This window comes from Rhodococcus sp. BUPNP1, from assembly GCF_002215235.1.
Lineage (GTDB): Bacteria > Actinomycetota > Actinomycetes > Mycobacteriales > Mycobacteriaceae > Rhodococcus.
This window is the reverse complement of sequence record NZ_NERM01000001.1, coordinates 343,988-401,482: the sequence shown is the minus strand read 5'-3', so window position 1 is coordinate 401,482 and position 57,495 is coordinate 343,988. Positions and strand designations below refer to the sequence as shown.

General features: G+C 67.2%; 49 protein-coding genes, 2 pseudogenes and 1 riboswitch (2 of these 52 only partly in view). Of the genes and pseudogenes, 20 read left to right on the top strand and 31 right to left on the bottom strand.

Features of this window, described 5'->3' with window-relative positions; all coding sequences use genetic code 11:
- A protein-coding gene (locus B9C99_RS01735; RefSeq protein ID WP_253249941.1) for an AAA domain-containing protein crosses the window boundary here: on the bottom strand, window positions 1–3,570 show its 5' portion. Its footprint begins 864 nt before the window's first position; only the first 3,570 of its 4,434 coding nucleotides appear in the window; its start codon is at window positions 3,568–3,570; its stop codon lies off the left edge, out of view.
- Window positions 3,571–3,783: 213 nt separating this feature from the next.
- Entirely contained in the window at window positions 3,784–4,989 is a 1,206-nt protein-coding gene (locus B9C99_RS01730; RefSeq protein ID WP_088896764.1) for a glutamate dehydrogenase, read from the bottom strand.
- Between the two features lie 175 nt (window positions 4,990–5,164).
- On the opposite strand from B9C99_RS01730, the gene B9C99_RS01725 reads away from it, so the two are divergent.
- The gene (locus B9C99_RS01725; RefSeq protein ID WP_026061560.1) at window positions 5,165–6,076 is read left to right on the top strand and encodes a LysR family transcriptional regulator; all 912 of its coding nucleotides are present in this window, start codon (window positions 5,165–5,167) and stop codon (window positions 6,074–6,076) included.
- 15 nt (window positions 6,077–6,091) lie between these two features.
- Here the strand turns inward: B9C99_RS01725 and B9C99_RS01720 are convergent, their stop codons facing one another.
- Together B9C99_RS01720 and B9C99_RS01715 are read right to left on the bottom strand one after the other, a co-directional pair.
- On the bottom strand, window positions 6,092–8,890 hold the full coding sequence (locus tag B9C99_RS01720) for an aconitate hydratase (protein ID WP_088896763.1): 2,799 nt from the start codon (window positions 8,888–8,890) through the stop codon (window positions 6,092–6,094).
- A gap of 82 nt (window positions 8,891–8,972) precedes the next feature.
- Window positions 8,973–9,494: a TetR/AcrR family transcriptional regulator gene (locus B9C99_RS01715; RefSeq protein WP_253249939.1), complete on the bottom strand. Its 522-nt coding sequence runs from the start codon at window positions 9,492–9,494 to the stop codon at window positions 8,973–8,975.
- 94 nt (window positions 9,495–9,588) lie between these two features.
- Between B9C99_RS01715 and B9C99_RS01710 the strand changes: the two genes are divergently transcribed.
- The 4 genes from B9C99_RS01710 (at window position 9,589) to B9C99_RS01695 (ending at window position 12,505) form a co-directional block, all read left to right on the top strand.
- Window positions 9,589–10,587, top strand: a complete 999-nt coding sequence (locus tag B9C99_RS01710) for an alpha/beta hydrolase (protein WP_088896761.1) — start codon at window positions 9,589–9,591, stop codon at window positions 10,585–10,587.
- Between the two features lie 382 nt (window positions 10,588–10,969).
- The gene (locus B9C99_RS01705; RefSeq protein WP_088896760.1) at window positions 10,970–11,398 is read left to right on the top strand and encodes a hypothetical protein; all 429 of its coding nucleotides are present in this window, start codon (window positions 10,970–10,972) and stop codon (window positions 11,396–11,398) included.
- Window positions 11,399–11,538: 140 nt separating this feature from the next.
- A complete protein-coding gene (locus B9C99_RS01700) occupies window positions 11,539–12,126 on the top strand; it encodes a DUF3558 domain-containing protein (RefSeq protein ID WP_088896759.1) in 588 nt (195 codons plus the stop codon).
- A gap of 19 nt (window positions 12,127–12,145) precedes the next feature.
- Window positions 12,146–12,505, top strand: coding sequence for a hypothetical protein (locus tag B9C99_RS01695; protein ID WP_088896758.1), 360 nt, complete (start codon window positions 12,146–12,148; stop codon window positions 12,503–12,505).
- Between the two features lie 536 nt (window positions 12,506–13,041).
- Here the strand turns inward: B9C99_RS01695 and B9C99_RS01690 are convergent.
- From B9C99_RS01690 to B9C99_RS01665, 6 genes are read right to left on the bottom strand one after another with little or no spacing between them, the layout of a single operon-like run.
- Window positions 13,042–13,914 (bottom strand): VOC family protein, encoded by an 873-nt coding sequence (locus B9C99_RS01690; protein WP_088896810.1) that lies wholly within the window; start codon window positions 13,912–13,914, stop codon window positions 13,042–13,044.
- Window positions 13,914–15,092, bottom strand: a complete 1,179-nt coding sequence (locus B9C99_RS01685) for a flavin reductase (RefSeq protein ID WP_088896757.1) — start codon at window positions 15,090–15,092, stop codon at window positions 13,914–13,916. Before B9C99_RS01685 ends, B9C99_RS01690 begins: the two co-directional genes overlap by 1 nt.
- 10 nt (window positions 15,093–15,102) lie before the next feature.
- Window positions 15,103–15,903 carry an ABC transporter ATP-binding protein gene (locus tag B9C99_RS01680; protein ID WP_016694258.1) on the bottom strand — a complete coding sequence of 267 codons (801 nt, stop codon included), beginning with the start codon at window positions 15,901–15,903 and terminating at the stop codon, window positions 15,103–15,105.
- Window positions 15,903–16,679 (bottom strand): ABC transporter permease, encoded by a 777-nt coding sequence (locus tag B9C99_RS01675; protein WP_088896756.1) that lies wholly within the window; start codon window positions 16,677–16,679, stop codon window positions 15,903–15,905. The genes B9C99_RS01680 and B9C99_RS01675 overlap by 1 nt, the downstream gene beginning before the upstream one ends.
- A complete protein-coding gene (locus tag B9C99_RS01670) occupies window positions 16,676–17,554 on the bottom strand; it encodes an ABC transporter permease (protein ID WP_229567655.1) in 879 nt (292 codons plus the stop codon). The genes B9C99_RS01675 and B9C99_RS01670 overlap by 4 nt, the downstream gene beginning before the upstream one ends.
- A gap of 1 nt (window position 17,555) precedes the next feature.
- Window positions 17,556–18,536, bottom strand: coding sequence for an ABC transporter substrate-binding protein (locus B9C99_RS01665; protein WP_071934625.1), 981 nt, complete (start codon window positions 18,534–18,536; stop codon window positions 17,556–17,558).
- Window positions 18,537–18,795: 259 nt separating this feature from the next.
- On the opposite strand from B9C99_RS01665, the gene B9C99_RS01660 reads away from it, so the two are divergent.
- Window positions 18,796–19,599: an IclR family transcriptional regulator gene (locus tag B9C99_RS01660; RefSeq protein ID WP_143543531.1), complete on the top strand. Its 804-nt coding sequence runs from the start codon at window positions 18,796–18,798 to the stop codon at window positions 19,597–19,599.
- Window positions 19,600–19,644: 45 nt separating this feature from the next.
- Here the strand turns inward: B9C99_RS01660 and B9C99_RS01655 are convergent, their stop codons facing one another.
- From B9C99_RS01655 to B9C99_RS01640, 4 genes are all read right to left on the bottom strand, one after another.
- Window positions 19,645–20,817 (bottom strand): hydroxylase, encoded by a 1,173-nt coding sequence (locus tag B9C99_RS01655; protein ID WP_088896754.1) that lies wholly within the window; start codon window positions 20,815–20,817, stop codon window positions 19,645–19,647.
- Window positions 20,818–20,833: 16 nt separating this feature from the next.
- Window positions 20,834–21,685, bottom strand: coding sequence for an alpha/beta hydrolase (locus B9C99_RS01650; RefSeq protein ID WP_088896753.1), 852 nt, complete (start codon window positions 21,683–21,685; stop codon window positions 20,834–20,836).
- A gap of 152 nt (window positions 21,686–21,837) precedes the next feature.
- Window positions 21,838–22,557, bottom strand: a complete 720-nt coding sequence (locus tag B9C99_RS01645; RefSeq protein ID WP_071934623.1) for an IclR family transcriptional regulator — start codon at window positions 22,555–22,557, stop codon at window positions 21,838–21,840.
- 1 nt (window position 22,558) lies between these two features.
- Window positions 22,559–23,320: an IclR family transcriptional regulator gene (locus tag B9C99_RS01640; protein WP_088896752.1), complete on the bottom strand. Its 762-nt coding sequence runs from the start codon at window positions 23,318–23,320 to the stop codon at window positions 22,559–22,561.
- 237 nt (window positions 23,321–23,557) lie between these two features.
- Here B9C99_RS01640 and B9C99_RS01635 point away from each other — a divergent pair, with 237 nt between their 5' ends.
- Window positions 23,558–24,142, top strand: coding sequence for a DUF3558 domain-containing protein (locus B9C99_RS01635; RefSeq protein ID WP_088896751.1), 585 nt, complete (start codon window positions 23,558–23,560; stop codon window positions 24,140–24,142).
- A 15-nt stretch (window positions 24,143–24,157) separates the two neighbouring features.
- Window positions 24,158–24,520 (top strand): hypothetical protein, encoded by a 363-nt coding sequence (locus B9C99_RS01630; RefSeq protein WP_088896750.1) that lies wholly within the window; start codon window positions 24,158–24,160, stop codon window positions 24,518–24,520.
- 214 nt (window positions 24,521–24,734) lie between these two features.
- Here the strand turns inward: B9C99_RS01630 and B9C99_RS01625 are convergent, their stop codons facing one another.
- Window positions 24,735–26,588, bottom strand: coding sequence for a TerD family protein (locus B9C99_RS01625; protein ID WP_088896749.1), 1,854 nt, complete (start codon window positions 26,586–26,588; stop codon window positions 24,735–24,737).
- A gap of 126 nt (window positions 26,589–26,714) precedes the next feature.
- On the opposite strand from B9C99_RS01625, the gene B9C99_RS01620 reads away from it, so the two are divergent.
- On the top strand, window positions 26,715–28,943 hold the full coding sequence (locus tag B9C99_RS01620) for a glycoside hydrolase family 3 C-terminal domain-containing protein (protein ID WP_088896748.1): 2,229 nt from the start codon (window positions 26,715–26,717) through the stop codon (window positions 28,941–28,943).
- A 3-nt stretch (window positions 28,944–28,946) separates the two neighbouring features.
- On the opposite strand, the gene B9C99_RS01615 is transcribed toward B9C99_RS01620, so the two are convergent.
- Window positions 28,947–29,993 carry a zinc-dependent alcohol dehydrogenase family protein gene (locus B9C99_RS01615; protein WP_088896809.1) on the bottom strand — a complete coding sequence of 349 codons (1,047 nt, stop codon included), beginning with the start codon at window positions 29,991–29,993 and terminating at the stop codon, window positions 28,947–28,949.
- A gap of 179 nt (window positions 29,994–30,172) precedes the next feature.
- On the opposite strand from B9C99_RS01615, the gene B9C99_RS01610 reads away from it, so the two are divergent.
- A complete protein-coding gene (locus tag B9C99_RS01610; protein ID WP_088896747.1) occupies window positions 30,173–31,453 on the top strand; it encodes a serine hydrolase in 1,281 nt (426 codons plus the stop codon).
- A 105-nt stretch (window positions 31,454–31,558) separates the two neighbouring features.
- Here the strand turns inward: B9C99_RS01610 and B9C99_RS01605 are convergent, their stop codons facing one another.
- Together B9C99_RS01605 and B9C99_RS01600 are read right to left on the bottom strand one after the other, a co-directional pair.
- Entirely contained in the window at window positions 31,559–32,863 is a 1,305-nt protein-coding gene (locus tag B9C99_RS01605; protein ID WP_088896746.1) for an LLM class flavin-dependent oxidoreductase, read from the bottom strand.
- A complete protein-coding gene (locus tag B9C99_RS01600; RefSeq protein WP_026061576.1) occupies window positions 32,863–33,627 on the bottom strand; it encodes a 3-oxoacyl-ACP reductase in 765 nt (254 codons plus the stop codon). Before B9C99_RS01600 ends, B9C99_RS01605 begins: the two co-directional genes overlap by 1 nt.
- A 54-nt stretch (window positions 33,628–33,681) precedes the next feature.
- Window positions 33,682–33,773, bottom strand: a riboswitch (TPP riboswitch).
- A 260-nt stretch (window positions 33,774–34,033) separates the two neighbouring features.
- Between B9C99_RS01600 and B9C99_RS01595 the strand changes: the two genes are divergently transcribed.
- On the top strand, window positions 34,034–35,530 hold the full coding sequence (locus tag B9C99_RS01595) for a stealth family protein (protein ID WP_088896808.1): 1,497 nt from the start codon (window positions 34,034–34,036) through the stop codon (window positions 35,528–35,530).
- Here the strand turns inward: B9C99_RS01595 and B9C99_RS01590 are convergent.
- On the bottom strand, window positions 35,527–36,447 hold the full coding sequence (locus B9C99_RS01590; RefSeq protein ID WP_016694239.1) for a phosphodiesterase: 921 nt from the start codon (window positions 36,445–36,447) through the stop codon (window positions 35,527–35,529). The genes B9C99_RS01595 and B9C99_RS01590 overlap by 4 nt on opposite strands.
- Before the next feature lie 65 nt (window positions 36,448–36,512).
- Window positions 36,513–37,535 (bottom strand): alpha/beta hydrolase, encoded by a 1,023-nt coding sequence (locus B9C99_RS01585; RefSeq protein ID WP_088896807.1) that lies wholly within the window; start codon window positions 37,533–37,535, stop codon window positions 36,513–36,515.
- A 78-nt stretch (window positions 37,536–37,613) separates the two neighbouring features.
- Here B9C99_RS01585 and B9C99_RS01580 point away from each other — a divergent pair, with 78 nt between their 5' ends.
- From B9C99_RS01580 to B9C99_RS01560, 5 genes and pseudogenes are all read left to right on the top strand, one after another.
- Window positions 37,614–38,075 carry a MarR family transcriptional regulator gene (locus B9C99_RS01580; protein WP_088896745.1) on the top strand — a complete coding sequence of 154 codons (462 nt, stop codon included), beginning with the start codon at window positions 37,614–37,616 and terminating at the stop codon, window positions 38,073–38,075.
- Between the two features lie 80 nt (window positions 38,076–38,155).
- Entirely contained in the window at window positions 38,156–39,184 is a 1,029-nt protein-coding gene (locus tag B9C99_RS01575) for a triacylglycerol lipase (protein ID WP_088896744.1), read from the top strand.
- A 141-nt stretch (window positions 39,185–39,325) separates the two neighbouring features.
- Window positions 39,326–39,763 (top strand): annotated as a pseudogene (locus tag B9C99_RS01570) (ATP-binding cassette domain-containing protein); the annotation flags it as partial.
- Window positions 39,764–39,851: 88 nt separating this feature from the next.
- Window positions 39,852–40,163, top strand: a complete 312-nt coding sequence (locus tag B9C99_RS01565) for an antibiotic biosynthesis monooxygenase (RefSeq protein WP_016694228.1) — start codon at window positions 39,852–39,854, stop codon at window positions 40,161–40,163.
- Window positions 40,164–40,336: 173 nt separating this feature from the next.
- Window positions 40,337–41,233, top strand: a complete 897-nt coding sequence (locus B9C99_RS01560; RefSeq protein WP_088896806.1) for a hypothetical protein — start codon at window positions 40,337–40,339, stop codon at window positions 41,231–41,233.
- A 169-nt stretch (window positions 41,234–41,402) separates the two neighbouring features.
- On the opposite strand, the gene B9C99_RS01555 is transcribed toward B9C99_RS01560, so the two are convergent.
- The 4 genes from B9C99_RS01555 to B9C99_RS01540 form a co-directional block, all read right to left on the bottom strand.
- Entirely contained in the window at window positions 41,403–42,881 is a 1,479-nt protein-coding gene (locus tag B9C99_RS01555) for a sodium:solute symporter family protein (protein WP_088896743.1), read from the bottom strand.
- 226 nt (window positions 42,882–43,107) lie between these two features.
- Entirely contained in the window at window positions 43,108–45,078 is a 1,971-nt protein-coding gene (locus B9C99_RS01550; protein WP_088896742.1) for a 5-oxoprolinase/urea amidolyase family protein, read from the bottom strand.
- Window positions 45,079–45,085: 7 nt separating this feature from the next.
- Complete coding sequence (locus B9C99_RS01545; protein ID WP_088896741.1) at window positions 45,086–45,736, bottom strand: urea amidolyase associated protein UAAP2; 651 nt, start codon at window positions 45,734–45,736, stop codon at window positions 45,086–45,088.
- Window positions 45,733–46,581 (bottom strand): urea amidolyase associated protein UAAP1, encoded by an 849-nt coding sequence (locus tag B9C99_RS01540; protein WP_088896740.1) that lies wholly within the window; start codon window positions 46,579–46,581, stop codon window positions 45,733–45,735. Before B9C99_RS01540 ends, B9C99_RS01545 begins: the two co-directional genes overlap by 4 nt.
- 174 nt (window positions 46,582–46,755) lie before the next feature.
- On the opposite strand from B9C99_RS01540, the gene B9C99_RS01535 reads away from it, so the two are divergent.
- On the top strand, window positions 46,756–47,442 hold the full coding sequence (locus B9C99_RS01535) for a TetR/AcrR family transcriptional regulator (RefSeq protein WP_088896805.1): 687 nt from the start codon (window positions 46,756–46,758) through the stop codon (window positions 47,440–47,442).
- Here the strand turns inward: B9C99_RS01535 and B9C99_RS26320 are convergent.
- From B9C99_RS26320 to ctaD, 3 genes and pseudogenes are all read right to left on the bottom strand, one after another.
- Complete coding sequence (locus tag B9C99_RS26320) at window positions 47,348–48,316, bottom strand: hypothetical protein (protein WP_367301594.1); 969 nt, start codon at window positions 48,314–48,316, stop codon at window positions 47,348–47,350. The genes B9C99_RS01535 and B9C99_RS26320 overlap by 95 nt on opposite strands.
- A gap of 439 nt (window positions 48,317–48,755) precedes the next feature.
- A pseudogene (locus B9C99_RS26315) lies at window positions 48,756–48,908 on the bottom strand (FAD-dependent oxidoreductase); the annotation flags it as partial.
- A gap of 59 nt (window positions 48,909–48,967) precedes the next feature.
- Window positions 48,968–50,716 (bottom strand): cytochrome c oxidase subunit I, encoded by a 1,749-nt coding sequence (gene ctaD / locus B9C99_RS01525; protein ID WP_016694220.1) that lies wholly within the window; start codon window positions 50,714–50,716, stop codon window positions 48,968–48,970.
- A 268-nt stretch (window positions 50,717–50,984) separates the two neighbouring features.
- Here ctaD and B9C99_RS01520 point away from each other — a divergent pair, with 268 nt between their 5' ends.
- From B9C99_RS01520 to fadD1, 3 genes are read left to right on the top strand one after another with little or no spacing between them, the layout of a single operon-like run.
- Window positions 50,985–52,337, top strand: coding sequence for an NAD(P)/FAD-dependent oxidoreductase (locus tag B9C99_RS01520; protein ID WP_088896739.1), 1,353 nt, complete (start codon window positions 50,985–50,987; stop codon window positions 52,335–52,337).
- On the top strand, window positions 52,319–53,218 hold the full coding sequence (locus tag B9C99_RS01515; protein ID WP_088896738.1) for an alpha/beta hydrolase: 900 nt from the start codon (window positions 52,319–52,321) through the stop codon (window positions 53,216–53,218). The genes B9C99_RS01520 and B9C99_RS01515 overlap by 19 nt, the downstream gene beginning before the upstream one ends.
- Window positions 53,219–53,271: 53 nt before the next feature.
- A complete protein-coding gene (gene fadD1 / locus B9C99_RS01510) occupies window positions 53,272–54,840 on the top strand; it encodes a fatty-acid--CoA ligase FadD1 (RefSeq protein WP_088896737.1) in 1,569 nt (522 codons plus the stop codon).
- A gap of 72 nt (window positions 54,841–54,912) precedes the next feature.
- Here fadD1 and B9C99_RS01505 read toward each other — a convergent pair whose 3' ends face one another.
- From B9C99_RS01505 to B9C99_RS01490, 4 genes are all read right to left on the bottom strand, one after another.
- Entirely contained in the window at window positions 54,913–55,896 is a 984-nt protein-coding gene (locus tag B9C99_RS01505) for a TauD/TfdA family dioxygenase (protein ID WP_088896736.1), read from the bottom strand.
- A 134-nt stretch (window positions 55,897–56,030) separates the two neighbouring features.
- Window positions 56,031–56,756: a hypothetical protein gene (locus tag B9C99_RS01500; protein ID WP_088896735.1), complete on the bottom strand. Its 726-nt coding sequence runs from the start codon at window positions 56,754–56,756 to the stop codon at window positions 56,031–56,033.
- A 145-nt stretch (window positions 56,757–56,901) separates the two neighbouring features.
- Complete coding sequence (locus B9C99_RS01495; RefSeq protein ID WP_016694214.1) at window positions 56,902–57,414, bottom strand: hypothetical protein; 513 nt, start codon at window positions 57,412–57,414, stop codon at window positions 56,902–56,904.
- A protein-coding gene (locus B9C99_RS01490) for a ParA family protein (RefSeq protein ID WP_088896734.1) crosses the window boundary here: on the bottom strand, window positions 57,411–57,495 show its end. Its footprint extends 773 nt past the window's final position; 85 of the gene's 858 nt are visible here — the last part of the coding sequence; its start codon lies off the right edge, out of view; it ends in the stop codon at window positions 57,411–57,413. The genes B9C99_RS01495 and B9C99_RS01490 overlap by 4 nt, the downstream gene beginning before the upstream one ends.

Genomic DNA, 57,495 nt, shown 5'->3' with positions numbered 1-57,495 from the left:
CACCACACCGAAGGTCTTGCCGTCGTAGGCGGGATCCTCGACGCACTTCACGAGCGTGTCGACGAGGGCATGCGCCTCGGCGTAGTTCGTCAGCGTCGAGTTCTGCCCGGTGACGGCCCCGTCCTCGACGAGGGTGGTACGCAGCGGCTGCAGACGATCGGAGCCGTACTGCCGCATGGGGACCAGCGGGTCGTCGGCGTAAAACTGGTCACTGGACCACGCGATGATCTCCGGCATCGACCGGAAGTGCTCGCGCAACCGGACGATGCTGCCGAACCGCGACCGCAGCAACGAGAACAGGCTCGATCGCGGAGTGAAGCTGTCGCGCAGGTAGTTCGGAATGTCGGGCAGGTACGAATCGAGACGGCTGAACACCCCGTCGAGTGCACCCAGCGACACCGCGCTCGGCGCACACTGCTTGTCGTCGCCGACGACGATCACGCGCGGCGCCAACCACAGCAGGAACAGGCTGCTGATGTCGGTCTGGCTCGCTTCGTCGACGATGACGACGTCGAACGAATTCTGTTCGGGCGGAATCGAAGCCAGCACCTGCTGCAACGGCATCACCCAGGCCGGCACCGCACCCTGCGCGACCTGCATGGCCTCACGCGCCGCCGCCCGATAACGCTCCGCGTAGCGGCCGGTGCCCTTACCGATGCTCGCGATGTGATCACGGTACGAATGGAGCGCCTGGACCTGCTCGGCGGTCGTGCGGTCGAGACACGCGCTCCACGCCTTCTCCTCGACGAGCTCCGTCGTCAGACGCGCGACGTCCTTCTCGAGTGCGTCGAGGTCGCGCTCGAACTGTCCGTCGTCGCTGCGCTCGTGGAAGCGTCGCACCCACTCGTCCGCCCGTCGCCACGCCCACGCCTCGTCGATGTCGGCGAGACGAACCGGCCAGGCCAGGCTCAACGGATTCTCCGCGAGGGCCTGAGCGAGAGCCGGTGCCGCGGTGGTCAGGCGCGCATGGAGGGAGACGAGTTCCAGCTCCTCGCGCTGCTCCCCCGCCGCCCGATCCCACGCGTCCAGGGCCGCATTGATGGCGTCGAAGTCTGCGTCGTGGAAGGCGCGTGCCAGCGCGCGGCCTTCGGGCGACGCTCCCCCGGAGATCTGGCCCCGCACGTACATGCCGATGGATTCGAGCCAGTTCTTGCTCGCTTCCGCGGTGCCCGCTGCGGCGATGGTCCGTGCCGACTCGGCGGTGGCCCGCGCCTGCTCGATGCTCGTGATCCGCGGCGCCCCCGGATGGACTTCGCGCAGTGCCGATTCGACGTCGTGCACCCGGGCCACGAGATTGTCGACGATGGCGCGATCCCGATCGAGGAACGCAAGGGTACCGACCGCACGGCTGCGCGACTCGTCGAGCTCGATGTCGATACCGAGGTCGCGGAGGACCACCCGCGCGACCCGGATCGCCTCGAGCGCACGCAGATGTTCGGCGACGATGCGCGCCGTCTGGGCGGTGGTGGCCGCGACACCGTCGACGGTCGCGATCTCACCGAGTGCCTCGACAGCGGATTGCTCGTCGCTGCGCCGGAATCGGGTGAATCCGCTGCGCCACGTATCGCCCGCCTCGAGTTTGCGGGCGAGCGCGTCGTACGCCTCGAATGCCTGACGTCCCGTCACCGCGATGTCCACCGAGCTTGCCCCGACGATCCGGTCGGCCTCCTGCGCGGCCTGCACGAGCCTGGCGAGCTCGGCGGTCTTCCCCCACAGGTGCTGGGCGCGGCCCGACAGGACGTCGTCGGCGACGCGCTGGATCCGCGCGTCGAGCCGATCCGCGTCCTCCAGGGCACCCTGCAGCTGCTCGCACAGGTCGCGGATACGGCCGAGCGCTTCGAGCGATGCACCCTCGAGGATCCGCAGCAATCCCTGCGTCTCCCCGTTGGTCGTCCCGCTCGACGCCTGGGAGACGGCGGCGCACGCGTACTGCAGTTCCCTCTGGGTGGGCAGGGACAGTTCGGGGAAACGCTGCTGGCGACGGCGCGCGCGCTCGACGCTCGACCGCTGGTGCAGCGAGTGGAGGGTGACGAGTTCGTCGACCGTCAGCGGCGAGGTGTCGGTGAGCAGAGGCGCGGGCAACCACGCGTACTTGGCCTCGTACGCGCGGACCCGCCGGACGATCGACGCAGCCGTCCCCTCGTAGCCGGCGGCGACGTCTGCGTGAACCTCGGTCTCCTCCGCGCGCGCCTGCCGGATCTGTTCCATCAGCGTCGCGCGACGCTGGAGGGCGTCGTTGCGTTGCGCGGTGAGCTCGTCGATACGTTCCTGCGCGCGCCGAACGTTGAATTGCGCCTTGCGGATAGCGATTTCGCTGACACTGCGAGTGAGTTCGACCGTGCCGCCGTGCACGGGGTCGGTGACGGCCACGCACAGTTCCTGCAGCTCGGACGGGAGCTTCTCCCGGAGCACGCGCAGCGCCTGCGCCTTCTCACTGGTGACCAGCACACGCTGCCCACGCGCGAGCAGCGCCGCGACGATGTTCGCGATGGTGTGGGTCTTGCCGGTACCCGGCGGACCCTCGACCACGACACCGCTGTCGCCGGCGAGCCGGTCGATGATGTCGCGCTGTTCCTCGTTCGCGGGCAGCGGCAGCAGCTGCTCGCCGGTGAATTCGGTCGACGGCGTGCCGATGCGGTCGAGCCATGCGACCCGGTCGGCCGGTTCGATCGCTTCGACAAGCTGTGCCAACCCGAGCGGCACCGGATTCGAATCGTCGGCGGCCGCCTCGGTCATGCGGCTGTAGTACTCGATGAGCGCGTGGGCGCCGCGCTTGCGCAGCACGAGCACCGGCGACGGCGTCACGAAGGCATCCGACGACGACGCTTCGTCCGCACGATCGACGACGTCGACCGGCACGGTGAGCGCACGCTCGGCCCAACTCTTCAGGAACGCGCGGGCCGCGGGGTCGAGGGGCGACGCGACCTGGGTGACGAGTGCGTCGTGCAGTTCACGGACGCTCGTCGGGTCGAAGACCTCCAGGCCGGTGAGGAGCTGGACGTCCTCGAGCGACGGCCCGGCGCTGGGACTCAGCCGGACCACCAGGTCGCCGGAATCGCCCTGTCGCTCGATGAGCGCGGCTTGGGTGATCAGGTGCGTGTGGACCCGCGCGCCCGCCACCCCCTCGGAGAGGTGCAACAGACCTGACGCGACGACGAGTTCCAGCGATTCGGGCTGGTCCTCGAGGTCGAGCATCGCTCGCTGCAGGAAGGAATACAGATGGGAGGCGGCCTGCCGTTCACGGTCGACGATCGCCCACGTGCGCCAGTCCGTCAGCCAGGCGTCGAGACCGTCGATGCCGATGGCCTGGGGGTCGAGTTCGGGCTCGACGGCGGAATCCGCGATGTCCCCGTGCACGTACTTCGCGAGCTCGGCGGGCGGGCGCGGGGGCTCTTCGAGCTGAGCGCGACGCGCGCGCAGGACGATGTCGCCCGACGCGGCATGGGCACGCAGGCCGGCCCTGATATTGCCCTCCTCGAGGGACATCACGGCGCGGTGTTTGTCGACGACGCGGACGGGCGCACTGCGGGCCTTGACGAGCTCGGCCAGGAAGGCAAGCAGGCGCTGCACGCGATCCCTCAATTCGGGTTCGCTCTCGCCTGACTCCACTTGCACTCCACTCACCCTTGCGGACGTCCTTCCACCCGTCCACGGAGACGGGCATGTCCACCTTAGAAGTCTTGGTCGACATGCGCGTTTCCGGACCCGGACGACGTCCACCGGCATTTCCGCCGATCCTCGTCGAAAAGGCGCTGACCTGCAGAAATAAGTGAGGTGACAGTATCAGGGGATGGTGACCGTGCGCGAGGCGGTCGGAGCGTGGTTGGTCGCGCCGAGTTCCCGTGCCGTCTGTCGCGGCGGCACCCGATCGAGCGCCCACCGCTCGACCAGCAGCGTGATCTTGGTGAGCATCTCGGTGCGCAAGCGCTGGAACGAATCCTCCGGATCGGTCCCCACCCACCCGAGGAGCACCCACCACGCCCACGCGACCGCGCCGGCGTTGGCGACGAAATCCGGGATCACCGGGATGCCGCGTCCGGTGAGCACGGCTTCGGCGTCCGGCGTCGTCGCGGAGTTCGCGGCCTCGATGACGACCCGTCCGGCGACCCGGCCGACGTTCTCCGCCGTGATGGCATAGGAGATGGCGGCGGGGACGAAGATGTCGGCGGGAATGCCGATCACCGCGTCGCGCGGCAGTTGTTCGACGTGTGACGGGACGCGGGAGCGGTCGATCTCCCCGTACTCGTCCCGCAGGTCGAGCAGTGCCGGGATATCCAGTCCGTCAGCGCAATACAGTGTTCCGGCGGCGTCGGCGACGGCGGTCACGCGCATGCCCGCTTCGTGCAGGTACCAGGCGGCGCCGCCTCCCATCGTGCCGATTCCCTGGATCGCGACGGTGGTCTCGGCCGGCGCCCAGCGGTATGCGTTCGCGGTGGCGATGCAGGCCTGCGCGACGCCGTAACCACCGATCACGTCGCCCAGCAGGAAACCGCCGTCGACCGGCGCATTCAGGGAGGTGCGCACCCGGTCCAGGGTGATCGCCGGGTCCGCTGCACGGCTGATCGCGGCGTGGAAGGACTGGTGCAGGCCCAGCCGCTCGAAGACCTCGTCGAGGAGATGCTGGGGAACGCCCAGGTCCTCGGCGGTGACCCAGTGCGCGTTCAACCAGGGACGCATCGCCTGGCAGAAGCGCTGCAGCACGTCGACGGCACGGGGATCCTTCGGGTCGAAATCGATCCCGCCCTTCGCGCCGCCCACCGGCAGGTCGAACACCGCGGTCTTCGCCGCCATGCCGCGCGCCAGGTCCTCGACCTCCGACATCGTGCACCCGGCCCGCATGCGGGTGCCGCCGGTCGCCAGATCGCCCACCAGGGTGTGGACGACGAGATAGCCGTGCGCACCTGTCACCGGATCCGTCCAGGTAAGACGCATGAAGGGTTCGTCCCTGCGGGTGTCCACCGCGTCGACGCGTGTTGCCATGGTGGTCATATGCGGTCCCCCGTTCGTCAGAGCCGTCGTCACGTCGATTCGGCCGGTGACGCCAGCGTGCCCGGGGGTGGCGCGGGGCGTCCAGTTACGAAACTCGAAGGTGAGAGTTCACGATTTCTACACAACGCGAGCTCACAGCGGTTGCAGGTCCCCGGGCGCGCCCTACGCTGACGGCATGGAGTTGTCCCTGCGCCGGTTACGGATGCTTCGAGAACTGCATCGCCGAGGTACCGTCACGGCCGCCGCGCTCGCCCTGCACTACACCACCTCGGCGGTCTCGCAGCAGCTCACCCAGCTCGAACGGGACGTCGGTGCAAAGCTTTTCGAGCGTCGGGGACGTCGGGTCCAGTTGACGGAGGCGGGCGTGCTGCTCGCCGAACATGCCGAGGAGATCCTGCAGTCGGTGGAGCGGGCGACGACCGCGCTCGAACAGTCCCGCGACGGGGTCAGCGCGCGCCTGACCGCCGGTGTGTGGGCCTCCGTCGCATCCACTCTGATCCCCAGCGCGCTGGCGTTGTTGGCTGCCGAGCACCCCGGCATCGAGGTCCGCACGAGAGAGCTCGCCCCCGAGGAGACCGCCGGCGCCGTGCGCGACGGTTCCCTGGACTTCTCGTTCGTCATCGAATATTCCGGCTACCCGATGTTGTGGGATCCGGAGCTGACCAAGGTGGTGATCGCAGTCGAGCGCTTGCACGCCGCGGTGCCGCCCGGGACGGTGCCGGCGGGCACCATCGCACTCGCCGACCTCGCCGAGCATCCGTGGGTGCTGGCCGGCCCGAAGTCGCACTTCGGTCGCGCGGTGAGCCTCGCGTGTCAGCGTGCGGGGTTCGAGCCGAGAATCAACCATGAAGTCGGTGAGCAGGCGACGGCGCTGGCGATGGTCGCCGCGGGGCTGGGCGTCACTCTCGTCTCGGATCTCGGGCTGACGTTGAGCCCACCCGGGGTCGAGGTAGTGGCGTTGACCGAACCGCTCTTCCGCACGATCTCCATCGCGCATCGCGGGATCGCGTCGGAACGGCCCCCGCTGCGCCTCGTGATCGACGCGGTGCGCACCGCCGCAGCGGAGCGGGGGCTCGCGGCGCAGTAACCAGCCTGTCGCTGCCTACTGCGCGAGCTGCTTACGCAGCACGTACTTCAGGATTCCGCCGTGCTGGAAGTACTCGGCCTCGGCCGGGGTGTCGATGCGCACCGTCGCGTCGAACTCCGTATCTCCCGCCTTCACGTGCACGGTCTCGGGGATCTCGGCGCTGTCCGCCAGTCCGGTGATGGTGAACTCCTCCTCCCCGGTCAGGCCGAGGCTCTGCGCTGACTCACCATCCGGGAACTGCAGCGGCAGCACGCCCATGCCGATGAGGTTGGAGCGGTGGATGCGCTCGTACGACTGCGCGATCACTGCGCGCACACCCAGCAGCAGCGTGCCCTTGGCCGCCCAGTCACGCGACGAGCCCGACCCGTACTCCGCGCCCGCGAGCACGACCAGCGGTGTGCCGTCCTCCGCGTACTTCTGCGCGGCGTCGTAGATACTCATCTGCTCGTCGGTCGGCAGATAGCGGGTGACGCCACCCTCGACGTCCGGCACCAGTTGGTTACGCAGTCGGATGTTGGCGAAGGTGCCGCGGATCATCACCTCGTGGTTGCCCCGTCGCGAACCGTAGGAGTTGAAGTCGGCCTGCTCGACGCCGTGCTCCTGCAGATAGCGACCGGCAGGGCTGTCGCGTCGAATCGCACCGGCCGGCGAAATGTGGTCGGTGGTCACCGAGTCACCGAGCAGCGCGAGTACCCGCGCGCCCTCGATGTCGCTCAGCGGTTCGGGCTCCGACGACATGTCCTCGAAGTAGGGAGGACGCCGCACGTACGTCGACTCGTCCTTCCACTCGAACACCTCACTGTCGGGCACGTCGAGATTTCGCCACGTCTCGTCGCCGGTGTAGACGTCCTGGTAGCCGGTCTCGAACATCTCCGCGCGCACCGCGTCGTCGATGACCTCCTGGATCTCCTGCGTGGTGGGCCAGATATCGCGCAGGTAGACGTCGTTGCCCTCGGAGTCGGTGCCGAGCGGGTCATCGAAGAGGTCGACGAGCATCGAACCGGCCAACGCGTACGCGATCACCAGGGGCGGCGACGCGAGGAAGTTCATCTTCGTCTGCGGATGGATGCGTCCCTCGAAGTTGCGGTTGCCCGACAGGACGGCCGAGACGTTGATGTCGTGCTCGTCGATCGCGGCCGCGATCTCGTCGGGAAGCGGACCGGAGTTGCCGATGCAGGTCGTGCAGCCGTATCCGACGAGGTTGAAGCCGAGCTTGTCGAGATACGGCGTCAGGCCCGAGCGTTCGTAGTAGTCGGTGACGATCCGCGACCCCGGAGCCAGCGAGGTCTTCACCCACGGCTTGCTCCGCAACCCCTTCTCGACGGCATTCTTGGCGAGCAGCGCCGCGCCGATCATCACCGACGGGTTCGACGTGTTCGTGCACGACGTGATCGCTGCGATCACCACGTGCCCGTTGTCGAGTTCGAACTCGTCACCGTCCCCGACGCGCACCGGGACCTTCTTCGACGGTGGCGCCGAGGTGTCGGCCTCGTCGGGCACCGGGTCGCGCGGCTCGTCGCGGGAGTCCTCGCTGCGCACCGACACCGGGTCGCTGGCCGGGAACGATTCGAGCACGCCCTCGTCGACACCCGAGTCCTGGACGCGAGAGACGACGTCGGGCACCTCCTCACCGTTGAGCAGCGAGGTCACGGCCTTCGGCGCGAGGGCGACGGGGATGCGGTCCTGCGGTCGCTTCGGGCCGGCGACGGACGGCCGGACCTTCGACAGATCCAGTTCGACGACCTCGCTGTAGTCTGGTTCGCGATCGGGGTCGTGCCACAGGCCCTGCTCCTTCGCATACGCCTCGACGAGGCGGATCTGCTGGTCGTCGCGACCGGTGAGGCGCAGGTAGTCGAGGGTGGCGTCGTCGATCGGGAAGATCGAGATCGTCGAGCCGTACTCGGGGCTCATGTTGCCGATGGTCGCGCGGTTGGCGAGCGGCACGTTGGCGACGCCGGGGCCGAAGAACTCGACGAACTTGCCGACCACGCCTGTCTTGCGGAGCATCTCGGCGACGGTGAGCACGAGGTCGGTCGCCGTGGTGCCCTCCTGCAGTTCGCCGGTGAGCTTGAAGCCGACGACCTGCGGGATCAGCATCGACGCCGGCTGGCCCAGCATCGCAGCTTCTGCTTCGATGCCGCCGACACCCCAGCCCACGACGCCGAGGCCGTTGATCATGGGGGTGTGCGAGTCGGTGCCGACGAGCGAGTCGGGATAGGCGACGAGCCCGCCGTCCTCGTCCTCCCGCGTGAAGACGACGCGGGCCAGGTACTCGAGGTTCACCTGGTGGCAGATGCCGGTGCCGGGCGGGACCACCTTGAAGTCGTCGAAGGCACCCTGCGCCCAGCGCAGCAACTCGTAGCGTTCGCGGTTGCGCTGGAACTCGAGATCGGTGTTGATCCGGAAGGCATCCTCGGTGCCGAAGACGTCGGCGATCACCGAGTGGTCGATGACCAGCTCGGTGGGGATCAGGGGGTTGATGCGCTTCGGGTCGCCGCCCTGCTGGGTCATGGCGTCGCGCATCGCGACGAGGTCCACGACGCACGGCACGCCGGTGAAGTCCTGCATGAGGACGCGTGCCGGGGAGAACTGGATCTCCGGGTTGTGGGTCGACTTCGGATCCCATCCCGCGACGGCCTCGATCTGCTCCCGGGTGACGAGCCGCCCGTCCTCGGTGCGCAGCAGGTTCTCCAGCAGGACCTTGAGGCTGTAGGGCAGTCGCTCCGAGCCCGGGACCTTGTTGATGCGATAGATCCGATAGTCGGTGTCGTCGACCTTCAGGGTGTCGCGTGTGCCGAAACTGTCGTCACTCATGAACGTGCCTCCCGACTGCGATGTTTCCGGTGGTTACCCGAATGGGTAGCCCGTTCCGCCACCCGGCAATCACAGGGTGGGTTCAGGCGGTCGCGCGGGCCACCTCGTCGGCGATCAGAGCGATGCCGTCGGGCGGCTCCGTGACACCGACCAGGACGGCTTGTGTGACGCCGTTGCTGAGCGCGACGAGGCGCTTGGCTTCTTCGGATGCTTTCTCGGGTGACATGCCCAGTTCTTCGAGGAGTCGTCGGGTTTCCTCTGTTGTGCCTTGTGTCGACTCTTCCAGGAACGCGCGGATCCAGGGGTCGCTCGCGGATTTGGCGAGGTAGGCGTACCAGACGGACACGCCGAGACGTCCGACCTCGTCCGTCGGGACTGGTTGAGCGAGAAGCGCCACGAGCGCTGCCTGCGGATCGGATTCTGCTCGTTCATAGCGTTTTTCGGCTTCGGCGACCATGTATTCGGCGCCCGTGCGGATCAGGTGTTCCTTGGAATCGAAGTAGTGCTGGATCCGGCCGATCGACACTCCCCCGGCGGCGGCCACCGCCTGAAAGGTCACGCCGTCGATCCCCCGCTCGTGGATGACCGCCCACAGCGCGTACACGATCTCCCGGCGACGTTGCGCATGGTCGACGACTCTCGGCATGATCACACGATACAATATGAACATATTGCAACGTCGACAATCGGGGGTCCCGATGACCCAGCACATTCGATCGAGGAGAGTTCTTCGGCGCGCCGGTCTCGTAGTGGTCGCGGTACTCGCAGTCGTTGGCCTGGTCGCCGCCTACCAGTTCTTCTTCGGCGCGCCGGGCGTCGGCCACTTCCGCAGCGCCGACGGCCGCGACAGTTACGTCGCCGCCTACGAGCGAGCGATGGCGATGCTGCCGCCACCTTCTGCGGTTCACGACGTCCCCACCCGGTTCGGCACGGTCCGCGTCTACGAATGGACGTCGCCGCAGACGGCCGACTCCGTTCCCGTCGTCCTCGTTCCGGGCCGGGCGTCTGGCGTGCCGATGTGGGGCGAGAATCTCCCGGGCTTCCTCCCCGAGCACCGCGTTCTCGCGTTCGACGCACTCGGCGACGCAGGCCTGTCCGTCCAGGCCGCACCGTTGACCTCCACCGACGACCAGGCGCTGTGGATCGATGACGCGCTCTCCGGGCTCGGCGTGGAGACCGCGCACGTCGTCGGACACTCCTTCGGTGGGGCAAGCGCAGCGTCCTACGCGAAGCAGTTCCCCGAGAAGGTCCGGTCGCTGACATTGCTCGAGCCGGTGTTCACCTTCGGCTATCCCCCTGCCCGAATGTTGTTCTGGGCGTCGGTGTCGACACTGCCGGGCCTTCCGAACAGTTGGCGGGACACCGCACTCGCGAAGGTGGGCGGTGTCGACGACTACGACTCCGACGACGCTATGGCGGCGATGATCTCGGAGGGTTCGGAGCACTTCTCCGCTGCGCTACCGACCCCGTCGCCGTTGAGCGACGACGAGCTGAGGGCTTTGGCCATGCCCACCTATGTCGCTATCGCGGAGCGTGATTCGCTCGCCGGAGGTGAGAAAGCAGCAGCTCGGGCACGGCAACTCGCTGATGCCGAGGTTCTGGTCTTCCCCGACACGACGCACTCGCTCCCCATGCAGGCGAAGGACCGACTGAACTCGGAACTGCCCGAGTTCTGGCGCGGGGTCGAGCAGGACTGACGCGGTAGCGGAGCGCGAAATGGTCATCGGCGCGCGTTGTTGCGCGCACCGATGACCATTTCGCGCTCTCGGGTGGGGGCTGTGTGTAACGCGTGTGGCGGCAGGTGCGACACCCATACGGTCATTCCATACAGAACGGACATTGCATTGAACCTGCCCGCCGGCCCGCGGCCGAGTCATCCTCGGCCCGCCTCGAGTCGACGAGGACGGATCTCAGTGCGCAGCCCTCTGTGTTCGGAAGCGCGATCTCGTGGAGGAGTCGACGACCCGCGGCCATAAGCCGCCACGTCACCGCCCTCCCGCCCCGTCCGCATACGGACTGCAGCCCACATCCAGGGCGGGGTGCGCTCGATCGACAGCATTCACACAAGGATTGGATTCAATGAAGAAGCTCATCGGAACGCTCGCTGCTGCGGCAACTCTCGCTACGGGTACTGTCGTGCTCACTGCACCTGCAGTTCAGGCAGCGACGATTTCCGGCAGCGCGGTCGAGTACGTGTTCTGCAGCGCTAACCAGCACAACAACGAAGTCACCTACTACGACCGCTACGGCATGGTCGAGAAGATCGTCAGCTTGCCCGACTTCGACGGGAAGGTCTACTGCGGGGCGATCGAGGTCGGCATCGAGTCCGATTCGTATGTCTGGTCCTCGATTGCCAACGATCACTCGCACTACGTATACGCGGCGATCTACTCGGTGTCCTACCCGCTCTTCTCGGGAAGCACCGGCGCCCCGCCCAACCGGAGTCTCGTTGCGCGGGAGGAAAGTCGCGATCGCTCTGGCGGCTTCAACTACGCCATCGCTTCGTAGCGAGCAAATGATCCCAGCGAATGCCCCCGACTCCGCAAGAGTCGGGGGCATTCGTGTAGGTGGTAGCACCGTCGGTGACGTCTCCTCACCGCCGGCGCACTCTGTGTTAGCGTCTGCCCGACAATCGATCGGGGGGTCGCATGGGTAGGTGGGGAATCGTCGCGCTCGCAGCAGCCGCGGCAGTGGTGACGGCGTGCAGTCCGAGCGCCGCGGATGACGCCGCAGGAGCCGAGACGGCGAGGTCGACGACCCGAACCCCGCGCATCACCGACGACTCCGGCCGTCCGCCAGTCACCTTCGACCCTTGCTACGACATCCCCGACGAGGTCATGAACGCGGCGGGGTATGACGCAGCGAAGAAGGAAGTCGCGGACATGCCGATGGGGACGTACACCTTTCTCGGCTGCGCTTACGACAAACGGGACCACGTCCCAGGAGTGCGGCATGGATACGGACTCAACATCTTGTCCGGAAACGTCACGCTTGAGGAAGAGCTCGCAAAGAACGGGCATATGGCGACCGAGACTGTCGTAGGCGGGCGTCGAGCTCTCTTAGAAATTAGCCCTGCAGATAGGAATACGTGTGCCTACGTTCTGCAGACTGACTTCGGACTCGTCATCGTCAGCAGACTGTACTACGCAGACCATGCAGGCCCTGCCCCTCAAAGCGAGTGGTGTGCAGGATTGATCGAGCTCGTGACCACAATCGAACCGTTCATCGATAAGTGATCCTTCGAATGGAGTAGCGATGCACGACTACACACGACTACAACCTGAGGTTGTGGACGAGATTGTCCGCATCTGTGGCGTCATGCTCGCCGAGTTCGAACAATCTCTGCAATTTGCGGACAGACTCGTGAGAACTGACGGTTTCGGCGACTTCGAATCAGCCCAGCAACTCGCGGCGGGCTACCGGCGGAAGGCTGCAGGCACGCCGGAGTCAGCCAGAGAACGTGTCGAGCAATTCATCGACGCCCTCACCCAACTCCGCGACGCCTTCGCAACCGGCGGAGAAGCCTTCCTCGACACCGAATCCGACTGGGCCCGCCAACTCGCCGCCACCGACCCCGACAGCGGAGCGGGAAACGGTCATCAGCGCGCGCAATAACACGCACCGATGACCACTTCGCGCGCTCGAGCAGTTGCGTAGGCGTCCCGCCGAGAAGCGATCGAGGCAGAGCTGGCGAAGCGAACGGTCCATGCGACTTCCATCCGCTCACCGGTTCACCATTCGCTACGGTTGCGGCGCGTGCAATTGGCAAATCCGCGAGCGGATGCAATAAGAAATTGCCCCGGCGCCGCCACCGACCCCGACAGCGGAGCGGGAAACGGTCATCAGAGCGCGCAATAACGCGCACCGATGACCACTTCGCGCGCTCAAGCAGTAGCGTTGGCGTCCGGCCGACAATCGATCGGGGGTCGACTGGGTAAGGGGAACAGCCGATTCGACTTCCCTCCGCTCACCGGTTCGCCATTCGCCACTGTTGCGACGCGTGCAACTGGCAAATCCGCGAGCGGATGCAATGAGAAATTGCCCCTGCGCCACCACCGACCCCGACAGCAAAGCGCGAAATGGTCACCCGCGCGCGCACTAACGCGCACCGATGACCATTCCGCGCTCCTATGACTGCACAGAGCCGCGTACTAGCCCTGCGGGCGGCGGTGACCCCAGTAGTGGGCGGAGCCGTAGCGGGTGGGGAGCCAGTTGTCGTCGTCGATGAGAATGCCGCCGACACCGTACTCGATGCCGAAACCCGAAGGGCTGCGGACGTAGAACGAGATCATCTTGTCGTTCGTGTGCTTGCCGAGGGTGGAGAGGATCGGGATGTCGCTGTCCTCCACCTTGTCCCACTGGCGACCCAGCAGATCGAGGTCGTCGATCTCGAACATCAGGTGCCCGATGCCCTTGTTCCGGTGCGGCGCATGGGCGTACGCGAACGAGTGGTGGCGCGGGTTGCAGTGCAGGAAGGTGCCCACCGAGCCCGGCATGTCGATGTGGTCGCTGAGCCGGAAACCGAGGATGTCCCGGAACAGACGGTCGTAGACCTTCGCATCACCGTGCAGCGCCTGGAAGGCGTGCCCGAAACCGAGGTCGCTCGCGACGAAGTTCGCACCCGTGGGTGAGACGAACTTGTCGAGGGCGTTGCGCAGACCCCAGAACAATTCGTGATCGATGACGTCCTCGGGGTCGCGGAATCGGACGAGGTCCATGACCTGCCGCTCCTCGATCACCGAGGAGTCCACCGACTCGACGTGGTAGCCGGCGTCGACGAGGCGCTTCGACAGTTCCTCGAGAGCTTCCGGTCCGCCGACGTCCCAGCCGAGTGCGGTGACGCCCGGGTCGTCGGAGCGTCGCACGTCGAGGCGGTAGGCGTACTCGTCCATCCTCATCAGCATCCGGTCGTCGTCGCGGTAGGCGACCTGCAGGCCGAGGAGTTCGGAGCCGAAGGCGACCCACTCGTCGAGGTCCTTCGCGCGGACGACCGCGTATCCCAGTGCCCTGACTCGAGCGTTCATCATTTCTCCTTGGTCGATGGGGTGCGCGCGGCGAGAGCCTCGGCGGTGTCGGCGGCGACGGATCGCAGATCGTCGATCCAGCGCAGCACCTGGTCGCCGGACGCGGCGCGCGGAAGCCGGGACAGTCGCAGTGCGATGCGGGTGCGTCCCTCGGGGTCGGGGACGGGGACGACGACCGAGTGCAGGTCGTACGTGCCGTCGGGTTCGATGTCGGGTTCGTACAGCGACGCGGTGCCGGAGATCATCTGCTTCATCCGACGGTCGTGCTCGGGCAGGACGTCGCATCCCGAGTAGTCGTTCATCACCGACACGCGAGCGAGCTCGGTCTCGGGCATGAGCGACATCGAGTAGCCGCGTTCACGAACCTTCTCGAGGTTCGAGACGAAAGCTGTTGTGTCGTCGTTCCTTCCGGCACGGCCGAGCCACTGCTGCACTTCGTCGTCGGAGGCCTGGCTGTGGAAGACGGTGCCGAGCGGCGGGATCAGAGGAATCCGCTGTCCGATCTCCACGGCATCGGGATCACCGGAATGGTTCTCGGTCATCACGAAGACCGCTTCGTCGCCGACGCGTGCGAGCACACCGCAGTCCGCGCCGACGCCGGCGGCGAGCGCTTCGAGTCCGTCGCGGGCCGCCTCCGCCATGCGCACGCCCCGGATGAGTTCCGGGTCGGCGGGTGCGACGGAGGTCGGCAGGGAGAACCTTCCGTATCCGCCCTGGAAGAACAGCAGCGGCAGCGTCGGGCGGGCCACGTCGAGATCCTGCACACGGCCCATGACGATGAAGTGATCGCCACCTTCGAGTTCGTCGGCGACCTCGCAGTCGATCCACGTGACTGTTCCGTCGAGGATGGGGGATCCCGACGGCGCCGGCGTCCATTCGACGCCCGCGAACTTGTCGTCGCCGCGGGCGGCGAACCGCCCGCAGAGTTCACGCTGGTCGGCGGCGAGCACGTTGACGCAGAAGTGGCTGCTCGTGCGGAGCCGCGCGTAGGTGCGCGACTTGCGGGTGGGCAGGTACGCCACGATCGGTGGGTCCAGCGACACCGAGGTGAACGAACCGACCACCATGCCCACGGGCTGCCCGTCCTCGTCGATCGCGGTGATGACCGCGACGCCGGTCGGATAGTGCCCGAGGGTCTGGCGGAAGCGCGCGGGGTCGATCGTGCCGTGGAGCTGCATGACCTCTCCCCTACGCGGTCGCCGGGTTGCGGATGAGGGTGTAGACCTCGGCGCGCAGGTCGGCGAACTCCGGCAGTGCCTTCGTCGACAGTTGGTCGCGCGGCTGCGGCAGGTCGATCGGGAGCATCGCGGTGACGCGCGCGGGACGACCGGACAGTGCGAGCACCGTGTCGGCGAGGTAGACGGCCTCGTCGATGTCGTGGGTGACCAGCATGACCGTCAGTCCGAGATGGTCGCGGACACGCAGCACAAGGTCCTCGAGGTCGGCGCGGGTCTGCGCGTCGACGGAGGCGAACGGCTCGTCCATGATGATCGCGCGCGGGTTCGACGCGAGGGCGCGGGCGATGGCGACGCGCTGCTGCATGCCGCCGGACAGCTGCCACGGGTACGCCTGGGCGACGTCGCTCAGGCCGACCTCGACGAGCGCCTGCCGTGCCTGCTTGAGGCGTTCGGCCTTCTTGACGCCGGCCGAGCGCAGCGGCAGGGCGACGTTGTCGATGACCGACAGCCACGGCATCAGCGACCGGCTGTAGTCCTGGAAGACGATCGCGAGGCCTTCCGGGGGTTCGGTGACGCGCTTGCCCTCGAAGAGGATGTCGCCTTCGCTGGGGCGGATGAGTCCGGTCAGGCACTGCAGCAGGGTGCTCTTGCCGACGCCGGACGGGCCGACGATGCACACGAATTCACCCTTGCCGACGGTGAAGTCGAGGCCTTCGAAGATCTGCGGTCCGCCGTAGCTGTGTCCGAGACCGCGTACTTCGAGCACCGTACCCGTGCGGGTCTCGGGCTTGGTCGCTTCGGTAGTGGTCATCATTTGCCTCCACGGTTGTGCGCGGTCATGCCCGCATGCCAGGCCAGCACGCGACGCTCGACGAGCGCGAAGAGCTTGTTGAGCAGGTAGCCGAGGATCCCCAGCGCGATGATGCCCGCCCACATCGAGGTGATCTTGAATCCACGTTGTGCGTCGAGGATGTAGTAGCCGATGCCGCCGGGGGTACCGACCATCTCGGCGACGACCATCGCGACGATGGAGATCGCCAGCGCGGTGCGTGCACCCGCGAAGATCTGCGGCGACGCGGCCGGCAGGATCACGAAGCGGATCCGGTCCGCGAGCGTGATGCGGTAGCTGGCGGTCACCTGGTGCAGGACGGGTTCGACGGAGCGGACACCGTCGATGGTGTTGAGCAGGATCGGCCAGGTCGCGACGAGGGCGATGATGGCGATCTTCATCGAGTCACCGAGGCCGAGCAGCAGGATCATCACGGGAAGGATCGCGACGCCCGGTGTGGCCCGGAGGAATTCGACGATGGGTCGCACCGCGTTGTCGACGCGGGTCATGACGCCGAGTGCCAGTCCGAGGCCGACACCGGCGACGCAGGCGAGTGCGAAGCCGACGAACAGTCGCTGCAGGCTCGGCCAGATCTCGGTGCGGATGCCTTCGAAGAACCACACGTCGGCGAACTTGTCGAGAATCTCCGACAGCGGCGGGAAGTAGGGGTCGGTGCTGGTGGCGCTGAAGATCGCCCACAGTGCGATGAGCAGGACGGGGAGCCACAGCTCCCACGCGAGGCGGCGTACGACGGTCACGGCTTGTTCACCCTTTCGGACGGGTGCCACCACAGCACGCGGCTCTGCGCGAGAACGAGAAGACGGTTCAGGCAGATACCGAGTACACCGGCGGTGAACACGTAGACGAACATCCGCTGGGTGTCGTCGACGGTCAGGGCTTGGTAGAGGCGCTGGCCGATGCCGTCCGCACCACCGAGGAACTCGGCGGAGATCGTGATCAGGAGGCTGATGGTCGCCGCGATACGCAGACCCGTCATGAGGAACGGCATCGACGACGGGAGGTAGATGTCCCGGATGCGGCTCGCCGGCGACAGGCGGAACGCCCGGGCCACCTGCTTCATCTGCGACGACAGCTGCTGTGCTGCGTAGGTCGACTGGACGAGGATCGGCCAGACGGCGCTGAACATCACCAGCACGACGGCCATGGTGCGGGTGCCGCCGAACAACAGCAGCACCAGCGGCAGGATCGCGACACCGGGGATCGTGCGTCCGAAGTCGACGACGAACGAGGTGCTCTGCTCGACCTTGCGGTAGGTGCCGTTGACCAGACCGAGCGGAACACCGATCAGCACGGAGAGCCCGAAACCGATCAGGGCGGTCAGCAGGGTGTTGCCGACGGCGTCCCAGTACTGGCCGGTGACGACGAGGTCGGCGCCGGTCTCGATCAGCTGGAGTGGCGTCGGGATGCCCGAGGCCTTGCCCGGTCCGGTGACGAACACGTGCCAGGCGACGACGACGATCGCGAGGGCGACGAGCTTGCCGGCAGCGGAGGTGAGCCGCGCGGACATCGTCTTGCGCTTGCGTGCTGCGGCGCGTCCGATCGAACCGGCGGGGCGCGGTGGGGTCACCTCCCGAGCTGCCCCGGGCGCATTCGCGGTGGCGGTGGGGCTCATGTCAGCCACCCACGATCATGTCGCCGGGAGCGGGAGCGTCCGCCTCCTGGACCAGGCCGTAACGGACCATCCGGTCGAGGGTGGAGTTGATGTTGTCCTCGGTGATCGGGGTCGTCGGGAACTTCGGGTAGATGGCCTGCGACAGGATCGCGGGATCGACCTCGATGTAGGTCGCGGCGACCTCGGCGGCGAGACCGTCCTGCTCGGCGAGCATGGTGTTGGCCTCGACGACCGCGTCGCGGAACTTCTCGACGTTCTCGGCGTTCTCCGCGGCGTAGCGCGGGGTGGTCACGTAGGCGTACGAGAGGTCGCCGCCGGCGTTGACGAAGTGATCGAGGACGCGCAGATCCGGGTCGTTGAGGGTGGCGGTGCCGGAGGGCTCCGCCGTGGTGACGACGTCGACGCTGCCGGAGCGGAGTGCGGCGAGGGTGTTGGGCACCTCGACGAACTCGGTCTTCGACGAGTCACCGCCGGCGTTGTCGATGGCCTCACGCACGTCGAGCCACAGCTGGCCCTTGGTCTGCGGGATGCCGAAGGTGGCGTTCTCGAGGTCGGCGACGCTCTGGATGGGGCTGTCCGCCCGGACCCAGAAACGTCCGCTGGTCAGACCGTCGTCCTTCGCGGGGGCTCCCACGGCTCCCGGAGCGGCCATCACGAGGTCGACGCCTTCGGTCTTGGCGATGATCGGGCTGACCATGTCCATGAGGGCGAAGTCGATCTTCCCGCCGAGCAGCTGAGGGGTGGCCTCGCCGGGTGTCGCGACGGTGACGAGCTCGACGTCGAGGCCGTGCTTGTCGAAGACTCCTTCGAGGTCGGCGGTACGCGGTCCGAGGGCGTTGAAGCTCGGGAACACGGCGACGCGCACGGTGCCGTCGCCGGCGGTGTCGGCGTCGCTGGATCCGCCGCACGCGGTCAGCGCGAGCGAGGCCAGTGCGCCGAGGGCGAGCACCTTGAGCGGGCGCGGGAACTTCGTGATGTTCATGGGGCTCCTTGGGAAGAAGTCGCTGTACAGGTGGGGAACGGGCGTCGAGGGGGCGGGACTGCTCGTCCGTTCGTCGACATCAGGCCCGGTCGGCACCGGCAGCACCGCAACGAATGCTGCTGAATCTGCCAGGGCCGGGGCGGCGGGGGAACCGAAATTCCATTGGGTGATTGCAACCACGAAATCCGGGTGGGCCGCCCCTTAACGTGGACCGCATGGCAAGCGATTCGATCGTGTCCATCACTGAGTGGAGGAACCGTTGACCGTTCTCGACGACACCCACAATGGGTCCCGCGAGGAGCGCGCCGGCCGCCAGATGACGTCGGTGGCGAAGGCGCTGCAGCTGCTCGACGCATTCCGCAAGGCTCGCGCCGACATGAGCCTGAGCGAACTCGCGCGTCGCGCCGATGTGCCGAAGTCGACGGCTTTCCGTCTGCTCGCCGAGCTCGAACAGTCCGGTTTCGTCGCCCGCAACGGTACGAAATACCGGCTGGGGCTGTCCTGCTTCGAACTCGGCGCACGTTACAGCATGTGCCGTCCGAACGGTCTGCGCGACACGGCAAGTCATTTCCTCAGTCACCTCCACACGGCTACCGGTCTCACGGCTCATCTCGCTGTCCTCGACGGTCCGGAGATCCTGCATGTCGAGAAGGTCCAGGGCCCGAACAACCCTGTAGTTCTCACGATGCCGGGCCAACGTCATCCCGCATCCTGCACGGCCCTCGGCAAGACACTTCTCGCTTTCGGCAGTTCCGAGGACGTCCGTACTGCACTCGACGCCGGTCTGCCTCGTTTCACGCCGCACTCGATCACCGATCCGCGTCGTTTCATGTCGGAGCTGAAGCGGATCAGGGAATCGGGCGTCGCCTACAACCGTCAAGAGCTCTCGCGCGAACTCGTCTGCGTCGCTGCTCCGATCATCGTTCACGGGACGATCGAAGCGGCCGTGTCGGTGTCCGGACCGACCGCAGGTGTCCGGTGGGACCGGACCGAGATGCTCGTTCGTCGTGCGGCAGCGGATATCTCGGCTGCTCGCGGTCGGAACACGAGCTCGCAGATCTGAGCGCTTTCTCGAGGCGGGGGACGGTGCGCACCGTCCCCCGCTTCGTCACATCCGGACGTTCTTCGGGGGTTCGCCACCGAAGGTGATGGTGCCCGCAGCCTCGTAGATGGGCTCGGCGACGTTCGCGCCGTGCCCGAGGGCGATGTGCATATCGCGCCAGAACCGCTGGATGGGGTTGTCCATCCGCATCGCGGAGCCGCCCGCGTGGGAGACGAGCTTGTCCACGGCAGCGCCCGCGCGTCGGGACACGCGTGCCTGATTGCGTCGCACCTCGGCCCGCAGAGCGATGTCGATCGGCTTGCCCGACTGCGCCACCTCGTACAGGCGGTCGATGTCGGCGAGGAACTGCATGCGGCTGGCCTGCAGGTCCGATGCCGCTTCGCCGAGTGCGTGCAGCTGACGCGGGTCGGTCGCAGCGGTGACGCCGCGGGCCGACACGCGGGTCCGCGTGTAATTGATCCAGTGCGCGAGAGCGCCTTCGGCGGCAGCGAGAGTGCCGGCGGTGATGGCCCCGCTGAACATCGAGTGGAACGGCATCCGGTACAGCGCCACATCGCCGCGGCCTGCCTGGCGTGCGGCTGCTCCGGAACCGAGATCCTCGGGGTCGATGAGCCGGTGGTCGGGCACGAAGGCCCCGTCGATCACGACGTCCTTGCTACCCGTGCCCTTGAGACCGACGACGTCCCACGAGTCGTGGAGGATCGTGTAGTCCTTGCGGGGAATGATGAAGTGACGCAGACCGTCCGGACGGACATTGCCGTCGTCGTCGGTGAGCATGCCGCCGAGGACGACCCAGTCGCACAGGTCGGTGCCCGACGAGAACGGCCAGCGGCCCGAGAAGATCCAACCACCCTCGGTGCGACGTGCCCGCCCGATGGGAGCGTACGGCGAGGCCACCCAGGTGTCGGGATCCTCGCCCCAGATCTCCTCCTGGACCTGACGCGTTCCCTGCGCCAGTTCGAAGGAGTGGACGCCCACGACCGACGAAACCCATCCGGCCGACGCGTAGCGGCTTCCCACCGCCAGCACTGCCTCGAAGAACTCGCGCGGGTTGAGTTCCGATCCGCCGAAGTCCTTGGGCTGCAAGGCGCGGACGATTCCGACCTCACGGAGGGTCTTGTGGGTGGGTTCGGTGAGGTGACCGATCTTGTCGGATTCCTCGGCCTGGGATTCGAAGAAGTCTGCGAGTTCCTCGACCCGCTGCACCAGTTCGCTCATCGTTGTCTCTCCGGTCTCAGGCGTTCGGGGCGGTGTTGAGGATGAAATCGCGCACGACGCGGTTGAATTCGTCGGCGTGCTCGAGCTGCGCCCAGTGGCCGCACCGGTTGAGGAGCAGCAGACGCGAGTCGGAGATCATCGACACCAGGCGGAGGCCGGCTTCGAAGTGCACCACTCGGTCGTCGCGACCGTGGATGACCAGCGTGGGAGCCTTGATCGACGCGATCTCGTCCATCGACGCCTCACCGCGGCGGGGGCGACCCAGGCCGGCAGCGAAGTTGTCGAGGTGGTCCTGGCGTGCGCGGGCGTTCTCCGAGCGCTGCAGAACCAGCTCCTCGGTCGCGAACTCCTTGTCGAAGGTCATGATGTCGACCAGCGCGCGCATCGTCTCCGGCGACGGATCGAGGTAGCCGCGGTGCAGGACCTTGAGGCCCTCCGAGGGTCCGTTGCCGGGGCTGAAGATGCGCGGGCCGGGGGCGCCGGCACCCATCGAGACGACGTGCGACACGCGATCGGGATGGCGCGCAGCAACCTTCAGCGAGGTGGCGCCGCCCATCGAGTTGCCGACGAAGGCGGCCTTCTCGATTCCGAGCGCGTCGAGCAGGTGGATGGCGGAGGTGACGTGGTCACGATCCTCGTAGGTGACGGAATCGGACTTGCCCCAGCCCGGCATGTCGGGCGCGATGACCTGGAAGTCCTCGGCGAGCTGCGCCATGTTGGGGTTGAAGTTGCTCCAACCGGTGGCCCCCGGGCCGCTGCCGTGCAGCATCACGATCGGATGCCCCGTACCTGCCTGGTGCAGATGGATCTTTCCGTGGGGAGTGTCGATGTACCGGCTGGTTTCGGCCTCCGAGAGGTGGGCTGGCATGACTGCCCCTTTCGTCTCAGCTTGTGTGCCGCAAGAAGAGGTGCGCGGCTCTTGGTAACGAGCGTCACATCCCTGCCGAAGCCCTTCCATCGGATCGTTCCGATATGCGGCACACTTCGCGAGATTGCGGAAATCCGGTCCGGCAGCACCGTTCAGGAGCTGCGCGAAGTTATTTCACGGCAGGCATCGACGACGAGGTCGCGGACCTCGTCGTATCTCTCCGGCGCGATCCTGGCGGTGGCGCCGGCGATGGCCAGCGCTGCGGGGACTCCCCCGCCCGGTGTGGAGATCGGCGCGGCGAGAGAGGTGAGCCCGTCCTCCATCTCGTCGACGGAGACGGACCACCCTCCTGCCCTGATCGTCGCGAGGTCATCGCGTGTGGGAAGAGTTCTGTTGCGATGCACCGGGAGCTGTTGGGACACCCTGCGGACCGTCGCGTCGTCGGCATAGGCGAGGAGCAACTTCCCCGCCGCCCCGTAGCCCAGGGGCAACGCCCTGCCCAGGACTGCCACCGGGCGCAGTGCGTGTGGGCCCTCCACGGCATGGACGCAGACACGCGAGTCGCCGTCGCGGACGTAGAGGTGCACGCTCTCACGGACCTGGTCGCGCAAGGTCGCCATCACGGGTGCAGCGATGTCGCGGATTCCGATGGACCTGTCGGCGAGTCTCCCCCATTCGACCAGCCGGTACCCCATCGTGTACTCGCCGTCGCCGCATCTGCGAACCAGGCCGAGACGTGCGAGTTCGACGAGGAGCCGGTGCGCCGACGACTTGGGAATGGAGATCTCCTCGGCGAGCGCCCCGAGACGCATCGGCCCGGGAGCGCGACCGAGGGTGTCGACGAGCTGCACGGCCTTGTCGAGAACGGACACCTCAGCCCACCGAACGGAGAGAAGGAGGCAGACCGTCGCTGACGGCGCGCGCCGTGTCGACCACGGCATGGACCAGCGCACCGATGTTGAACCGAGGGCGATGCACCGCGATGCACACGACCGACCGCACTTCCCGAGGCTTCGCGAACACCGGCGACGCGATCCAGTACATACCGTCGGCGCTCTGGACGACGGCTGCTCCGGTGCGCCGGATTTCGCACAGCTCCTGACGCAGACGGAAGGCGTCGTTGTGGTCGTGCTGTGTGCGGGCAGTCAGCTCCGACACCTCGTCCGGGGACATGTAGGCCATGAAGACCGATCCGGGCGCCGAGTTCACGAGGTCCAGGCGCCGAGGAAGGATCCGGCCCGTGCGAGTGGAGCTACCGGCGATGACGTCGGCCAGCACCACGCTGTCCCCGTCGCGGGAGGCCAGGGCAACGGCTTCCCGCGTGCTGGTGTGCAGGTCGACCAGGTGCGGGCGTGCGACGTCCTTGAGGGTTCGAGCGCCGGGGACACCCCAGCCGAGACGCCACAGCCGCATACCCAGGCGGTACTTGCCGCGTGCCGCACGCTCGACGGCTCCCCACTCCACGAGGCTGGCCAGCATGCGGTGGACGGTCGCCGGCGGGAGGCCGGTGGCCGCGCACAGCGACCCGATCGTCTGCTCCGGCTCGGCGTCGGTGAAGCACTCGAGAATGTCGAATGCGCGCCCCAAGACGGATCGACGGTTCTCGTCGGTGGTGACAGCGGCGGAGTGGGTCATAGCGGCCTCGCAGTTCGGAACGTCGTTCTACTATTCGGAACGATGCAGACAGTAGATGCGATTGCAGTCACAATCAAACTGATCTTGTGAAGCACAGCACCGTTGCTTTGTCTGCGCGCGGAGCGGGAATCGGTCATCGGAACGCGCAACAACGCGCTCTTGTGACCACTTCGCGCGCCGGAGTGCCCGACCGATCCGTTGTGTTAGCGTCTCCCGACGAATCGATCGGGGGGTCGCATGGGTAGGTGGGGAACAGTCGCGCTCGCAGCACTCGCGGTCGTGGCGACGGCGTGCAGCCCGAGCGCTGCAGACGACGTGATGAGCGACGAAGCATCCACGTCGACCACCCGCACCCCGCGCATCACCGACGACTCCGGCCGACCACCGGTCACCTTCGACCCCTGCTACGACATCCCCGACGACGTCATGAACGCGGCCGGGTACGACGCGGGGAAGAAGGAGCTCGCGGACATGCCGATGGGGACGTACACATTTCTGGGGTGTCTTTACAAGAAGGACGACTACATCCCCGGCGTCAGGCGTGGATACGGGCTCAACATCCTGGCGGGGAACGTCACCCTCGAAGAGGAATCTCAGAAGAACAGGCACATTTCCGAACCGACATCGATCAATGGCCGGGCTGCACTCCTCCGAGTCGACCCGTCGGCGTCACTCGCCTGTACGTATGTCCTGGAAACAAACTTCGGAATCGTCATTTTCGACAGGCTCTACCACTCGGACTCCGTAACTCGTCCGCCCATCGAGGTGTGGTGTGACGGGTTCGAGGAACTCATCGCGTCGATCGAACCCTTTCTCAACTGACCCACGAGGAGCACTATGCCATCCGGCTTTACCCGACTCGAGCCGCATGTCGTGAACGAGATCCTCAGGATATGCAAGGTCATGCTTGATGAATTCGACGAGTCACACGAGACAGCGCGTAGGCTCCTCAATGTCGAGGGGTTCGGGGACTTCGCGTCAGCGCAACAGCTCGCGGCCGGTTACAAGCGCAAAGCGTCCGGCACACCGGAATCTGCAGTCGAACGCATCGAGCAGTTCACTCTCGCCCTCACCCAACTCCGCGACGCCTTCGCCGCCGGTGGAGAAGCCTTCCTCGACACCGAATCCGACTGGGCCCGTCAACTCGCCGCCACAGACCCCGACAGCGGAGCGGGAAATGATCATCAGAGCGCGCAATAACGCGCACCGATGACCATTTCGCGCGTTCGAGCAGTTGTGTTGGTGTCGGCCGACAATCGATCGGGGCCGAATAGGCAAGGGGCGCAGCTGATTCGACTTCCATCCGCTCGCAGGTTCGTCATTCGCTACGGTTACGGCAGGTGCAGATAGCAATTTCGCGAGCGGATGCAGTGAGAAGGTGCCCCAAGCACCGCCACCAACCCGATAGCGGAGATCAGTCATCGACATCCACCCCGTACCGGCGTGCGAGGGCCGCGAGGTCGTCGTCGTACCCCTGCCCCACCGCGCGTAGCCGCCACTTGCCGGCGCGGCGGTAGATCTCGGCGAGGACCATGGTGCGTTCGGTGGTGCTGGCGTCGAGCACGAACGTCGCGGCGGTGCCGCTGTCGCTGTCGACGCCGACCGACACCGCGCCGAGTTCGCCGAAGGTGCGGTTGCCGTCGATGGCCGCGGCGATGGCGATGCGTTCGCATTCGGCGGGGAGCTCCGCGAGGTCGACACGGATGCAGTGCTCGCTCGAACCGTCGATGGTCAGTTCGACGACACCGTCGTCGTAGAGCGGGTTGTTGTAGAAGACGAAATCGTCGTCGGTGTCGACCTTTTCGTCGGCGCCCAGCAGGAAGGCGACGACGTCGAGATCGAACTCGTCGCCGGCCGCCTCGGCCTTCCACGCGACGTTCACGGCCCAGCGGTGACTGTCGGTCGGCAGGTCGATCACCTCGCCGCGCGACAGCACCGGTGCCGTCAGCCACGACTCCACGCGCATGTGCGGGGGCACGACGCCCTTCTCCACTGCGGCATCGACATCGTCGGGTCGGAGGACGGGCAGCTCGCGCGCGGCGACCCGCGCCATCCGCTTGTCGGCCTCTCCTCCTTCGAGGACCAGCACGTCGGTGACGGCGGCCGTGAAGTTGAGGGCCGGGCGTGCACCGAGCTGGGTGAGTCGCGAGCGCATCATGACGGCCTGCAGGTGCGTGCCGCCGAGCAGCAGTACCTTACGTCCGGTCCACAGCTTGGGCTTCTGTCCGGTCAGCGGCCGGACCGGAGGCACCACCGCGACCTGCGGTTCCGGCGGCAGAATGATGTCGACGACCGTCGCGACCTTCGGTTCACCCGGCCGCACCCGCGTCAGGAGATCCTCGAGCTGCTGCTCGCTGATCACGGGGATGCCTTCGGCCATCGCCTTGCGGACCTTGGCGGTCTGCACCGTGGGGTCGTTGCACACCACGACGCTGGTCTGCTTGCTCGCGTTGTTCATCACGTCGAGCCCGGCCTCGGTCAGCCGGTTCGCGAGCGCGACCCGCGGGGTGACGGTGGAACCGCTGATCACGACCTTCATGCCCTGGACGAGGCCGTCGTCGCCGAGGCGACCCGGGTTCTTCCACTGGCACGCGACCCGCGGGACGGAGGCGGGATACACCGACTTGCGGCTGCGGCAGTTGACGACGGGTAGCGGCAACTGCAGGTTGTCGGCCATCGCGGCGCTACGCAGGAAGATCTCCGACAGGACGCGCGCGTCGTCGTAGGCGTCGTGCTCCTGCAGCTGCTGGACCTGCCAGTGCTGCGCGAGGGTCGCCAGCCGGTAGTTGGGGACGTCGAGTTCGAGCCGGCGCGACAACGCGAGCGTGCACAGGCGATGCTCGGCCGGGAGCGACGTGCCGGCCCGGCGGAACTCGGCGTCGAGGAACCCGTAATCGAACGACGCGTTGTGGGCGACGATCGTGGCGCCGTCGAGGATCCCGGCCAGTTCACCGGCGATGTCCTCGAATCGCGGCGACCCGGCGAGGCGCTCCCGTGTGAGGTTGTGGACATGCACCGGTCCCGGATCGCAGCCGGGGTCGACGAGGGTCGAGAACTCCCGCTCCACGGACCCGTCCTCGCGCAATACGAGGGCGGCGACGCTCAGGACCCGGTGGGCGTTGGGACGCACGCCTGAGGTCTCGACGTCGACCACCACCCACCGATGGTCGCGGGGCAACATCACGACCCCCTCCGCGGGCGCGTGCACTTCGATCACGTACTCCTCCGATCGCTTCGTCCCCCGACGAGAACCACCACGATCGGACATTCTCAACCTTGCTACCGACAGGATCGAAACCGCCCTCCCGCTGTGACGCGCCCTCCGACTCCGCCGATATCGTCGGTCTCTCCCAGGGGTTATGGTGCAGCGGAAAGACCCGGCCGAAGGAGCAGCATGACCGACCGCTCACCCGTCGAGATCGTGGCGCAACTGACCGTGGAGGAGAAGGCGTCGCTCATGAGCGGCCTCGACTTCTGGCACACCGAACCCCTTCCGCGCGCGGACATTCCCTCGATCATGCTCACCGACGGTCCGCACGGCGTGCGCAAGCAGACCGCGGCGGGCGATCATCTCGGCTTGAACTCGTCCGTCCCCGCGACCTGCTTCCCGCCCGCCGTCGCGCTGGGGTGCTCCTTCGATCCGGAGCTGGTCGAACGGGTCGGCGCAGCACTGGGTGCAGAGGCCAAGGCGCTGCAGGTTGCCGTTCTGCTCGGACCCGGCATCAACATCAAACGCTCGCCACTGTGCGGGCGGAACTTCGAGTATCTGTCGGAGGACCCGCTGATCTCCGGTGTCCTGGGCGCCGCGCTCGTGCGCGGCCTGCAGTCGCAGGGCGTCGGTGCGTCGCTCAAGCATTTCGCGGCGAACAACCAGGAGACCGACCGGATGCGGGTCTCCGCCGACGTCGACCCGCGGCCACTGCGGGAGATCTATCTGCGTGCCTTCGAGCGGGTCGTGCGCGACGCGCAGCCGTGGACGGTGATGTGCTCATACAACCGGATCAACGGGGTGTACTCGTCCCGTAACCCGTGGCTGCTCACCGACGTCCTGCGCGACGAGTGGGGTTTCGAGGGTCTGGTCGTGAGCGATTGGGGTGCTGTCGACGACCGCGTCGCGTCCCTCGCGGCAGGTCTGGATCTCGAGATGCCGTCCACAGGAGGTCGTACGGACGCCGAGATCGTCGCGGCGGTACGGGCGGGCACGGTCGACGAATCGGTCCTCGACACGGCAGCCGCGCGGGTGATCGAACTGGTGCAGAAGGCCGTCGCTGCGTCCGATCCCCGCGCGACCTTCGACGCCGATGCCCATCACGCCCTCGCACGCGAGGTGGCCGGGCAGAGCATCGTGCTGCTCCGCAACGAGAACGACCTGCTTCCCCTCGCCACCGACGCGAACATCGCGGTGATCGGCGAACTGGCCCGCACGCCGCGCTACCAGGGCGCCGGATCGTCCCGGATCGAACCGACGCGCCTCGACAACGCGCTCGACGAGATCCGGTCGCTGTCCGGCCGGGACGTTCCCTTCGCCGCCGGTTACGCGCTCGACGGATCGGACTCGGCCGCACTCGTCGACGAGGCGGTGAAGCGTGCCGCAGACGCCGATATCGCGGTCGTGTTCCTCGGTGTACCCGCCGAACTCGAATCCGAAGGTTTCGACCGCGACGACCTCGAACTCCCGCAGCGTCAAACCGCGCTGCTCGATGCTGTGCTGACGGCGAACCCGAACGTCGTCGTCGTGTTGTCGAACGGCGGTGTCGTGCGGCTCAGCGGCTTCGCCGACCGTGTTCCGGCGATCGTGGAAGGGTGGCTGCTCGGGCAGGCCGGTGGCGGCGCCGGCGCCGACGTGCTCTACGGGCACGTGAATCCGAGCGGCCGACTCGCGGAGACCGTCCCGATCCGGCTCGAGGACACCCCGGCGCACACGAACTTCCCGGGCGAACACGGCCATGTGCGGTACGGAGAAGGATTGTTCGTCGGATACCGCTCGTACGACGCGCGTCGCCTCGACGTGTCCTTCCCCTTCGGTCACGGCTTGTCGTACACGACGTTCGAATACTCCGATGCCGCTGTGGAATCCGACGGCGATCTCACGGTGCACGTCACCGTCACCAACACGGGTGGGCGTGCGGGCGCCGAGGTCGTGCAGGTGTACGCCGGTGCACCCGGTTCGTCCGTTGCGCGGGCGCCGCGAGAGTTGAAGGGCTTCACCAAGGTCCGTCTGGATTCCGGCGAATCGCAACGTGTCGCCGTGAGTATCCGACGCGACGACCTCGCCTACTGGGACACCCGCGTCGATTCCTGGGTGGTCGAAGATGGCACGTACAGCATCGACATCGGTGCGTCGAGCCGCGACATCCGGCAGACGCTCACCGTCGACATGACGGGCGACGCGGTGCGAATTCCGCTGACGATGGAGTCGTCTCTCGGAGAACTGTTCCAGAACCCCGCGGCCGCCGAGATCGTCCTGCAGGCGTTCGGTTCGCTCGGCGGCGAGGTCGGGGTCGACGAGAGTGTTCTGAAGATGGCGGCGTCGATGCCGCTCGGTCGTCTCGCCGGGTTCGCTCCGGGGGTCGAGCCGGAGCAGATCCAGCAGCTTCTCGATATCGCCGATCAGCAGGAATGAGCGTCACGACCCGGCCGTGAGGAGTACTTTCAGCGCACCGGTCTCGCCGGCACGGGAGAACACGTCGTAGGCCTGTTCGAACTCGTCGAGCGCGAACCGGTGCGTGATCATCGGCGACGTGTCGAGCTGACCACTGCTCACGAGACCGATCAGTGTGGGCGTCGAGTAGGTGTCGACGAGGCCGGTGGTGATCGTCAGGTTCTTGATCCAGATGTCCTCGAGGTGCAACGTCGCGGGCTTACCGTGCACACCGATGTTGGCGACGTGCCCGCACGGCCGCGCGAGCGCGACCGCCTGTTCGAACGTCTCCGGATAGCCGACGGCCTCCATCGTGACGTCGGCGCCGAGACCTCCGGTGAGATCGCGGACGACCGCCGCCACGTCGTCACGACCGCTGTTGACCACGACGTTCGCCCCGAATGCCTTCGCCGCTTCGAGGCGGCTGTCGGCGAGGTCGACGGCGACGATGCGGCTCGGACTGAACAGTCGTGCGGCGAGGATGGCGGCGAGCCCGATGGGACCGGCCCCGATGATGACGACCACGTCCGCCGGCCGGAGACGGCCGTTGAGAACGCCGACCTCGTAGGAGGTGGGCAGGATGTCGGCGAGCATGAGCATCTGTTCGTCGCTCACGCCGTCGGGAATCCGGTGGGTCGAATTGTCGGCGTACGGAACTCGGACCAACTCGGCCTGGGTGCCGTCGATCAGGTGCCCGAGGATCCAGCCGCCTCCTCCGAGGCACTGCCCGTAGCGGCTCTCGCGGCAGAACCGGCACATACCGCACGCGGTGACGCACGAGACGAGCACTCGGTCGCCGGGCGCGAGTGTCTGCACTCCGTCGCCCACCTCGACCACGGTCCCGACGGCCTCGTGACCGAGGATCCGTCCGTCGGTCACCTCGGGTACGTCACCTCCGAGGATGTGCAGGTCGGTGCCGCAGATGGTGACGGCGTCGACGCGCACCACGGCATCGGTACTGTCCTGGATCGTCGCATCGGGAACGTCCTCCCACGATCGTTTCCCCGGCCCGTGGAACACCAATGCCTTCATGATTCGACCTCCGAACACGGATTCGGTCCCGCTCCAGAATGACACGAGGGACACTGCGATCGGAATCGTTCGGAGAGGGTGAAAAATTCACCTCCACAGCGGGAAATGTCCGAATTCGTGACACCATCACAGAGTCCCCTGTTCTTTCGGGGACCACCGATCCCGAAAGCAGACGATTGATGAAGACACTCGCAGCGTCGCTCCTGACGGTGGCCGTACTGACCGCGTCGGCGTGCAGTTCCGATACCACCGAGCCCGAATCCACACCGTCGCCGACCTCCACCGAGGCGGCTCAGCCCGAGTACGTAGCCGAGCTGCAATCCACCGTGGAGCAGTTGATGCGCGACAACGCCATTCCCGGCGCGGTGGTACAGATCAGCTCCCCCGACCGCGGCGATTGGACCGGCACGTTCGGCACCTCCACCATCGATGCCGACGACCCGATCTCCCCCGACGACCATTTCCGCATCGGCAGCAACACGAAGACGATGACGGTCACCGCCGTCCTGCAGTTGGTGGAGGAAGGTCGCCTGTCGCTCGACGACCCGATATCGAAGTACGTCGAGGGTGTCCCGAACGGCGACACGATCACCATTGCGCAGCTCGCCGAGATGCGGAGCGGCCTGTACAGCTACAGCTTCGACCCGGAGTTCAACGCGACGCTGGACCGCGAGCCCGAGAAGGCGTGGACGCCGGAGGAGTTGCTCGCGATCGCGTTCGCCCAGCCCGTGAACTTCCCGCCCGGGGAACAGTTCGAATACAGCAACACGAATACGGTGCTGCTCGGACTCGTCGTGGAAGAACTGACGGGCATGCGGATCGCGGAGGCGTTCGACGAGCGCATCTTCGTCCCGCTCGGATTGGCGGACACCTCGTTCCCGGCGAACGATGATTCCTCCATTCCCGATCCGCATCCGCAGGGCTACATGTTCGGCACCAACGTCTCCACAATCGACACCTTCGCATTGCCGGAGGACGAGCAGGCGGCCGCGGTCGCAGGAACGTTGAAGCCGAACGACGTGACAGACGACAACCCGTCGTGGACGTGGACCGCGGGCGCTGCGATCTCCACCGTCGACGACATGACCACCTACGTGAAGGCGCTGGTCGGTGGTGGTCTGCTCGACGAGCAGATGCAGCAGACCCGCCTCGACAGCGTGCAATCGGTGGGCGGCGGGACCGCCGGCTACGGCCTCGGCATGGCGCAGTTCGGTCCGCTGCTCGGACACGACGGTCAGCTTCCGGGCTTCATGACCTTCATGGGCCACGACCCGGAGACCGACCTGACGATCGTTATCGCCACGAACCTGTCGACGGTGCCGTCCGGTGAAGGTTCGGCGCTGACCCTCGTCAAGGGCATCCTGCCGATCTTCTACGGCTCGAGCTATCAGCCGCCGGGTGATCCGGCACGCGCTCCCGGAGCGGAGGAGAGCACTCCCGCGCCCACGCCGGGAGGCTGAGCGTACCGGTCGCCGGTGGCAGGCGCGTCGGGCCGCTCAGGAGCGCGAAACGGTCATCGGTGCGCGCTACAACCCGCTCCGATGACCGATTCGCGCTCTTCTCCGCTACGGCGCCTTCAGACCGAGCGAGTCGCGCAGGGTCGAGCCGGGATACTCGGTCCGGAACAGGCCACGACGCTGCAGTTCCGGGACGACGAGGTCGACGAAGTCGTCGAGCGAATCCGGATAGGCGGGGCACATCAGGTTGAAGCCGTCGCAGGCGCCCGCGGTGAACCATTCCTCGATGCTGTCGGCGACAGACTCGGGGGTGCCGATCATGGTCGCGTGACCACCGCCCGCGGCGAGGTAACCGAGCAGTTCGCGCAGGGTGGGGCGGCGGGTCTCGACGATGCGCTGCACCGTCGCGTAGCGCCCCTGCGGCCCGCTGAACTCCTCGATGGGTGGCAGGTCGGCGACCGGCGCGTCGAGGTCGTGGCCGGTGTAGTCCTGACCGGTGAAGACGCCGAGCTGGGTGACGGCGGCGTCGACGTCGAGGAGCGCATCGAGTTCGGCCTTCTTCGCCCACGCCTCCGCTTCGGTGCGACCGACGTAGGTGACGAGTCCGGGCAGGATGGCGACCGTCCCGGGATCCCTGCCGGCCGCGGCGATCCGCGCACGCAGGTCGGTGACGTACTCGAGCGCCGCGGTCATGTCCCACGCGACGGAGTAGACGGCCTCGGCGTGACGGGCCGCCAGGTTGCGTCCGGTCTCCGAGGCGCCGGCCTGGAACAGCACCGGACGACCCTGCGGGCACCGCGGCACGGTCAGCGGACCGTCGACGCGGAAATGACTGCCCCGGTGATGGATCGGGCGGATCGCGTCGGAGTCCAGGAAGCTGCCACCCGCCCGGTCGACGAGGACACCGCCGTCACCCCACGAATCCCACAGAGCGCAGAGCACCTCGATGAATTCCTCGGCCCGCGCATACCGTTCGGCGTGCGGAGGCAGGGCGTCGAATCCGTGGTTGCGCGCTTCCTCGTCGAACATCGAGGTGACGATGTTCGCGCCCACCCGTCCCCCGCTGATGTGATCGAGCGAGGCGAGCATCCGTGCGGCATGGAAGGGCGTGAAGAAACTCGCGGAGACGGTGGTGACGAGACCGATGTGCTCGGTCGCGCGCGCCATCGCCGACAGCGCAGTCAGCGGTTCGAGGAACCAGGTGGTGCCTGCCGTGTACTTCGGGTTGACGCTGTGACCGTCGGCGAAGAACACCGCGTCGAGGCATCCCCGTTCGGCGGTGCGGGCGAGTTCCTCGAAATACGTGATGTCGCCGATGCGTCCGGCCGCGGAGTCGGGATGCCGCCACGCCGACGAATGATGCCCGACGCCGTAGAGGAAGGCGTTGAGGTGAAGGGTGCGTGGTCCGGCCATCAGTTCATCACCAGTCCCCCGTCGACCACCAGGTTCTGTCCGGTGACGGCCCGCGACCAGTCGGAGGCGAAGAACAGCACCGCCGCCGCGAAGTCCTCGGGCGTGGTGACCTTCCGCAGCGGCGTCGACGACGCGATGAGGTCGAACACCGCTTCGGGGGTCGCCGACGATGCGTCGGTCGTGCGCAGCAGACCGCCGGAGACCATGTTGACGCGGATCCCGTCGGGGCCGAGGTCGGCGGCGAAGGTGCGGGTCAGCGACAGCAGCGCGGCTTTGGCGGCGGTGTAGTCGTGGTACGGGACGACGGGATGCTGGAACAGGTTGGTGCCGATGTTGACGATGCTGCCGCCGCCGGCTTCGCGCATGCCCGGCAGCGCCGCCTGGATGATGTTGACCGCGCCGCCGATGACACCGTCGAACTGGGCTCCGAACCGGTCGTAGCCGATCTCGTCGGCCTTGGGCCGGGCGTCGCCGTTGAAGGAGAAGTCGGGCAGGGCGTTGTTGACGACGGTGGTGACGGGGCGTCCGAAGTGCTCGCGGGCGCGGGTGAACAGCGATTCGACGTCGGCGCGGTCGGTGACGTCGGCTTCCAGCGCGACCGCCCGCTCGGGTCCGATCCTGTCGGCCAGTTCGTGAGCACCCTCGCCGCTGCGCCGGTAGTCGAGGACGACGGCGGCTCCTTCGTCGGCGAACGCCTGCGCGATGCTCCGGCCGAGGCCGCGACCGGCACCGGTGACGAGGACGACCTGGTTCTGCAATGACATCTTCTGTGCCTTCCCTGTGTGGGGAAGGGTGCGTGAGGGCGACAGACCTGTGGCCCGGCGCCGGCTCGGCATCCCTTCGCTCGCATGATCGAGATCAGGTTCGACGGGTGTTCTCTCAGCCGTTTCCGGCACCCCGTGTCGAGTCCTGCGGACAGGCTACACGGCACCGGTTCGGTCTTCGAGAGGCGGCGGCGTCGGCGTTCACAGGATCGTCACATCGCCTACGCGAGAACTTAGCTCAGATCGACGTTAAAATGGCTGTTCCCGTCCCGACTCGTGAAAGGAGATTCCGACGCACACGCCGGCCCCACACAACGCTCCCTACGTCTCCCTTTCTCAGAAGGTCGGAGACGCTCCCCCGCTCGGCCGCGCCACGGTCCGCGGCCCCGCGAGGCACGAGGAGGTGGTGTGGTTCGAGGATCGCTACGCCATCCCGATCACCACCACCACTCCCGACGAGGCGCAGATCGAGGACGTGCTGTTCCTGCGCCGCGTGCTCGACCGGGCGCGCATCGACTACCTGCTCGTGCGCGACGACAGCGACCGTCCCATCATGGCGATCGACCGCGCCGACCGAAAGAGGCTGCGGGCCGTGCTCGCCGAGGGGTGCGCCGCCGAGCCGTTCTACTCGAAGGCCGTCGGCTCGAAGCGACGACCGGTCCCGGTGGCGGACGGACAGCTCTCGCGCGACAGGAAGGACCGCGTGTTCCGGCTGTTCCGCCCGCGCGTCGAACTGACGAGCGGGCTGCGGTACGGCGCGTCGAACGGCGTGGACATCGAGCTGTGGACCTACACCGACGACGAGGTGATCATGCCTCGCCCGAACGCTCTCACCCGCACGGTCGCCCTGCGCGACGAGATGCGCCGGACGACGGTCGAGCGGTACGGGCAGCTGTGGCCCACGATCGAAGGCATGTTCGACCGCCATCCCGGCGACATCCCGTTCGAGATCGACCTCGTGTTCTCGTGGGTCGACGGGTCGTCGAAGTCGTTCCAGGCCAAGCGCGCGAAGCTGATGCAGAACTATGTCGTCGGCGAAGGTGACGACTCGCCGGCCCGCTACCGGCAGATCAACGAACTCAAGTACGCCCTGCGTTCGGTCCACATGTACGCGCCGTGGGTGCGGCGGATCTTCGTCGCCACCGACTCGCCGCGACCGGCGTGGCTCGCCGACGATCCGCGCGTGACGTTCGTGCGCAGCGAGGAGTTCTTCGCCGACCCGTCGGCGCTGCCCACCTACAATTCGATGGCGGTCGAGTCGCAGCTGCACCACATTTCGGGACTGTCCGAGCACTTCCTGTACTCGAACGACGACATGTTCTTCGGTCGCCGGGTGAGCCCGAGCCTGTTCTTCTCCGGTGGGGGTGTCAGCAAGTTCATCGAGTGCGACGTGCGGATCGGCCTCGGCCGGAACAACCCTTCGCGCAGTGGGTTCGAGAACTCCGCCCGCATGAACCGCACGCTCCTGCAGGACCGCTTCGGGGTCACCATCACTCGGCACCTCGAACACACGCCGGTCCCGTTGCGCAGGTCGATCTTGGCGGAGATGGAGCGCGAGTTCGCGGACGAGTTCGCTGCGACGGCGGCGAGCCCGTTCCGGGCGGCCGACAACATCTCGGTGACGAACTCCTTCTACCACTACTACACGCTGCTGACCGGCCGCGCGGTGCAGCAGACCACGGCGAAGGTGGAGTACGTCGACACCACCGTGAAGTCCGGCCTGCGACACCTGGACACGATCCTGGCGCGCCGCAATCTCGACCTGTTCTGCCTCAACGACGGCAGCACACCCGAGGTCGACCTGGAGCTGCGCACCGCGAAGGTCACGCAGTTCCTGGAGCGGTACTACCCGATTCCGGCACCCTGGGAGACCGACCACCCGGACCGAACGGACGTCGGCTAGAGACGAACAGTGAGGTCGGGGTTCTCGGGGATGCGGATGCCGGCCTCGGCCAGACGCCGTGCCGCGTCCTCGGCCGTGTGGGGTTGCCCGGCGGTGGCGTAGCTTCCGCTGGGCACCACGGAGTGCACGATCGTGTCGGGATAGACGTGCACGAGGTTGAAGCCCTGCGCACCGTCGTGTCCGCGCTGCGAGCCGACCGGGACGTTCAGATCCTGGGTGTAGCAGGTCGACGAGGCGACCGAGACCGGGATGCCTGCGAACGTGGCCGAGGTCGAGTAGTGCAGGTGCCCACCGAGGATGGCGCGCACATCGGTGCCGCGCAGCACTTCGGCGAGGCCCGCCTGGTCGCGCAGTTCGACGAGGACGGCCATGTCGAACACGCTGGGCACGGGCGGATGATGCAGTGCGAGAACGGTACCGAACGGCGAGGGTGTCGCGAGTTCGTCGGCCAGCCAGGCGAGCTGGTCGTCGGTCACCTCACCGTGGTGGTGGCCCGGGACCGAGGTGTCGAGGCTGACGATCCGCAGTCCGCCCACGGCGTGGACGGCGTCGATCGGTGCGCCGAGGGGCGCTTCGTCGAGCAGCTCTTCACGGAAGGTCGCGCGGTCGTCGTGGTTGCCCATCGCCCACACGATCTCGGCGTCGAGCGCTGCGGCGAGTGGTTCGACGAGCCCGCGGAGCTTGCGGTAGGCGTCGGGTTGACCGCGGTCGGCGAGGTCGCCGGTGAACACCAGGGCGTCGGGTCGGACCCGGGAGGCGCGGATGTCGTCGAGGATCAGCCCGAGGCGGGTGTCGGCGTCGACGGTGCCGTAGAGGAGTTCGTCTCCACCGACGAGATGGGTGTCGGTGAGGTGGAGGAGCGTGTGCGAAGGTCTGGGGTATTCGGCTATTCGCTCAGGGGCTGGAGAACTGCCCATGATCTCTCACTTCCATTCGCCCGTTTCGGGGCACTTCATCGCTTTCAACCGTAGCGAGTGTGTTTCTACGGCTCCACGCCTTCCGGATCACATCGGGACCCCGAATCTGCGGCGCACACTCCGTTACTACCCGGTGACCTGCAAGAACGGACATCCTTACGCTCGCCGGTGATCTGGGTCACAATTCGGGTCCGCCGGCGCACCGGCGCACCGGCGCCGAGTGCATCCCGTAGCACGGCGTCGACCTCGTCGCTCGGGTACATCGGCAGGGTGTGGTGGGTACCGGCGGTCAGCGTGACGACTCGGCAGGACGGCAGGGCCTGCCGTGCAGCACGTGCCACCCTGTCCGGGTCGTGCACTCGTCCGAACGGCGCGAGCATCACCGTGACGTCGGCAGTGCACCGCCCCAGCACTTTTGGTGAAGGTCGCCGGGGCACGATCGTCTTCGAAGTAGGGAAGTGCGCCGCGCCGAGCGCCATCAGGGTGCCCCAGCCGGGATCGAGTTGCGCCCCTCCGGTTTCCCACTCGAGAAATGCCCGTTCGCGGGCGGCGGTGGGCCGGACGAGAACGGGAAGCGCCCGCAGGAGGTAGCCGAACCGCATCCCGGCGAAGCACGAGTTGGGGTCGAGCAGCACGAGCCGGTCGACCCGCTCGGGAGTCCGGACGGCCGCCGCGAGCGCGATCATCGCGCCGTACGAGTGACCGACGAGTGCACACCGAGTCGCCCCGAGAGCGTCGGCGACGGAACCGAGCCATTCGAGCAGGTCGTCGACGCTGCGGACGGGATCACCGCCGGCGACGCTGCGTCCGACGTCGCCGATGATGTCGACGGCCAGCACGCGGTGGGTCTCCCCCAGGGCCGCGGCGTTGGCAAACCAGACCATCGACGTGGCGCCGGCACCTGGGAGCAGCAGGACCGGCGGTGCGCCGGGCGGCCCGTACTCGGTGACTCGGGTGATGCCGAAGCGGGAGTCGAGATCGTGGATCACGGTGCCGGGTGGCCATTTCACGAGAAGCGCGTCGTACGCGGCGTGGAAGGCGCGGCCCTCGTCGGATTCGGCGAACGATGTGCGTGGTGACCGGAGCATCGGAACCTCCACCGTCTAATATCTCGATGATCGAGATACTAGGTGGGCGAGTAGAGTCTGTCGAGAGGTGGAGGTGACATGACTGACGACGCCAGACTCGACATGATCCATCGGCTGCGCGCGCTCACGGTGCAACTCGATCTGCTCGGCGCCGAATTCGCACAGAAGCACGCGCTGCATCCCACCGATCTGCGGGCGCTGATCGGACTTCTCGACCGGGAACGGGCCGGGGAGATCGCGACACCCGGTTGGCTCGCCGAGCACCTGCGGCTCAACACGGCATCGGTCACCGCACTTGTCGACAGGCTCGAACGGGCCGGTCACGTGCGGCGGGATCGCGACAGCGACGACCGGCGGCGCGTCATCCTGCACGTGACCCCGGCGGCCGAGAAACTCGGGTGGGATTTCTTCGGTCCGCTCTTCACGCGGGCATCCACTGCGCTCGAGTCCTTCTCCGAGCCGCAACTGGAGGTCGTGCGGGAGTTCCTCGGTTCCATGACTGTTGCAGTGGAGTCCGCGCGCTCCCCGGAGGACACCTAGGCCTGACACCCGCGGGAACCACGCTCCCCCAGGGGAAGAATTTCTGTTAACTTCCTTGCCCATCCAGATACTTCGGGGGGATGGGAATGCACATACGCTCATGGGTCGCCGCGGTACTCGCGGTCGCCTTCGCTGCGGTCGGGGCAGGAACGGCAGTCGCAGAGGAGACCGCTCCTCCCCTGCCCGTCGGAAAGACGTTCCTGGACGGGTTCGCCCACGAGTTCGGCGACCCGAACGGTAACGCACTCGGTACGAACGACTGGGACTGCGTGCCGTCGGAGGAACACCCGGATCCGGTCGTGCTCGTCCACGGCACGGTGCTCAACCGGCACAACAACTGGTCGTATCTCGGGCCTCTCCTCGCGAACGAGGGCTACTGCGTCTTCGCTCTCACTTACGGCAACCATGCCGACCTCCCCTGGCCGTTGAATTCCGTCGGTGGGCTGCTACCGATGGAGGACAGCGCACAGCAGCTCTCCGATTTCGTCGACGAGGTCCTGGTCGCGACCGGCGCGGAGAAGGTCGACCTCGTGGGTCACTCGCAGGGCACCCTGATGCCCGTCTGGTACGTGAAGTTCCTCGGCGGCAACGAGAAGGTCGACGATTACATCTCGCTCGGACCGGTCTACGAGGGCAGCCACGCCTTCCTGCTCGCGGCGTCGTTCGAACTGTTCGAGCACGTCGGTGTGCGGCAGGACGTGGAGAATCTCGTCCACTTCGTCGGATGCGGTGCGTGCCCGCAGGTTCTCGCCGGATCGGACTGGATCCACACGATCCAGGAGGCCGGCGTCTACGCCGACGAGGTGACGTACACGAACATCATGACCCGTTACGAGGAGATCGTCCTCCCGTACACCAGCGGTTATCGCGAGGCACCCAACGCGACGAACATCGTGCTGCAGGACCACTGCGCGAACGACTTCGTCGAACATGCCGGCATCGTCAACGATCCGAACGCGGCATGGTTCGTCCTCGACGCGCTCGATCCGGATTCGGCAGGGCCGCTGGCGTGCACCTTCGTGCCGCCGATCCTCGGCTGGAGCCCGGATCCGACGATCAGCAATCCCACAACCGAGGAGGCTGTGGTCGCGAGTCGCCCGGGCGCCTGAGCCGTTCGATCCCCTTACGTCGCGGTTCCCGTCCCAGGAATTCTGTGACGAGTGCGGCCACGCAACGAAGCTGACGCGCCGAACCGGGGCTCGCGCGGCGTGTTGCGGTAGCGAACCCCGGTTCGGCGCGCGAACTATATTGCGACCGACGACGAGGTGCGCGCCGCCGGTGCCGCCGCAGGGTTGGACGAGGTGATCGAACGCCTACCCGACGGCTGGTCGTCGCGGGTCGGCGAAGGTGGCGCGATGTTGTCCGGCGGAGAACGATAGCGGGTGTCGATCGCGCGAGCACTGCTCAAGGACGCACCGATCGTCCTGCTGGACGAGACGACGTCCGCTCTGGACCCGGAGAACGAGGTTGTCGTCCGCGCCGGGTTGGAGCGGCTCACGGCGGGACGGACGGTGCTGATGGTCGCGCACCGGTTGCACACCGTCCGCGACGCCGACCGGATCATGTTCCTGGACCGAGGGCGAATCGTCGAGGAGGGAACCCACGACGAGCTGGTGCGTCGCGGCGGCCGCTACGCGCAGTTCTGGCAGATGTCGATCGGGGTGGCTTCACCGATCCGCACATCGTGAGCGGGCACGGACCGTAGGTTATCGACAGGGTGTCGTTATAATTCTCGAGGGCTCCCGGGTCCACCACGACTTCTCAGAAAGGGTCACCGTGTACGTCATCACCAACCGCATCGACGTTCCTGCCGATACCACCGAGGCATTCGAAAAGGTCTTCGTCGAGAGCATGCGTTCGACGCTCGACGGAGTGCCGGGCCTCAACCGCACGACGTTGATGCGTCCCGCAGCCGACGGCCTGCCCTACGTGTCCACCATGGAGTTCGACTCCAAGGAGGACTTCCTCGCGTGGCTGCGTTCGGACTCGTTCAAGGCGTCGCACTCGGACGATCAGGCTCCGGGCATGCAGGCACCCTCCGCGGTGGAGCAGCACACGCTCATCGAGGACATCGTCTTCGAGAAGTAGAGAACGCGCCGAAACGAGGTTCGCCGCCGCTGTAGCACGCGCGAACCTCGGTTCGGCGCGTCAACGGCCTCCGAACAGGAGTTTGTCCCCAACCCCGCGATCGATCCACAGGTACACCGGATCGAGTGGTCGTCGCGGGTTCGGTGGGTGTCGCTCCGCGCAGGATCGTCGTCGTGACAGATCCGAACATTCTCACCAACACCTCGCTCGCCGTCGCGGGCCTCTCGGACACCGAGATCCGCACCGGCGTTCGCACCGGCTCACTCGTACGGGTCGGGCGCGGGTGCTATCTGCACCGCTGTGACGTCGACGCGATCGGACCCGTCGGCGTCCACCGTGTCCGTGCCCGGCATGTCGGAGCGACGCTCGGTCCCGACGAGGCGCTCAGCCACACGTCGGCGGCGGCACTGCACGGCCTCGAACTGTGGGACGTACCGCTCGACCTCGTCCACATCTCCCGGCCCGCCACGCGGCGCGGTCGCGTCACCTCGCAGATCCATGTGCATCCGACCGAACTCGGCGACGACGTGGTGGTCGTCGACGGAGTAGCCGTCACGTCGATCGCCCGCACCGTCGTCGACCTGGCGCGCACGCTCCCGAAGGAGCAGGCCGTCATCGCCGGCGATTCCGCTCTTCGCCTGTACCCCGGGATGCGTGAACAGGTTTCGCGGGCGCTGGCCGATGCCCGGACCCGCCACGGCCTGGCTCGTGCCCGCACAGTGGTGCCGTTCCTGGACGGTCGCAGCGAGAGTGCGGGCGAATCGCTGTCGCGTCTACGCATTGCGGAAGCAGGACTGCCGCGACCGATCCTCCAGTACGAGATCGTGGGCGGAAACGGGCGACGCTACCGCGTCGACTTCTTCTGGGAGAACGGCGTCGTCGGCGAGTTCGACGGACGGATCAAGTATTCCGACCCGCGCGACCTGTTCGACGAGAAGCTCCGGCAGGACGCGATCCGCGACGCGGGCTACGAAGTGGTGCGCTGGACCTGGGCGGAATTGGAGCGATTCGACGTCGTGGCGGAGAGATTGCGGCAGGCTGCGCGTCGCGCTGCGAAGCTGACGCGGTGAACCGGGGCTCGCCCCGCGTGTTGCGGTAGCAAGCCCCGGTTCGGCGTGCGAACGGCCGTCGAGGGAAACGGATCGGGGTTCCGACGTGGAGATCCCGCACAAAGGCTGACGCGGTGAACCGGGGCTCGCCCCGCGTGTTGCGGTAGCGAACCCCGGTTCGGCGCGCGAACTACACAGCGACCGGCTGCTTCGCGGGGACGACGACGGGTTCCGGCACCGTGATGGCGGGAACCGGACGGCGCACCAGCGCCACGGTCACGTACGCGACCAGCGAGACGAGGAAGCCGATGAAGGTCGTCCAACCGTCGACGCTCGAGGTGACCAGCGAGTTCGGGATGTACAGCAGGGTGTTGTCGACGCCGTAGATCGTCGGGGTGAGGACGAAGAAACCGGCGCGCACCGTGATGCCGGCGATCGCCGCGACGGCCACGGCGCGGCCGTCACCGCGCGACCAGAACAGTCCGAGGATGAACGGCACGACCAGCGAGGCGAGCAGCAGGTCGAAGGTGAGGGTGAGCAGGATGCCGGTCTGCGGGACCCGCAGCGCGACGAGGGCGCCGAAGGCCGCCATCGGCAACATGAGCAGGCGGGTGGCCTTCATGACGTCCGACGACATCGCGGCGTTCTCGCCACCGACGCGGAAGACGTTGCGTACCAGAACCGTTGCGGTGGACAGCAGCACGCCGCTGATGGTGGTCAGCGACGCCGTCACCAGACCGGACAGCACCAGGATCGACAGTACCTTCGGGGTGTACTCGCCGAGCAGGACGTAGAGGATCGGCGCACCCGCCGTGTCGCCGACGATCGACACCGCAGCGAGGGCCACGAAGGACAGCGGCACGCACAGGACGAGGATGCCCGTCGCCGCACCGAAGCAGGCACGCTGGGCGGCGGCCGGGGACTTGGCGGAGAACACGCGCTGCATCAGGTCGATGGCGACGAGGTTGCCGAGACCGAGGGCGGTGATGGTGGCCCAGTTGATCGCGGCCCCCTGCGCCGGATCGGTGAGCTGACCGAGATCGCCGATGCCCAGGCCCTCACCGTGCGTGAAGCCGGGACCGAACGCCGTCCAGACGAGCAGGGAGACGATGCCGACCGCCATGACGGCGAACTGCACGAGGCCGGTGTAGACGCTGGCGAACATGCCGCCGGCCATCGTGTAGGCGAGCACGAACGGGATGATCACCAGCACCGCGGCCGTGTAGTTCAGGCCGAGGAAGTACTGCAGCAGGTAACCGAGGGCGACGAGATTGCCGGCGAGCAGGATGCCGAAGCTGCCGACGGTGAGCACGGATGCGGTGATCTCGGTGCCGCGGCCGAAGCGGCGTGCGAAGAACTCGGGCAGGGTCACGACGCCGGTGGCGCGCAGACGCTTCGCGAAGAACACGCCGACGAGCAGGATGCTGACGGCCATGCCGAGCGGCATTGCTGCGCCCGCCCAGAAACCGAATCCTGCGGCGAGGTCGGCGGACCCGAGCGTCGCGTTGGAGTCGACGACCTGGGACATGAGCAGGACGGCCAGGACGGGGGCACTCAGGGAACGACCGGCGAGGAGGAAGTTCCCGGCCTCCCCGCGGACCTTGCGGGTGGAGTAGAAGCCGGCCCCGAGGAGAACGACGAGGCACACGGCGACACCGGTGATGATCATGGCAGCTCCGTAAGGAGAAGGTCAGACGGCAGGAGCGCTTCGTTGTGCTTCGCGTCCGAGCGAGTAGAGGGCTTGTGCGGGGCCGAGCCGAATGATCTCGGCCCCGGCGAGGCGACGGGGTGACGAACACCGTTCACAGGGAACCTTACGCACCCGATGTGACGTCGCTGTAAAGATCTCTTCGGTCAGATGTACGGCAGATCAACGGTTTTCGGAACGATTCCCGTCACACGCCGTTCGCCTTCCACCGCGCGCGCTCCTGTCCGAAGGCGACGGACTGGGTCGCCTGGAACTTGCTGATCGAATCAGCGTTGTCCGCGAGGAACTTCCGGTGATCGGCCAGGGAGAAGGTGCCGTCGGTGATCTCCACTCCCCCACCGCGCCCCGCGGCGAGATCCGCTCGCAGATCGAGGAGTTCGTCGGGATCGACGGGGTACCACGAGATGCGGTCGAAGAAGCGCAGCAGCCAGGGGGTGCCGTCCTCGAACGGGCCGGCCGGCTGCGGGTGCCGGTGGTTCCACACCTGCGTGGTGCGGCCGACGAACTGGTAGCCGCCGGGGCCCTCCATGCCGTAGATGCACAGGTAGGCACCGCCGATGCCGACGGCGTTCTCGGGGGTCCAGGTGCGGGCGGGGTTGTACTTGGTGGTGACGAGGCGGTGGCGCGGGTCGAGCGGCGTCGCGACCGGGGCTCCGAGGTAGACGTCGCCGAGGCCGAGGACCATGTAGTCGGCGGCGAAGACGGTGTCGAAGACGTCGGCGACGGTGTCGAGGCCGTTCATGCGGCGGATGAACTCGATGTTCCACGGGCACCACGGGGCGTCGGAGCGCACGCCGTGCATGTAGCGCTGAATGGCCTCGCGGGTCGCCGGGTCGTCCCAGGAGAGCGGGAGTCGCACCTGGCGGCTGGGGACCTCGAGTTCGCTGCTGTCACCGATGGTGTCCTCGACCTCGCCGAGCAGACCGAGCAGGGTCGGCACGGACAGCACGTCGGGATCGACCTTGACCTGCAGCGACCGGATGCCCGGGGTGAGTTCGAGCAGGCCCGCGGGACGGTCGGCTTCGAGGCGCTGGTGCAGCGCGTGCACGCGGGCCCGCAGCTCCAGGTCGAGGGTCATGTCGCCGTACTCGACGAGGACGTTGTCGTCGCCGCTGCGGCGATACGTGACGGCGGTGTGCCCGTCACGGCGGGTGAGCACTCCGTCGTCACCGTCGCCACCGGCCGAGGTGACCAGGGACAGTCCGGCGCGACGCGCGACGCCGAGTTCGCGACGGGAGGCGGTGTGCTGCGACTTCACGGGCACGAACCGGACCGTGTTGCCGGGAGCGAGCTGGCCGAGCTTCCAGCGATCGGCGGCCACGACGGTCACCGGGCACACGAAACCGCCGAGGCTGGGACCGTCGGGACCGAGCAGGATCGGGGTGTCGCCGGTGAAGTCGAGTGCCCCGACCGAGTAGGCGTTGTCGTGGATGTTCGACGGGTGCAGGCCCGCTTCGCCGCCGTCGGTGCGTGCCCATTCGGGTTTGGGGCCGATGAGCCGCACGCCGGTACGGTCGGAGTTGAAGTGCACCTCGTAGTCGGTGGCGTAGAGGGCGTCGATGTCGGCGCGGGTGAAGAATTCGGGTGCGCCGTGAGGACCTTCGGTGACCGCGATCTCCCAGCGCGTGCTCAGAGCAGGCACGTGCTCGGACGGGACCGGCGCGCTCGTACCGGGAGCGTTCTCCCCCACGACGAGGACGTCACCCTCGCGCAGCGTCCGACCTTCGTGACCGCCGAACGTGCCGAGCGTGAACGTCGATGCACTGCCGAGGAATTCGGGGACGTCGAGACCACCGCGAACGAGGACGTAGACGCGCAGGCCCGGCCCGGAGACCGCGCCGACGTCGAGCAGGCCGCCCGCCGGGACGGTGACGGGCCGCCACTGCGGGACGACGACGCCGTCGACGTGCACGGTGACGGGCGCACCCGTCACGCACACCTCGGTCTCCTCCGTGAACCGCAGGGCGGGGCCGGCCATGGCGGTCTCGAGACCGGCAGCGCCCTCGTCGTTGCCGAGGGCGACGTTGCCGAGACGGAACGACAGGTCGTCCATGGGACCGGAGGGCGGCACACCGATCTGCCAGTAACCGGTGCGTCCGGGATAGTCCTGGACGGTGGTGAGCATTCCGGGACGTTCGACGGTGATCTTCGTGGTCATGGCTTCCTCACTCCCCGCGGGTGACGATCATGCGGACCGGCGTGGGGTCGAAGCCGTTGCACGGGTTGTTGATCTGGGGGCAGTTGGAGACGAGGACGAGCACGTCGCGCTCGGCGCGGATCGCGAGTCGCTTGCCGGGTGCGGACAGGCCGTCGACGATGCCGAGGGCGCCATCGGCCTCGACCGGCACGTTCATGAAGAAGTTGATGTTGGAGACGAGGTCGCGCTTGCCGAGTCCCCACTTGGCGCCTTCGATGAGGAAGTTCTCGACGCAGGCGTGCTGGTGCTTGGTGTGGTGGCCGTAGCGCAGGGTGTTGGACTCCTGCGAGCACGCACCGCCGACGGTGTCGTGGTTGCCCACCTCGTCGGCGACGAGCGTCATCAGCGGCTCACCGTCGGCGTCGCGCAGCACCGAACCGGTGGAGAGGAAGAGGTTCTGCTGGGCGGCGACGGTGGCGGCGGCGCTGTAGCGGCGGGTGTGGTCGGCGGCGTCGTAGACGAGGGTGTCGACGGCCTGGTTGCCGTGCAGGTCGACGATGGTGAGGACGTCGCCGGCGGCGACGACGGCCGACCAGGGGCCGCGGAGTCCGACGATCTCGTCGAGGACGACGCGACCGGGAACGAGGGCGAGGTCTGCGGTGTCGGCGGTGATGGTCATCGGCGGATCTCCGTTTCGGACGTGGCGGCGGCCCAGGCGTCGTCGGTGTTGAGCACGGCGCGCTGGTATTCGGGGTCGGTGTTCGGCAGCGAGTTCAGTTCGCCGGGCGCCCGCCAGGCGAGGACTTCGAGGCTGCCGGTGGTGAACTCGGGGTTCGGGTCGAGCGGGTGTGCGGTGTTGGCGATCAGGGCGATCACCGGCAGGTGGATCAGCAGGTCGACGGCGGCACCGGGACCTGTGTTGCCGGTGCTGACGAGGCTGCCGTCCTCCTCGACACGGACACCGTGGAAGAAGGACAGCGAGGGCGGCAGGTCGCGCGGCTGCAGGTCGTGCTTGGCCGCGGCGACCGTGAACAGTTCACGACCCGCGGGAGAACTCGAATGGAGCGATCCCTCACCGTATTTCGCGGTGTTCCCCGCGACGTGGGTCGTGCCGCACAGCGCATCGTGGCGACCGGAGGTGTCGGCGACGATCGTGGCGAGCACGCGGCCCTGATCGGAGAGCAGGGGGTGCCCGACACCGAGATAGGCCTGCCACGGCACCTTCACCGTGTCGGCGACGTTGAGCCGCTCGTGCGGTGCGTCGGCGCGGAACAGCAGGAGGTTGGCGCAGGCGGTGCCGTGGACGTCCCGCAGGCGCAGGCGGGTGCCCCGGGCGAGGACCTTGCTGGTGTAGCGGCCACCGGGAACGGTCTCGGCCCAGGTCATCGACGCCGCGCGACCGCTGGGCGGAGCCGGCCACGACGATGCCGGGACGATCGGCATGGCGTCTGTGACGGTTCCTGCCTGCGCTCGGGCATGGGCGCGAGCAGCGTGCGTGGTGGCGGTCGCGAGGGTCTCGGTCATGGCGCTCCGATCGGCGGTCCGGGGAAACTGTCGATCGACAGTTTTCCGATCGCGCATCTTCGGGGAATGTCCACGGCGTAACGAGTCCGTGACGTGTGTTTCGTGCGTGTGACGAAAACTTCACGCATGAAGACCGCGGTGCTGCACCATCTTTCGTCGTGTCACAGTGGAGAGGTGACCCATGCAGGACCAGGACGCCCCCGTCTCCACGCGCCGCGACGGCCCGGACCGACCGCGCGCGCCGAGATCCTCGACGCCGCCGCGGAACTGTTCACCACCCGCGGGTTCTCCCCCACGTCGACACGCACGATCGCCGAGGCGGTGGGGATCCGGCAGGCATCGCTGTACAACCACTTCGCGACGAAGAACGACATCCTCGTCGCATTGCTCGAGGACACCGTCGAACCGACCCTCGACTTCGACGACAATCTCGACCCCACGCTGCCGCCCGAGGTGCGCCTGTGCGCGCTCGCCTGGTTCGACACGGCCCAGTTGTCCGCGGGCAGATGGAATCTCGGTGCGCTCTACCATCTTCCGGAGCTTCGCACCGAACCGTTCGATCGTTTCCGGGAGGAACGCCGGCACCTGATGGAGCGCTACCGGATCCTGGCGGCGCAGATCGTCGGCGACGATGATCCCCGCACACACCTGCCGTTCCGGATCGTCGAATCGGTCATCGGCATGCGGGCCGACGACGGCGACGTCGACGCCGGGCTACCCGAAGCGCTGGCGACGGCGTCGCTGACGGTTCTCGGTGTCAGCGACGTTACGGCAGTGACGAGCGCGGCTCGGGCACTCGTGGTGGGGGTTCCCGGCGACCTGCTGGGCTCGATGACCCCGCCGTCTCGGCCACCCGCATGAAGCGCAGGGCGGGATCGTCGACCGGTTCGCGGCGCAGCCGTCTGCGGTCGAGATAGTAGTTCTGCTCCATCGACCACGGGCCGTCCTCCCCGGATGTGGGAAACACGTCGGCCGATCGCCGGAGATAGTTCGACGTGAGGTCCCAGAACGGTCCGCCACCGACGGCCGGGTCGTCGCAGACCGGGGTGACGATGTCGTAGCCGTGGTCGTCCATGTGGTCGAGCAACCGGCACAGATAGTGGCCGGTGAGGTCGACCTTGAGGGTCCACGAGTAGTTGGCGTAACCGAACGCGAAGACGAAGTTGGGTATGCCGGTGAGCATCGACGCCTTGTAGGTGATGCATTCGTGCCAGTCGACCGGTTCGCCGTCGACGTCGAGTTCGACTCGCCCGAACGGCACCATGTTCAGCCCGGTCGCGGTGACGATGACGTCGGCCTCGATCTCGCGCCCCGATTCGAGGGCGATCCCCGTGGGTGTGAACCGGACGATGCGATCGGTGACCACCGACGCCTCACCGGTGGCGATGGCGTGGAAGAGGTCGCTGTCGGTCGCGACGCACAGGCGCTGATCCCACGGGTCGTAGGACGGATTGAAGTGCACGTCGACGGGATAGTCGTCGGGCAGCACGCTCGTCATCCGCAGGCGCAGGAGACGGCGGAAGAGGTTCGGCGCCCGGCGACTCGTCCGGTACATCTCGTGCAGCAGACGGATGCTCAGGGAGCGGACGACGCGGTCGGCCGCCGATGTCGGGAGTGCACGCCGCAGTGCGTTGGCGACCTTGTTCTCCTTCGGCCACCCCAGGACGTAGGACGGGGAGCGCTGCAGCATCGTCACGTGCTCGGCGACGCCGGCCAGCGCGGGAATGAGTGTCATCGCCGTGGCGCCGCTGCCGATGACGACGACGCGCTTGCCCGCACAGTCGAGATCCTCGGGCCAGTGCTGGGGGTGGACGATGGTGCCGGAAGTCGTCGCTGCCCTCGAACTCCGGGCTGTACCCCTCGTCGTAGTCGTAGTAGCCGGTCGCGGAGAAGAAGAACGAGCAGGTCACCGTGAGCGTGGTGCCGTCGCTCGTGCGCCGGAGCGTGACCGTCCACCTGCCGGTGGCGGACGAGAAGGACGCACCGACGACGCGGTGCCCGAAGTGCAGGTAGGGACGCAGTCCGTGCTCGTCCACCGTCTCGTGGAGATAGCCGAGGATCTCGCTACCTCCGGCGTACGCGTGCTTCTTCCGCCACGGCTTGAACTCGTAACCGAGGGTGTGGAGGTCGGAGTCGGAGCGCACACCGGGATATCGGAACAGGTCCCATGTGCCGCCGAGCGCGTCGCGTGCCTCGACGATCGCGAAGCTCGTCCCCGGACTCTTCGTCTTCAGGTGGTAGGCCGTGCCGATGCCGGAGATACCGGCGCCGACGATCAGGACATCCACCTCGGCGGGCACGCCCCCGCCGGGTTCGACTGCGGTCATGTTCGCTCGACTCCGTCCTTCGGCGGGGTTCGTTCGATGCGCGGGGCTATCCCGCTCGATCACTCACGGGGGACGTCGCCCGGCGTGCGGTCGGCACCTTCGAGCACATTCACCTCGTGCTTGTCGCTACCCGGACCCACGTGCGCCTCGGCACGCATCCGCTCGACCATGTCGGGATAGTGCAGCTCGAAGGCAGGGCGCTCCGAGCGGATCCGCGGCAGCTCGTAGAAGTTGTGCCGCGGCGGCGGGCAGGTCGTCGCCCATTCGAGCGAATTGCCGTAACCCCACGGGTCGTCGACCGTGACGACCTGGCCGTAGCGGTAGCTCTTGAAGACGTTCCACACGAACGGCAGGGTCGACGCGCCCACGACGAAGGCACCGATCGTGGAGATCGTGTTCAGGGTGGTGAACCCGTCCGAGGGCAGGTAGTCGGCGTAGCGACGGGGCATGCCCTCGTTGCCGAGCCAGTGCTGCACCAGGAAGGTGGTGTGGAAGCCGATGAAGGTCAGCCAGAAGTGCCAGCGGCCGAGTTGCTCGTCCATCAACCTGCCGGTCATCTTCGGGAACCAGAAGTAGATGCCGGCGTAGGTCGCGAACACGATGGTGCCGAAAAGCACGTAGTGGAAGTGGGCGACGACGAAGTACGAGTCGTGCAGGTGGAAGTCCAGCGGCGGGCTCGCGAGGATGACGCCGGTCAGGCCACCGAAGAGGAAGGTCACGATGAAGCCGACGGCGAAGAGCATCGGTGTCTCGAAGGTGATCTGGCCCTTCCACATGGTGCCGATCCAGTTGAAGAACTTCACACCGGTCGGGACGGCGATCAGGAAGGTCATGAACGAGAAGTACGGCAGCAGCACGGCGCCGGTGGCGTACATGTGGTGCGCCCACACCGCGATGGACAGCGCGGCGATCGCGATGGTCGCGTACACGAGGCCGCTGTATCCGAAGATCGGCTTACGGGAGAACACCGGGAAGATCTCCGAGACGATGCCGAAGAACGGCAGCGCGATGACGTACACCTCGGGGTGACCGAAGAACCAGAACAGGTGCTGGAAGAGCAGCACGCCGCCGGTCGCGGGGTCGTAGATGTTGCCGCCGATCACCCGGTCGACGAAGGCACCCATGAAGGCCGCGGCGAGCAGGGGGAAGACGAGGAGCACGAGGATCATCGTGATGAAGATGTTCCACGTGAAGATCGGCATCCGGAACATGGTCATGCCGGGTGCACGCATGCACACCACGGTGGTGATCATGTTGACGCCGCCGAGGATGGTGCCGAGACCCATGACGATCAGGCCGAGGAACCACAGATTGCCGCCGATACCCGGCGAATGGATCTCGTCGGCGAGCGGCATGTAGGACGTCCAGCCGAAATCGGCTGCACCGCCGGGCGTGATGAATCCGAAGGCCACGGTGAGCGCACCGAAGAGGAACAGCCAGTAGCTGAAGGCGTTCAGGCGCGGGAAAGCGACGTCGGGGGCACCGATCTGCAGCGGCAGGATGTAGTTCGCGAAACCGAAGACGATCGGGGTCGCGTACATCAGCAGCATGATGCCGCCGTGGTTGGTGAACAGCTGGTTGTACTGCTCGTTCGACAGGAACTGCAGACCGGGCACCGCCAGCTCCGCGCGCATCAGCAGGGCGAGCACACCGCCGAACAGGAAGAACGAGAACGAGGTGAAGATGTACATCAACCCGAGCTTCTTCGGGTCCGTCGTGGTGATCAGGTCGTAGAGGACCGCGCCCTTGGAGTGGTACCGCGGCGGATACGGCCGCGTGGGCTTGACGGGAGCGACAACCGCGTTCATCGGGCCTCCTCGAGCCGCCGGGAAGGCGGCAACGGTGCGGCGCGGACGGGATCGACGGCGCGCGGCGATCACCACCCGCGATGCTGCAGGTGAACTCAGAGTAGGCGTTCCATCTCACACGCGCACCGGGTTCGCGGACCGAATTGCGACGCGACGACGGGCGAGCGGAACGTCCCGTGTACACGGAAGAGAACGTGTTCTACATTGTGACCGTCGTCACTGCAGGTCGTCGCTCCGAGCACCTGCACCACCGCGTCGAAGGGACACCATGTCGGCACCTACCACCGCGGTCATCGGCGCCGGTATCAGCGGGTTGACCGCCGGAAAGATGCTGTGCGACTACGGGGTGCCCTACACCTGCTTCGAGAGCTCCGATCGTGTGGGCGGCAACTGGGCCTTCGGCAATCCCAACGGCCACAGCAGCGCGTACCGCTCACTGCACATCGACACGTCGAAGCATCAGCTGTCGTTCAAGGACTACCCGATGCCGGAGTCCTATCCCGACTTCCCGCACCACACGCAGATCAAGGAGTACCTCGACGGTTACACCGACGCCTTCGGACTGCGGGGCAACATCGAGTTCCGCAACGGTGTCCGCCACGCGCGACGGCGACCCGAAGGCGGGTGGGAGCTCGATCTCGAGGACGGCAGCACGCGCGAGTTCGAGTTCCTCGTCGTCGCCAACGGTCACCACTGGGATCCCCGGGTGCCGGAGTTCCCCGGGCACTTCGCCGGCGAGTCGCTGCACTCCCACCACTACATCGACCCGCGCACCCCGATGGATTTCGCGGGCAAGCGCATCCTCGTGGTGGGGCTCGGCAACAGCGCGGCCGACATCGCCGTGGAGTTGTCGTCGAAGGCGTTGCAGACCGAGGTGACGCTGTCGACGCGCTCGAGTGCGTGGATCGTCCCGAAGTACATCGCGGGCCGGCCGGCCGACAAGTTCTACCGCACCGTCCCCTACATACCGATGTCGTGGCAACGGAAGATCGCGCAGTGGGGCCAGCCGCTGCTGTCGGGACGTCCCGAGCGGTACGGGCTGCCCACTCCGAACCACAAGTTCTTCGAGGCGCACCCCACGCAGTCGGTCGAACTGCCGCTGCGCCTCGGCTCGGGCGACATCGTCGCGAAACCCGACATCGAACGGTTCGACGGCCACACGGTCCACTTCGTGGACGGAACGTCGGCGGAGTTCGACGTCGTCATCTACGCGACCGGCTACAACATCACCTTCCCGTTCTTCGATCCGGAGTTCATCAGCGCTCCCGACAACCACATCGCGCTGTACAAGCGGATCTTCGCCCCGGGCATCCCCGACCTCGCGTTCGCCGGTTTCGCGCAGGCCACGCCCACTCTGTTCCCGTTCGTCGAATGCCAGGCGCGACTGATCGCGGCCTATGCGATCGGCCGTTACGCCCTTCCGTCCGAGGACGAGATGCGCCGCGTCATCGTCGAGGATCAGCGCACGTTCACCGGGCACATGCTCGACCGCCCCCGGCACACGCAACAGCTCGACTATTTCGCCTACGAGTTCGACATCCGGACGCGCGAGCTGCCCGCCGGAATCGCCCGTGCCGGCCGGGCATCGAAGGAGGACGCCTCGTGCACCCGCGTTCACTGACCTTCCCCTCCGGGGGCGAGACGGTCCACGCCTGGCACTTCACCCCCGGATCCGACGTTCTCGGCAGCGCCGACGGGGCACCGGTCGTGGTCATGGCCCACGGTCTGGGCGGGACGAAGGACTCCGGTCTCGCCCCGTTCGCCGAGCGGCTCGCGGCCGCGGGCATGCACGTGCTCGCCTTCGACTACCGGGGATTCGGTGAGTCCGGAGGCACCGACCGTCAGCGCGTCGACGTCGCGGGACAGATCGCCGATTACCGCGCAGCCGTCTCGACTGCGCGACGACTGGACGGCGCCGATCCGCGTCGCGCCGTGCTGTGGGGCGTGTCGTTGTCGGGCGGACACGTCCTGTCCGTCGCGGCCCAGGACCGGGACGTCGCGGCCGTCGTGTCCGTGACACCGCTCGTCGACGGACCGGCTGCGGGTGTCCTCGCGGCCCGGCATCACGCGCCCTCGTCGCTGGCCCGCTCGACGGCAGCGGGGCTTCGCAGCCGGGTGGCGCGACGCTCGTCGACCACCATCCCGATCGTGGGTCCACCGGGCACGGTCGCCGCCCTGTCGTTGGACGGCTACCGCGAGGACTATCTCTCCCTGGCGGGCCCGACCTGGCGCAACGAGATCGACGCCGACGTCGTGCTGTCGCTCGGCACCTACCGTCCCGCGCGACACGCGTCGTCCGTTGCGTGCCCCGTCCTGGTGCAGATCGCGGACTTCGATCGCAGCGCTCCCCCGCACGCCGCGGCGCGCGCAGCCTTCCGCGCCCGCGCCGAGGTGCGTCACTATCCGTGCGACCACTTCGACGTGTGGCCCGGCAAGGATTGGTTCGACCCGGCCGTAGAGCATCAGATCCACTTCCTGACCCGACATCTCGCTGCGCAGTAACCCCGAGGGATCCGTCTTCACGGATCCCTTCCCTTCGCACATCCGAGGTAGCCATGGCAGAGACCGTCCAGCAGGCACTCCGCGACCTGCTCGAGAACGACACCGCGGCCATCGTCCACGACACCGGCAGGTGGACCTGGCGCGAACACCTGCAGGAGGCATCCGCTCAGGCGGCGGCACTGCTGTCGCTGATGGACCACGACCGGCCGGTGCACGTCGGAGCGCTGCTCGGCAACACCCCCGCCTTCCTCCACGCGATCGCCGGGGCCGGGCTCGCGGGGTTCCCGCTCGTCGGCATCAACAACACCCGACGCGGTGAGGGCCTGGCACGCGACATCCTGCGGGCGGACTGCCAGATCCTGCTGACCGACGCCGAGCACGCCCCACTGCTCGACGGTCTGGATCTCGGCGACGTCATCGTCTTCGACGTCGCGAGCCCCGAGTGGCGGGCACTCGTCGACGGGACCGGTCCGCTCGAGCCGTATCGGGAGGTCGGTCCGACCGATCCGTTCATGCTGATCTTCACCTCGGGGACGAGCGGGGATCCGAAGCCGGTGATGCTCGCCCACATGATGGTGTTGTTCTCGGGCGGCACCCTCGTCCCGCGGTTCTCGATCACGAGCGACGACGTCGTCTACCTGTCGATGCCGTTGTTCCACTCCAACGCGATCCTCGCCGGGTGGTGCGTGTCGCTGTGCAGCGGCGCGGCGATGGCACCGGCGTCGTTCTCCGCCTCGCACTTCCTCGACGACGTGCGCCGCTACGGCGCGACCTACATGAACTACGTCGGCAAGCCCCTCGCGTACATCCTCGCGACCGTCGAACGACCCGACGACGCCGACAACCCCCTCCGGGTGGCGTTCGGCAACGAGGCCACCGACCGCGACATCGAGGAGTTCGGCCGGCGCTTCGACTGCACCGTCTGGGATGGTTTCGGGTCGACCGAGGCTGCGGTGATCATCACCCGCGACGAAGGCACCCCACCCGGATCGATCGGTCGAGGACTGCCGGGTGTGGACGTCTACGATCCGGAGACCCTCACCCCCTGTGCCCACGCGGAGTTCGACGACAACGGCGCCCTGATCAACGCCGACAAGGCCGTCGGCCAACTCGTCAACACGCAGGGCGCCGGATTCTTCACCGGCTACTACAACGACGAGGCAGCCACCGACGAGTGTCTGCGGGGCGGCATGTTCTGGTCGGGCGATCTCGCCTACAAGGACGCGGACGGCTGGATCTACCTCGCCGGTCGCACCGCCGACTGGATGCGCGTGGACGGTGAGAACCTCGCCGCCGCTCCCATCGAGCGCATCCTGCAGCGACTGCCGCAGTTGAGTCGCGTCGCCGTCTACGGTGTGCCCGACGAACACGTGGGCGACCAGGTCATGACCGCGATCGTGCTGCGCGACGAGACGTCGCTCGTCCCTGAGGAATTCGAGAAGTTCCTCTCCGAGCAGGCCGATCTGTCCCCCAAGGCGTGGCCGAGATACGTGCGGATCGCGGCGGATCTGCCCACCACGGCCACCAACAAGATCCTCAAGCGCGCGCTCGAGAAGGAAGGACCCACGGCCGGCGACGGTGTGCTGTGGGTCCGCGAGAACGAGAAGTACGTCGTGACCTGATGCTGCGGAGCGCGAAACGGTCATCGGCGCAGGATGTTTCGCGATCTTTCGACCGTTTCGCGCTCTGCTGTCTCAGTTCGCGTCGAAGCCAGGCAGCCGCGACGGCTCCTCGACCACCGAGTACTCGCTCGCGTCGCCCTGCACAACCCGACTGCGCGTGCCGTCGACGCCGACGGGGATGTCGCCGGCGAGGGTGATGCGGTGCAGGCGGCGGGTGTGGTCGCCGAAGTCGGCGATGCCGTAGTGCTGCGTGGCGCGGTTGTCCCAGATCGCGACGTCGCCGCTTTCCCACGACCAGCGGAAGGTGTTCTCCAGCTTCGTGATCCGACTCTGCAACAGCTGGAGCAGCACGGCGGTCTCCGACGGCTTGAGACCGACGAACTCCTTCACGAAGTGACCGAGCAACAGGGTGCGCTCACCCGTCTCGGGATGGACCCGCACCACCGGGTGGATCGTCTCGTAGGTGTTGCGGCGGAACTCGTCCTGGTAGCGGCGGCGCTCCTCGGTCAGCGCCGGATCCGAGCTGCCCGCGTCGAGCTTCTCGGCGTAGTCGTAGAGGTTGGTGTGCAGGGCCCACAGGTTGTCGACGAGCGCCTTCAACGCGTCCGGCAACTGCTCGTAGGCTGCGGTCGTGGACGCCCACGTCGTCGCACCGCCGTACGGCGGCAGGGTCACCGCCCGCAGGATCGACGCCTTCGGAATGCGGTCGACGAAGCTGACATCGGTGTGCCAGCTGTTCGCGGCACCCTCGATGGGCAACAGCCGCTTGCCCTTCGAGTGGACCGTGGGGTGCGACTGGGTCTGCATGCCGAGCAGACCCGCGAAGGCCCACTGCTGCTCGTCGTCGAGATGATGCTGGTCGCGGAAGACGATCGCCTTGTGCACGGCGAGGGCGTAGCGGATGGCCTCGACGGTCTCGGGCGCCAACGACCCGGACAACCGCACTCCGTCGATCCGCGCACCGATGTGCTCCCCCAGCTTGGTGACGACGATGCCGCCGGCGGTGTAGACGGATTCGGCGGTGGTCGTGTCGCGATCGAGTTCGGTGATGGTCATGCGATCTCCCCTTCGATGATCTGAACCGGGCATTGTTGATTGCGCCGGTTCAGTTCACCGCCATCCGTCGGCAGAGTCGACGGTTGTGGTCAGCCAGATCGAAACGAGCCGAAGCCGCTATCGGGAGTGCGTTCTCACTTGAGGATCTCGCTCCGCCAGAAGGTGTTGCCGTCGGGGACGGTCTCGTGGTCGTCGAAGAAGGTGACGAGCGCCTGTGCGGCTGCCGCGGCGTCCGGGAAGCGACGCCCCTCCATCGGTCCCCGGGTGATCTCGAGCGTCCCTGAGGCCGGATCGAGGCGCCCCTGCACGCGATACCCGCCGATGTCCGCCACCACTGCGCGTCGCTCGTCGACGACCTCGGGTTCCGCGACCGTACGTACGACCGGACGTTCGGCGCGGGCCCGCGCAGCCGGTACCGGAGTCGCGTCGTGGTCGGGATCCTTGACCGCGTCGAGACCGAGCAGGTCCCAATGGTCGTGCCCGTGAACAACATTGCTGCGCTGGATGGGATGACTGCCGGTCGGGGTGCGGCCGGGGCGGTCGGCGAGCCAGAGCGCGACCTCCTCCTCGATCCCCGCTTCGATGTCCTCCGCGTCCACCACGTAGAACTCCGGTACCGCGGGCGCGAGATCCACGAAGACCCAATGCGACACGCCTGCACCGTCGGCGGCGGGAACCCCGTCCCGGCGTCGCGCGAGCCACGGATCGCTCGCCGTCGAGCACACCCGCACCACACGTTCGGATCCGTCCGCGCCCTGTACGCGGACGTCGCGTTGTCCCGGGATCGGCTCGGCGCGGCCGCCGCGCGCCAGAACCTCGGCCACGAAGGCCACGACTCCCTGCCGAACGATGTCCCCCATCTCGACTCCTCTTCTCGGTGCGCACATCGAGCGGTGACTCGGGATCGACGCGCGATGTGCCCACGTCCTGCGCGGTCTCGTCGAGACCGGAGGTCTGCTGCGACCATACGTTGCTACGAGCGGAAGAAGAACCGTCTGTGACCGATCACCGGAAAGCATCACCCTTCGTGGTGAGCGCCTTGACCCGTTCGACGATGCGGTCCTGCAGCTTGGACGGGGTACGCCAGCGCATCGCGAGCTTGTCGTAGTCCATGGCGTGCTCGGCGATGATGTCCTTGAGCTGTTCGACCCCGAGGGACGACAGTCTCTCCCGCAGAGTCGCCTCCCCGCTCTCGCGGTACACCACGAACGGGTCGAAGGCCCCGGGTGCGCGCCGGCTGCGACGCGCCGAGGTTCGGGCCGCGGCGGGCCGCGCAACAGGAGCGGGAGCAGGGGTCGGAGTACTCGGGTCCGCGGTGACCGAGAGCGCTCCCGCGAGTGCCTTCGCGAAGCGCGGCGTGCGTGCGGCCTCGTCGGCGATCACCTGGACGAGAGCGACGAGCGCGCCGGCCGTACCGGGAGCCGCCTCGTCGAGCCGGAGCAGTGCAGAGCTCGCCTCGCCGATGCGCACCCGCAGACGCGCCTGTGCCATGTCGGTATCGGTGCCGGGATTCGTCACAGGTACACCTGCGCATTCATCATGATCGTCTCGGTGAGGATGCGCAGTGCGTCGTACTGACCGGTGTTGCCGTACTTGCGC

What these genes read in the sequence shown, in the direction of transcription:
- B9C99_RS01730 (WP_088896764.1), bottom strand. Translation starts at nt 4,989, where the DNA reads ATGACCACCATGGCAACACGCGTCGACGCGGTGGACACCCGCAGGGAC.
- B9C99_RS01725 (WP_026061560.1), top strand. Translation starts at nt 5,165, where the DNA reads ATGGAGTTGTCCCTGCGCCGGTTACGGATGCTTCGAGAACTGCATCGC.
- B9C99_RS01720 (WP_088896763.1), bottom strand. Translation starts at nt 8,890, where the DNA reads ATGAGTGACGACAGTTTCGGCACACGCGACACCCTGAAGGTCGACGAC.
- B9C99_RS01710 (WP_088896761.1), top strand. Translation starts at nt 9,589, where the DNA reads ATGACCCAGCACATTCGATCGAGGAGAGTTCTTCGGCGCGCCGGTCTC.
- B9C99_RS01705 (WP_088896760.1), top strand. Translation starts at nt 10,970, where the DNA reads ATGAAGAAGCTCATCGGAACGCTCGCTGCTGCGGCAACTCTCGCTACG.
- B9C99_RS01700 (WP_088896759.1), top strand. Translation starts at nt 11,539, where the DNA reads ATGGGTAGGTGGGGAATCGTCGCGCTCGCAGCAGCCGCGGCAGTGGTG.
- B9C99_RS01695 (WP_088896758.1), top strand. Translation starts at nt 12,146, where the DNA reads ATGCACGACTACACACGACTACAACCTGAGGTTGTGGACGAGATTGTC.
- B9C99_RS01690 (WP_088896810.1), bottom strand. Translation starts at nt 13,914, where the DNA reads ATGAACGCTCGAGTCAGGGCACTGGGATACGCGGTCGTCCGCGCGAAG.
- B9C99_RS01685 (WP_088896757.1), bottom strand. Translation starts at nt 15,092, where the DNA reads ATGCAGCTCCACGGCACGATCGACCCCGCGCGCTTCCGCCAGACCCTC.
- B9C99_RS01680 (WP_016694258.1), bottom strand. Translation starts at nt 15,903, where the DNA reads ATGACCACTACCGAAGCGACCAAGCCCGAGACCCGCACGGGTACGGTG.
- B9C99_RS01670 (WP_229567655.1), bottom strand. Translation starts at nt 17,554, where the DNA reads ATGAGCCCCACCGCCACCGCGAATGCGCCCGGGGCAGCTCGGGAGGTG.
- B9C99_RS01665 (WP_071934625.1), bottom strand. Translation starts at nt 18,536, where the DNA reads ATGAACATCACGAAGTTCCCGCGCCCGCTCAAGGTGCTCGCCCTCGGC.
- B9C99_RS01655 (WP_088896754.1), bottom strand. Translation starts at nt 20,817, where the DNA reads ATGAGCGAACTGGTGCAGCGGGTCGAGGAACTCGCAGACTTCTTCGAA.
- B9C99_RS01650 (WP_088896753.1), bottom strand. Translation starts at nt 21,685, where the DNA reads ATGCCAGCCCACCTCTCGGAGGCCGAAACCAGCCGGTACATCGACACT.
- B9C99_RS01640 (WP_088896752.1), bottom strand. Translation starts at nt 23,320, where the DNA reads ATGACCCACTCCGCCGCTGTCACCACCGACGAGAACCGTCGATCCGTC.
- B9C99_RS01635 (WP_088896751.1), top strand. Translation starts at nt 23,558, where the DNA reads ATGGGTAGGTGGGGAACAGTCGCGCTCGCAGCACTCGCGGTCGTGGCG.
- B9C99_RS01630 (WP_088896750.1), top strand. Translation starts at nt 24,158, where the DNA reads ATGCCATCCGGCTTTACCCGACTCGAGCCGCATGTCGTGAACGAGATC.
- B9C99_RS01625 (WP_088896749.1), bottom strand. Translation starts at nt 26,588, where the DNA reads ATGTCCGATCGTGGTGGTTCTCGTCGGGGGACGAAGCGATCGGAGGAG.
- B9C99_RS01620 (WP_088896748.1), top strand. Translation starts at nt 26,715, where the DNA reads ATGACCGACCGCTCACCCGTCGAGATCGTGGCGCAACTGACCGTGGAG.
- B9C99_RS01615 (WP_088896809.1), bottom strand. Translation starts at nt 29,993, where the DNA reads ATGAAGGCATTGGTGTTCCACGGGCCGGGGAAACGATCGTGGGAGGAC.
- B9C99_RS01610 (WP_088896747.1), top strand. Translation starts at nt 30,173, where the DNA reads ATGAAGACACTCGCAGCGTCGCTCCTGACGGTGGCCGTACTGACCGCG.
- B9C99_RS01605 (WP_088896746.1), bottom strand. Translation starts at nt 32,863, where the DNA reads ATGGCCGGACCACGCACCCTTCACCTCAACGCCTTCCTCTACGGCGTC.
- B9C99_RS01600 (WP_026061576.1), bottom strand. Translation starts at nt 33,627, where the DNA reads ATGTCATTGCAGAACCAGGTCGTCCTCGTCACCGGTGCCGGTCGCGGC.
- B9C99_RS01590 (WP_016694239.1), bottom strand. Translation starts at nt 36,447, where the DNA reads ATGGGCAGTTCTCCAGCCCCTGAGCGAATAGCCGAATACCCCAGACCT.
- B9C99_RS01585 (WP_088896807.1), bottom strand. Translation starts at nt 37,535, where the DNA reads ATGCTCCGGTCACCACGCACATCGTTCGCCGAATCCGACGAGGGCCGC.
- B9C99_RS01580 (WP_088896745.1), top strand. Translation starts at nt 37,614, where the DNA reads ATGACTGACGACGCCAGACTCGACATGATCCATCGGCTGCGCGCGCTC.
- B9C99_RS01575 (WP_088896744.1), top strand. Translation starts at nt 38,156, where the DNA reads ATGGGAATGCACATACGCTCATGGGTCGCCGCGGTACTCGCGGTCGCC.
- B9C99_RS01555 (WP_088896743.1), bottom strand. Translation starts at nt 42,881, where the DNA reads ATGATCATCACCGGTGTCGCCGTGTGCCTCGTCGTTCTCCTCGGGGCC.
- B9C99_RS01550 (WP_088896742.1), bottom strand. Translation starts at nt 45,078, where the DNA reads ATGACCACGAAGATCACCGTCGAACGTCCCGGAATGCTCACCACCGTC.
- B9C99_RS01545 (WP_088896741.1), bottom strand. Translation starts at nt 45,736, where the DNA reads ATGACCATCACCGCCGACACCGCAGACCTCGCCCTCGTTCCCGGTCGC.
- B9C99_RS01540 (WP_088896740.1), bottom strand. Translation starts at nt 46,581, where the DNA reads ATGACCGAGACCCTCGCGACCGCCACCACGCACGCTGCTCGCGCCCAT.
- B9C99_RS26320 (WP_367301594.1), bottom strand. Translation starts at nt 48,316, where the DNA reads ATGACACTCATTCCCGCGCTGGCCGGCGTCGCCGAGCACGTGACGATG.
- ctaD (WP_016694220.1), bottom strand. Translation starts at nt 50,716, where the DNA reads ATGAACGCGGTTGTCGCTCCCGTCAAGCCCACGCGGCCGTATCCGCCG.
- B9C99_RS01520 (WP_088896739.1), top strand. Translation starts at nt 50,985, where the DNA reads ATGTCGGCACCTACCACCGCGGTCATCGGCGCCGGTATCAGCGGGTTG.
- fadD1 (WP_088896737.1), top strand. Translation starts at nt 53,272, where the DNA reads ATGGCAGAGACCGTCCAGCAGGCACTCCGCGACCTGCTCGAGAACGAC.
- B9C99_RS01505 (WP_088896736.1), bottom strand. Translation starts at nt 55,896, where the DNA reads ATGACCATCACCGAACTCGATCGCGACACGACCACCGCCGAATCCGTC.
- B9C99_RS01500 (WP_088896735.1), bottom strand. Translation starts at nt 56,756, where the DNA reads ATGGGGGACATCGTTCGGCAGGGAGTCGTGGCCTTCGTGGCCGAGGTT.